The organism is Prevotella sp. P6B4 (assembly GCF_000619985.1).
Taxonomy (GTDB): domain Bacteria; phylum Bacteroidota; class Bacteroidia; order Bacteroidales; family Bacteroidaceae; genus Prevotella.
The window spans coordinates 1-57,671 of sequence record NZ_JHVE01000014.1 but is presented as its reverse complement, the minus strand read 5'-3'; the positions used below and the strand labels follow the sequence as shown (position 1 = coordinate 57,671).

The 57,671-nt window shown below is 44.3% G+C and carries 50 protein-coding genes and 3 tRNA genes (1 of these 53 running past the window's edge); 16 read left to right on the top strand and 37 right to left on the bottom strand.

Translation table 11 applies throughout. The annotated features are described in order from the left end of the window. Window positions 1-225, top strand: partial view of a hypothetical protein gene (locus T491_RS16285; RefSeq protein WP_036915892.1) — the 3' portion only. The gene continues 198 nt to the left of window position 1, outside the view; 225 of the gene's 423 nt are visible here — the last part of the coding sequence; its start codon lies off the left edge, out of view; the stop codon is at window positions 223-225. 23 nt (window positions 226-248) lie between these two features. Here T491_RS16285 and T491_RS0110230 read toward each other — a convergent pair whose 3' ends face one another. The 5 genes from T491_RS0110230 to T491_RS17115 form a co-directional block, all read right to left on the bottom strand. Further along, window positions 249-1,562, bottom strand: a complete 1,314-nt coding sequence (locus tag T491_RS0110230) for a pyridoxal phosphate-dependent aminotransferase (RefSeq protein ID WP_028903801.1) — start codon at window positions 1,560-1,562, stop codon at window positions 249-251. Next, window positions 1,559-2,131 (bottom strand): indolepyruvate oxidoreductase subunit beta, encoded by a 573-nt coding sequence (locus T491_RS0110225; RefSeq protein WP_028903800.1) that lies wholly within the window; start codon window positions 2,129-2,131, stop codon window positions 1,559-1,561. The genes T491_RS0110230 and T491_RS0110225 overlap by 4 nt, the downstream gene beginning before the upstream one ends. 36 nt (window positions 2,132-2,167) lie before the next feature. Beyond that, window positions 2,168-3,775, bottom strand: a complete 1,608-nt coding sequence (locus tag T491_RS0110220; protein ID WP_028903799.1) for a thiamine pyrophosphate-dependent enzyme — start codon at window positions 3,773-3,775, stop codon at window positions 2,168-2,170. Between the two features lie 146 nt (window positions 3,776-3,921). Beyond that, window positions 3,922-5,547, bottom strand: coding sequence for an OmpP1/FadL family transporter (locus T491_RS0110215; RefSeq protein ID WP_028903798.1), 1,626 nt, complete (start codon window positions 5,545-5,547; stop codon window positions 3,922-3,924). Between the two features lie 43 nt (window positions 5,548-5,590). Further along, complete coding sequence (locus T491_RS17115) at window positions 5,591-6,571, bottom strand: hypothetical protein (protein ID WP_051523108.1); 981 nt, start codon at window positions 6,569-6,571, stop codon at window positions 5,591-5,593. Window positions 6,572-6,700: 129 nt separating this feature from the next. On the opposite strand from T491_RS17115, the gene prmA reads away from it, so the two are divergent. After that, window positions 6,701-7,609 carry a 50S ribosomal protein L11 methyltransferase gene (prmA, locus tag T491_RS0110205; RefSeq protein ID WP_028903797.1) on the top strand — a complete coding sequence of 303 codons (909 nt, stop codon included), beginning with the start codon at window positions 6,701-6,703 and terminating at the stop codon, window positions 7,607-7,609. Between the two features lie 243 nt (window positions 7,610-7,852). Here the strand turns inward: prmA and T491_RS0110200 are convergent, their stop codons facing one another. Both T491_RS0110200 and T491_RS16275 read right to left on the bottom strand, forming a co-directional pair. Then, complete coding sequence (locus tag T491_RS0110200) at window positions 7,853-8,215, bottom strand: hypothetical protein (protein ID WP_028903796.1); 363 nt, start codon at window positions 8,213-8,215, stop codon at window positions 7,853-7,855. Between the two features lie 176 nt (window positions 8,216-8,391). After that, on the bottom strand, window positions 8,392-8,874 hold the full coding sequence (locus T491_RS16275) for a DUF4890 domain-containing protein (RefSeq protein WP_197018849.1): 483 nt from the start codon (window positions 8,872-8,874) through the stop codon (window positions 8,392-8,394). Window positions 8,875-9,161: 287 nt separating this feature from the next. Between T491_RS16275 and T491_RS0110190 the strand changes: the two genes are divergently transcribed. After that, window positions 9,162-9,234: transfer RNA gene (locus T491_RS0110190), tRNA-Thr, on the top strand. 34 nt (window positions 9,235-9,268) lie between these two features. After that, window positions 9,269-9,339 (top strand) — tRNA-Gly (locus T491_RS0110185). A gap of 46 nt (window positions 9,340-9,385) precedes the next feature. Here the strand turns inward: T491_RS0110185 and T491_RS0110180 are convergent. Next, on the bottom strand, window positions 9,386-10,297 hold the full coding sequence (locus T491_RS0110180) for a glucosaminidase domain-containing protein (protein WP_028903795.1): 912 nt from the start codon (window positions 10,295-10,297) through the stop codon (window positions 9,386-9,388). Window positions 10,298-10,373: 76 nt separating this feature from the next. Between T491_RS0110180 and T491_RS0110175 the strand changes: the two genes are divergently transcribed. Continuing rightward, window positions 10,374-10,847 (top strand): cytidine deaminase, encoded by a 474-nt coding sequence (locus T491_RS0110175; protein WP_028903794.1) that lies wholly within the window; start codon window positions 10,374-10,376, stop codon window positions 10,845-10,847. Here T491_RS0110175 and T491_RS16270 read toward each other — a convergent pair. The 9 genes from T491_RS16270 to T491_RS0110130 all read right to left on the bottom strand — a co-directional run bounded on the left by T491_RS16270 (window position 10,844) and on the right by T491_RS0110130 (window position 20,038). Then, complete coding sequence (locus tag T491_RS16270) at window positions 10,844-12,175, bottom strand: right-handed parallel beta-helix repeat-containing protein (protein WP_051523106.1); 1,332 nt, start codon at window positions 12,173-12,175, stop codon at window positions 10,844-10,846. The two genes, T491_RS0110175 and T491_RS16270, sit on opposite strands and share 4 nt — an antisense overlap. Window positions 12,176-12,216: 41 nt before the next feature. After that, the gene (locus T491_RS0110165; protein ID WP_028903793.1) at window positions 12,217-12,774 is read right to left on the bottom strand and encodes an NADH peroxidase; all 558 of its coding nucleotides are present in this window, start codon (window positions 12,772-12,774) and stop codon (window positions 12,217-12,219) included. Between the two features lie 131 nt (window positions 12,775-12,905). Continuing rightward, window positions 12,906-13,727 carry a rhamnogalacturonan acetylesterase gene (locus tag T491_RS16265; protein WP_231480234.1) on the bottom strand — a complete coding sequence of 274 codons (822 nt, stop codon included), beginning with the start codon at window positions 13,725-13,727 and terminating at the stop codon, window positions 12,906-12,908. Window positions 13,728-13,794: 67 nt separating this feature from the next. After that, window positions 13,795-15,159 carry a histidine--tRNA ligase gene (gene hisS, locus T491_RS0110155; protein ID WP_028903792.1) on the bottom strand — a complete coding sequence of 455 codons (1,365 nt, stop codon included), beginning with the start codon at window positions 15,157-15,159 and terminating at the stop codon, window positions 13,795-13,797. Between the two features lie 3 nt (window positions 15,160-15,162). Beyond that, on the bottom strand, window positions 15,163-16,434 hold the full coding sequence (locus T491_RS0110150) for an adenylosuccinate synthase (protein WP_028903791.1): 1,272 nt from the start codon (window positions 16,432-16,434) through the stop codon (window positions 15,163-15,165). Further along, on the bottom strand, window positions 16,421-16,936 hold the full coding sequence (locus tag T491_RS0110145; RefSeq protein WP_028903790.1) for a Fur family transcriptional regulator: 516 nt from the start codon (window positions 16,934-16,936) through the stop codon (window positions 16,421-16,423). The genes T491_RS0110150 and T491_RS0110145 overlap by 14 nt, the downstream gene beginning before the upstream one ends. A gap of 62 nt (window positions 16,937-16,998) precedes the next feature. After that, on the bottom strand, window positions 16,999-17,613 hold the full coding sequence (locus T491_RS0110140; protein ID WP_033148749.1) for a DNA alkylation repair protein: 615 nt from the start codon (window positions 17,611-17,613) through the stop codon (window positions 16,999-17,001). Window positions 17,614-17,621: 8 nt separating this feature from the next. Next, window positions 17,622-19,529: a dihydrofolate reductase gene (locus T491_RS0110135; protein WP_081773342.1), complete on the bottom strand. Its 1,908-nt coding sequence runs from the start codon at window positions 19,527-19,529 to the stop codon at window positions 17,622-17,624. A 44-nt stretch (window positions 19,530-19,573) separates the two neighbouring features. Then, a complete protein-coding gene (locus T491_RS0110130) occupies window positions 19,574-20,038 on the bottom strand; it encodes an AraC family transcriptional regulator (protein WP_028903787.1) in 465 nt (154 codons plus the stop codon). Window positions 20,039-20,155: 117 nt separating this feature from the next. Between T491_RS0110130 and recQ the strand changes: the two genes are divergently transcribed. The 4 genes from recQ to T491_RS0110110 all read left to right on the top strand — a co-directional run bounded on the left by recQ (window position 20,156) and on the right by T491_RS0110110 (window position 24,612). Further along, a complete protein-coding gene (gene recQ / locus T491_RS0110125) occupies window positions 20,156-21,979 on the top strand; it encodes a DNA helicase RecQ (RefSeq protein WP_028903786.1) in 1,824 nt (607 codons plus the stop codon). A gap of 146 nt (window positions 21,980-22,125) precedes the next feature. Next, complete coding sequence (locus T491_RS0110120) at window positions 22,126-22,941, top strand: glycogen/starch synthase (protein ID WP_028903785.1); 816 nt, start codon at window positions 22,126-22,128, stop codon at window positions 22,939-22,941. Between the two features lie 30 nt (window positions 22,942-22,971). After that, window positions 22,972-24,474, top strand: coding sequence for a DUF4270 domain-containing protein (locus T491_RS0110115; RefSeq protein WP_028903784.1), 1,503 nt, complete (start codon window positions 22,972-22,974; stop codon window positions 24,472-24,474). Between the two features lie 6 nt (window positions 24,475-24,480). Next, on the top strand, window positions 24,481-24,612 hold the full coding sequence (locus T491_RS0110110) for a hypothetical protein (RefSeq protein ID WP_028903783.1): 132 nt from the start codon (window positions 24,481-24,483) through the stop codon (window positions 24,610-24,612). 22 nt (window positions 24,613-24,634) lie between these two features. Here T491_RS0110110 and T491_RS0110105 read toward each other — a convergent pair whose 3' ends face one another. Next, a complete protein-coding gene (locus T491_RS0110105; RefSeq protein ID WP_036915902.1) occupies window positions 24,635-27,064 on the bottom strand; it encodes an ATP-dependent helicase in 2,430 nt (809 codons plus the stop codon). 628 nt (window positions 27,065-27,692) lie between these two features. Between T491_RS0110105 and T491_RS0110100 the strand changes: the two genes are divergently transcribed. From T491_RS0110100 to T491_RS0110080, 4 genes are all read left to right on the top strand, one after another. Next, window positions 27,693-28,202, top strand: coding sequence for a hypothetical protein (locus tag T491_RS0110100; protein WP_155950101.1), 510 nt, complete (start codon window positions 27,693-27,695; stop codon window positions 28,200-28,202). Between the two features lie 159 nt (window positions 28,203-28,361). Next, complete coding sequence (carB, locus tag T491_RS0110095) at window positions 28,362-31,622, top strand: carbamoyl-phosphate synthase (glutamine-hydrolyzing) large subunit (RefSeq protein WP_028903780.1); 3,261 nt, start codon at window positions 28,362-28,364, stop codon at window positions 31,620-31,622. 10 nt (window positions 31,623-31,632) lie between these two features. Beyond that, entirely contained in the window at window positions 31,633-32,217 is a 585-nt protein-coding gene (locus T491_RS0110090; protein WP_028903779.1) for a YigZ family protein, read from the top strand. Window positions 32,218-32,361: 144 nt separating this feature from the next. After that, window positions 32,362-32,449, top strand: a tRNA-Ser gene (locus T491_RS0110080). 47 nt (window positions 32,450-32,496) lie between these two features. On the opposite strand, the gene T491_RS0110075 is transcribed toward T491_RS0110080, so the two are convergent. The 5 genes from T491_RS0110075 to serC form a co-directional block, all read right to left on the bottom strand. After that, window positions 32,497-32,769: a TIGR03905 family TSCPD domain-containing protein gene (locus T491_RS0110075; protein WP_013064145.1), complete on the bottom strand. Its 273-nt coding sequence runs from the start codon at window positions 32,767-32,769 to the stop codon at window positions 32,497-32,499. Window positions 32,770-32,773: 4 nt separating this feature from the next. Continuing rightward, complete coding sequence (locus T491_RS0110070; RefSeq protein WP_028903778.1) at window positions 32,774-34,021, bottom strand: DUF1015 domain-containing protein; 1,248 nt, start codon at window positions 34,019-34,021, stop codon at window positions 32,774-32,776. A 4-nt stretch (window positions 34,022-34,025) separates the two neighbouring features. After that, a complete protein-coding gene (locus tag T491_RS0110065; protein WP_028903777.1) occupies window positions 34,026-34,451 on the bottom strand; it encodes an HIT family protein in 426 nt (141 codons plus the stop codon). A gap of 79 nt (window positions 34,452-34,530) precedes the next feature. Next, window positions 34,531-35,448, bottom strand: a complete 918-nt coding sequence (locus T491_RS0110060; protein ID WP_013065456.1) for an NAD(P)-dependent oxidoreductase — start codon at window positions 35,446-35,448, stop codon at window positions 34,531-34,533. A gap of 92 nt (window positions 35,449-35,540) precedes the next feature. After that, complete coding sequence (serC, locus tag T491_RS0110055) at window positions 35,541-36,608, bottom strand: 3-phosphoserine/phosphohydroxythreonine transaminase (RefSeq protein ID WP_028903776.1); 1,068 nt, start codon at window positions 36,606-36,608, stop codon at window positions 35,541-35,543. 318 nt (window positions 36,609-36,926) lie between these two features. Between serC and T491_RS0110050 the strand changes: the two genes are divergently transcribed. From T491_RS0110050 to T491_RS0110040, 3 genes are read left to right on the top strand one after another with little or no spacing between them, the layout of a single operon-like run. After that, a complete protein-coding gene (locus tag T491_RS0110050) occupies window positions 36,927-37,319 on the top strand; it encodes a 2-amino-4-hydroxy-6-hydroxymethyldihydropteridine diphosphokinase (protein WP_028903775.1) in 393 nt (130 codons plus the stop codon). Then, the gene (locus tag T491_RS0110045) at window positions 37,316-38,548 is read left to right on the top strand and encodes a M64 family metallopeptidase (RefSeq protein WP_028903774.1); all 1,233 of its coding nucleotides are present in this window, start codon (window positions 37,316-37,318) and stop codon (window positions 38,546-38,548) included. Before T491_RS0110050 ends, T491_RS0110045 begins: the two co-directional genes overlap by 4 nt. Next, window positions 38,545-39,351 (top strand): RNA methyltransferase, encoded by an 807-nt coding sequence (locus T491_RS0110040; protein ID WP_028903773.1) that lies wholly within the window; start codon window positions 38,545-38,547, stop codon window positions 39,349-39,351. Before T491_RS0110045 ends, T491_RS0110040 begins: the two co-directional genes overlap by 4 nt. Here T491_RS0110040 and mtgA read toward each other — a convergent pair whose 3' ends face one another. From mtgA to T491_RS18105, 14 genes are all read right to left on the bottom strand, one after another. Beyond that, complete coding sequence (gene mtgA / locus T491_RS0110035) at window positions 39,352-40,068, bottom strand: monofunctional biosynthetic peptidoglycan transglycosylase (protein WP_028903772.1); 717 nt, start codon at window positions 40,066-40,068, stop codon at window positions 39,352-39,354. Window positions 40,069-40,096: 28 nt separating this feature from the next. Next, entirely contained in the window at window positions 40,097-40,777 is a 681-nt protein-coding gene (locus tag T491_RS0110030; RefSeq protein ID WP_028903771.1) for an OmpA family protein, read from the bottom strand. 303 nt (window positions 40,778-41,080) lie between these two features. Further along, complete coding sequence (locus T491_RS0110020) at window positions 41,081-41,620, bottom strand: hypothetical protein (protein WP_028903770.1); 540 nt, start codon at window positions 41,618-41,620, stop codon at window positions 41,081-41,083. 95 nt (window positions 41,621-41,715) lie between these two features. Beyond that, window positions 41,716-44,328, bottom strand: coding sequence for a hypothetical protein (locus tag T491_RS0110015; protein WP_028903769.1), 2,613 nt, complete (start codon window positions 44,326-44,328; stop codon window positions 41,716-41,718). Window positions 44,329-44,340: 12 nt separating this feature from the next. Next, entirely contained in the window at window positions 44,341-44,952 is a 612-nt protein-coding gene (locus tag T491_RS0110010) for a hypothetical protein (RefSeq protein WP_051523103.1), read from the bottom strand. Between the two features lie 2 nt (window positions 44,953-44,954). Then, a complete protein-coding gene (locus tag T491_RS17110; protein WP_051523102.1) occupies window positions 44,955-47,081 on the bottom strand; it encodes an AAA family ATPase in 2,127 nt (708 codons plus the stop codon). Next, window positions 47,078-47,314 carry a hypothetical protein gene (locus T491_RS0110000; protein WP_028903767.1) on the bottom strand — a complete coding sequence of 79 codons (237 nt, stop codon included), beginning with the start codon at window positions 47,312-47,314 and terminating at the stop codon, window positions 47,078-47,080. The genes T491_RS17110 and T491_RS0110000 overlap by 4 nt, the downstream gene beginning before the upstream one ends. Beyond that, window positions 47,311-49,554: a DEAD/DEAH box helicase family protein gene (locus tag T491_RS0109995; RefSeq protein WP_028903766.1), complete on the bottom strand. Its 2,244-nt coding sequence runs from the start codon at window positions 49,552-49,554 to the stop codon at window positions 47,311-47,313. The genes T491_RS0110000 and T491_RS0109995 overlap by 4 nt, the downstream gene beginning before the upstream one ends. 5 nt (window positions 49,555-49,559) lie before the next feature. Then, window positions 49,560-50,063 carry a hypothetical protein gene (locus tag T491_RS0109990; RefSeq protein WP_028903765.1) on the bottom strand — a complete coding sequence of 168 codons (504 nt, stop codon included), beginning with the start codon at window positions 50,061-50,063 and terminating at the stop codon, window positions 49,560-49,562. 10 nt (window positions 50,064-50,073) lie between these two features. After that, window positions 50,074-51,177, bottom strand: coding sequence for a phosphoadenosine phosphosulfate reductase (locus T491_RS0109985; RefSeq protein ID WP_028903764.1), 1,104 nt, complete (start codon window positions 51,175-51,177; stop codon window positions 50,074-50,076). Continuing rightward, window positions 51,174-54,398: an ATP-binding protein gene (locus T491_RS17920; protein ID WP_028903763.1), complete on the bottom strand. Its 3,225-nt coding sequence runs from the start codon at window positions 54,396-54,398 to the stop codon at window positions 51,174-51,176. Before T491_RS17920 ends, T491_RS0109985 begins: the two co-directional genes overlap by 4 nt. Beyond that, complete coding sequence (locus T491_RS0109975; RefSeq protein ID WP_028903762.1) at window positions 54,382-55,266, bottom strand: DUF4007 family protein; 885 nt, start codon at window positions 55,264-55,266, stop codon at window positions 54,382-54,384. The genes T491_RS17920 and T491_RS0109975 overlap by 17 nt, the downstream gene beginning before the upstream one ends. 442 nt (window positions 55,267-55,708) lie before the next feature. Further along, the gene (locus T491_RS16255) at window positions 55,709-56,677 is read right to left on the bottom strand and encodes an ATP-binding protein (RefSeq protein WP_231480233.1); all 969 of its coding nucleotides are present in this window, start codon (window positions 56,675-56,677) and stop codon (window positions 55,709-55,711) included. Between the two features lie 54 nt (window positions 56,678-56,731). Further along, window positions 56,732-57,010: a helix-turn-helix domain-containing protein gene (locus T491_RS18105; RefSeq protein WP_231480232.1), complete on the bottom strand. Its 279-nt coding sequence runs from the start codon at window positions 57,008-57,010 to the stop codon at window positions 56,732-56,734. Window positions 57,011-57,671 lie beyond the last annotated feature (661 nt).

The following is a 57,671-nucleotide window of genomic DNA, read 5'->3' as shown; positions in this document are numbered from 1 at the left end:
GGCCGTAATCACTACAGCTACCAGTTGCGTGAATACTTCACACAGAACCGTTCACTCCCCAACCGTACTTGTGTAGTTATTGCCGACGTGAACCGCAAGAATCTTGAGAAGAAATACGCCAAGATGAAGAATAAGTATCTGGTAAAAAGCAAGAAGCCATACGATGTACGCAGCATCGCTGAGACCGACTTCAAGTTTAAGACCGTTGATATGAGTTACGAATAAGAAATAAATAATCCTCAGTAAAACTACTGAGGATTATTTTTTTCAAACACTTTCATGCGTTCTTCGAGTTGCGCATATTGGTGTTCCTCAATGAACGAGGTGCACACACGCAGACCTTCCTGCTCCGAACCACAGGTTATCAGGCAGATGGCAGACACACCATAGTACATCAACTCCTTGGCCAACTGTCCCGAAGTCATACCTGGATAGCCTATAGTAAAATAGAAGCCATCAGCAATAGGTTCGTCGAGATCCTTATCGTAAACCACATAGAAGTTGTGGCGACAGAAAATCTCCTTCAGTTTCTTGGCACGCTCACCATACACACTAATCTCCTTGCGGAAGTCGTATTCACCCTCGTAGGCAGCTTTCAGCATAGCTGCCAACGCATACTGAGCACTATGACTGGTGCCAGAACTCAAGGCATAAAGCATGCGAGTAGAGAATACGGGACCAAATGGCAAGCCCTGATAGCGAGCAGCCAAATCGTCGAAATGACGATGGAACAAGGCATCGCTGATACAAACCACACCAATGCGCTCACCAGCATAGCTGAAAGCCTTTGAGCCAGAAATGAGCAGCATATAATTATCGGTATAGCGAGCCACAGTGGCCTGATAAGGCGCTTCGAAAGGCTTTGAGAGATCCTTACGGAAGTCCATGGCAAAGTAAGCCAGATCCTCCATCACGATAGCATCATACTTGGCTGCCAGCTCGCCGACAATCTGCAACTCCTCCTCACGCAGACAAATCCACGAGGGGTTGTTGGGGTTTGAGTACACGATGGCGCAGATGTTACCATTGCACATGTAACTTTCGAGTTTAGCACGCAACTTTTCGCCACGATAATTATACACGTCGAAGGTCTCGTATTTCACACCCATCACCTGCAGTTGCATCTTCTGCACAGGGAACCCTGGGTCGATAAACAGCACGGTATCCTTGTTGTGATCACACTGTGAACAGGTCAGGAACGAGGCAAAGGTACCCTGCATTGAACCGGTAACAGGCACACAGCCTTCAGGCTTTACATCGATGCCGATAAAAGCCTTGACAAACTGCGAGGCAGCCTCTTTCAATACTAGCGCACCCTGAATGTCAGGATATGAATGAGCAATACCACCTTCGAGGGCTTTTATCTGGGCATCAACGCCTACCTGAGCAGCAGGCAGACCAGGAATACCCATCTCCATCTTGATGAATTCTACCCCACTCGCCTTCTCGGCTTTAGCAGCTACCTGCTTCACCTCACGGATGGTAGCCTTGGCAAAATCCTCGATGCCAAGTTCTGCCACCAGTCCGTCAACTATTTCTCTTTTAATTGGAGTTTCCATTATTTCTGCGCTGCTTTACCAATGGCTAATGCTTTGATGTTGGCATCTACGATGGCATCACCTTTGCGGGCGAAGACGCGACGGATGGCATCCTCTAACTTATCGTACTCGATACCCAAGGCCTTCTGGGCTGCACCCAGCAGAATCACGTTGGCCGAACGGGGCACACCATTATCTTTGGCTGCCTGTTCGATATCCAGTACAATCACATTCTTTACACTTTCCAAATCCTGTTTAATCTTCTTGATTTCAGGGTAGTTAGGAATATTTACGAAAGGAGCGCTCGAAGTAATAATCCAGCCATCCTTAGCCAAGAATGGCAGATAGCGCAGGGCCTCCATGGGCTCCATCGAGATGATGACATCAGCACCACCCAGAGGAATCAGATCGCTGCTGATGGGGGTGCTCGAGATGCGCAGATTCGACTGTACGTCGCCACCACGCTGACTCATACCGTGTACCTCGGCCTGCTTGATATAGAGGTTCTCCTTCATGGCAGCCTCGCCAATGATAGTTGCAATCGAGAGGATACCCTGACCACCTACTCCACAAAGAATTATATCTGTTTTCATTTCACTATTCACTATTCACTATTCGTTATTCACTATTCACTTTTTCTCAGCGGCCTTCTTCTGCTTGAGATGGCGCTGCAGCGTCTGCATACACTCACGGCGAGGGATAATCACACTCACACCATGATAATTGATCTCATCGCGAATGGCCTGTGTAATCTCGGGCATGTTCTTAGGGATGGGGTTAACCACCTTAAGGTGATCCTCTGAGAGGCCCAAGCCCTTACAGATAGCCTCGAACTTATTGGTACCAGCCGAATCCTGTCCACCAGTCATAGCGGTGGTCAGGTTATCGCTGATAATTACAGTAATATCAGCATTCTCGTTGATAGCATCCAGCAAACCAGTCATACCGCTGTGGGTAAAGGTAGAGTCACCGATGATAGCTACGGCAGGCCACTGACCAGCATCGCTGGCACCCTTGGCCATCGTAATCGAAGCACCCATATCTACACAGCTATGGATGGCCTTGTATGGAGGCAGGAATCCCAGTGTGTAACAACCGATATCGCCAAACACACGGGCATTGGGATACTCCTTCAGCACCTCATTCAAGGCTGTATACACATCGCGGTGTCCGCAACCCTGGCACAGTGCAGGCGGACGTGGAGTAACATCCTCACATGGTGCATAGCCCTCGCTGCTCTCAATACCAAGCGCTTTTTTCAGGAAGTCGGGATTCAACTCGCCTGTACGAGGCAGTTCGCCTGTCAACCGTCCCTTGATAACAGCGTTTCCAGGCATCACACCACGTACCTGATCCTCAATGAAAGGCTGTCCCTCTTCGGCAATCAGCACGCTCTCACAATCATCTGTCATACGACGAATCAGCTTCTTGGGGATTGGATACTGAGAGATCTTGAGCACGGGGAAAGGACACCCCTCAGGATAGCACTCCATCAGGTAGTTGTAAGCAATACCGCTGGCGATGATACCCAATTGGTGGTCGGTACCATCAATATACTTGTTATATTTACTATCTACAGCCATCTGCTCAAGCAAAGGCTGCTGACCGGTAACTACTACATTACGCTTACGGGCAAAGGCGGGCAGCAATACCCAGTTGCTGGCCTGAGCATCGTAATTAAGCTCATTCTGTGGGCGGGCCTCTTCCTTCACCTCAACCACCGCACGACTGTGAGCCATACGGGTAGTGACACGCATCAAGATAGGCAGGTGCAACCGCTCCGACAGGTCGAATGCTTCTTGCATCATATCGTAAGCCTCCTGTTGTGAGCCGGGCTCCAAGGTAGGAATCATAGCAAACTTAGCATAGAAACGTGAGTCCTGCTCGTCCTGCGATGAGTGCATCGATGGGTCGTCGGCTACCAGAACTACTACACCACCGTTGGTACCCGTCATAGCCGAGTTAACAAACGGATCGGCACAGACATTCAGTCCCACATGTTTCATACACACCAGCGCCCTCTTGCCCATATACGACATACCGAGAGCAGCCTCCATAGCCGTCTTCTCGTTGGTACTCCAACGACGGTGGATGTTACGCTCTTTAGCAATTGGCGACTCCTGAATATACTCAGTAATCTCCGTTGATGGAGTGCCGGGATAGGCATATACACCACTCAGACCTGCATCAATAGCACCCTGAGCAATAGCCTCGTCTCCCAATAAAAGCTTTTTCATCTGACTAATTTATATTTTACAATTTTACGATTTTCAATTATGTGATATTATCTATCAGGGGCAAAGGTAGGCATTTTTACGCAAACAGCCAAAAAAATACGGCTTAATTTGCTTAAGCCGTATTTTTATTCATCCACCTTTCAATTTTAGAATGTATAGCCAATGGTCAGCAAGCCCTGACTACGCTTATTAGTAACCTTTGTCACACCAGTATCCATACCTGTTGCGTACTGCTGGAATGGGTGGAACTCACCATCAGTCTTACTCAGCTGATAAGCCAAGTCGATATTCATCTTTCCAACCTTGAAACCTACACCACAAGTCAGGCACTGGGTATCGTCCCAGTTCACATAGTCGGTAGTTGAAGCGTACATAGTGCCTGGGCTGTTAACAGTCATATCGCGTACACCATCCATCTTATAGCCGCTGGTCAAGTAATTATAACCCAATCGCAAAGCAACATCAGGAACTGGCTTATACTCTACACCAAGCTTGAAAGTCGACACGCCTTTCAACGAGCGCTCAGTATTCTGCTTCATAGCATGATCCTTTGATGTCTCGGCGTTATCGTAGTAGTCATAGCCATCGATGATACGGTTCTGACTGGCGCTATAGTCTGTAAACTCATAGCCTGCGCCCAAAGCCAACTCACGTCCGATAGTGGTACCCAGACTTAAACCAAACTTCCAAGGAGTATGGTAAGCGAAATCGTAGCTCTGCTGACTCGACATATCATCATAAGCACCAATCGGAGTTTCACCATCATATGCATTATTCACCAAGAGTGACGAATTACTGGAGGTTAGTTCATACCATGTTGGCGTATGGATATAAGCACCTATTCGGAATGGAGACTCCTCCATAGGACGAACGATAGCACCAAACTTGATATTCACACCTGTTCCCTTAATCCTACGGTCATCGCCAATAGCAACCGAACCACCAGAGACCTCACCACCTCCCTGATGAAGCACCAATGACTCACCATACTCAGAGTACCCCTTATACTGCACATCCTTGATACCTACGGTCAGTCCCCAATAAAACCGATCGTTGTAATTACCGCTTATGTTAAAGTCATAATCAGCTATCCAGCCTCTATGCGCACGGTCGAAACTATAAGCGTTGGCATCCATATAGTCAATGCTCCAATCCAACAAAGTTCCCTTATTGTCCAAAATCTCTGTAAGCATCAACGAGTTGGCATTCATGTGATCAACTTCGGAGTAACAGAACGAACGATAGTTATTTCTACCATCATAGCCCATGATATAATTCTGTTCATTATAACGCAAATCATACCCGCCATGAGCCTCATCAGCTTTCAACCCCTTTTGGAATGTCAGGCCATTCTGCGAGCACCCTCTCAGCGCATTAGCTGCCGACAATATCTGGTCGAAGTTCTTGCTCTTATGATAATTGAAGCCCACATTAACAATAGAATGTGAACTAATACGAGCCGAATATACGAAACCAATCTGATCAAAACTCATATTAGTTTTGCCAAGACCATCAAACTCCTTTGCATCAGCCTGTGACACCAATCCAACCCCCAGGCTGGCTGTAGAGTGGCGGAACAATCCGATACCAGCAGGGTTAGTACCCATGGTTGAGATATCAGCACCCAATGCCTCCATTGCTCCACCCATACCCACATAGCGGGCGGTTCCGTTCAGATCGCTACCCAGCAAACGGGCGCTCTCGTATGTATCCTGTGCAGCTGCCGGCAAAATAATGCCCAAAGCAAACGCTGCCAATAAAGTCTTCTTCATAATGACAATATAATCTTTAATGTATAATGTTTAATGTATAATGTTAACGGCGTCCACCCATGTGACTACCTCCGCTACCACCACTAGAACGACTACCACCACTGAATCCACCGCTACTAGAACGGCTACCGCCACCAAAGCTACCACTGCTACTTGAAGAAGAACGTGATGGTGTGTAAGTAGAAGAACGGCTATAGCTGCTGCTATTCGAATTATCATAAGTACGGCGACCAACACGCTGACCAACACGCTGACCATTGCCTGACATGTTTACTCTGGTACCGCCATCCATACGTGCAGCGCGATCTCTCAGACTGCCCATACGCGCACTATTGGTTGAAACAGTGTTGCGATGTGCAGGACGATAACTGGTGCGACCAGACAAATCGATAGTGCCAGCATTACCTGTGCGTCCGTAATAGTGACCACCGCCACCACCATAGTAATGGCCATAATAACCATAGTAATAATGCGGATAATACCATCTGTAATAACCATAGTAAGGCCACCCCCATGTACTCCAATATGGATCGTACCAACCATTGTACCAGGGATCATACCAGCTGTAATACCAAGGACTATACAGACTACTGTATCCATACCAAGAACCATAATACCAAGGATCATACCAACCATAACGGCTATAATACCAAGGCGAATGCCACAACAACGAACTGCGGCCTGCGTTATAACCTGCCCAGAAAGCAGCGTTATCACTCACGTCGTAATCGTCGAATCGCATCATCTGTTTGGTCAGTGCATAATCCTCTGTCTGCAACGAGTCTGATGGATAAACGCCCTTCCCCCCTGTAAAGTCGATTACATCTAATTTGGTTGTATCACCGTCTATCACCTCATAGCTGCTCTGGGCTTTCGGCTGTGGAGCAACCACGCGGGTATTTTCCTTCACCGTCTCTAACTGTGCCTTCTTCTTTTTGGGTACAAAATAGAGATCGTCATCTTGAGCCATCATCGACAGAGGCATGGCTCCGATCAGCATTGAAATTAACAACAGTTTTTTCATTTTCTTCTAAGTTTAATGATTCACGTTGCAAAAATACAACGAATTTTGGTGCAAATGTAGGGAAAAACCCTAACTTATAGTAGGATTTTCCCTAATTTTTGTAATTTTGCCTCAAAAATTAACGATTATATGAAATATTTCGAAGTAGAATTCACAATTTCGCCCTTCTCAAGCGATGCAGCCGACCTGTTGGCATCACTGGCTGGCGAGGCTGGTTTTGAGACGTTTGAGGAGACTCCTACTGGAGTTAAAGGCTATGTTCAACAAAGTCTCTTTGATGAAGATACGCTAAAGGCATGCATCGAGGATTTTCCTTTTGATAGTACCAATATATTATATAAGGTACGCGAAGCTGAAGATCGCGATTGGAATGAGCAATGGGAACAAGAAGGTTTTGAGCCCATCATCATTGCTGATGGGAAACTGATTATCCACGATGGACGACACTTGCCTGACACCATCACATCAGGAAGCACCACTTCCACAATCTCTATCGAAATTGATGCGAAATTGGCCTTCGGAACTGGTACCCACGAAACCACAAGGATGATTTGCACTCAACTCATCTCGCTTCTTAAACCAAGTTCCTTATCCCCCGAGTCTCAAGCGCCCAGAACCGATTCTCTACGAGTTCTCGACTGTGGTACTGGAACCGGCATCCTCTCTATCTGCTCCCTGAAACTTGGTGCCCAGCAAGCTGTAGGATACGACATTGACGAGTGGAGCGTTGATAATGCCAGACATAATGCCGTTATCAATCGCGTTGACGAACGATTTACATCACTATTAGGCGATGCTTCGATTCTAAGCAAAATCGATAGCGATTTTGATTTAGTGCTGGCAAATATTAATAGAAACATCCTGTTAGCAGACATGCCCAGCTTCGTTGGGAAGATGCATCACGGATCTCTGCTCATCCTAAGTGGCTTCTACACAGACGATTGCGATATACTGATTAAAAATGCCCATAAACTTGGGCTTTCGCTTATGTCCCAGACCAGTGATCAGGATTGGGCTTGCCTCGTTTTTAAGTATTAATATGCATATAATATAAAGATTGTTAACAATACACCAAAAATTCTTGTTTCTCAGGTAATATCATTACCTTTGCACTCGATTTTAATGGTTAAGGTTTATGGTTGATTAATTTAGTTTTTTATTAAAGAGAGGCTAGCAGCGAATGCTCGCCTCTCTTTCTTTTTATGCATCATAAACAAAATAGAGGCATCCATCACGGACGCCTCAAGAAAGAATGACCAATAATAACTAATAAAACGAAATTTACTTGTTTAGACCACGATTGTTGATCGTAGCGTTGAGCAGCATCAGATACTTATGCATCTGCTCCTCGTTCAGAACATAACTCATGCGCTTTACGTCGGTGTTGATAGCGCGCTTAACCAAAGCGTCGCGATCTGTATTACCATACTGAGCAGCATAGGTCATCTCTGTGTTGAACACGTAATGGATGTTCTCAACAGCTTCCTTCTGGTCGTCTGCCAGATTCAGAGCATCAGAGAGCTTATTCATATTGATATTCATTTCATAAGCCTCTATGTTGCTTACCATGTTTGCTGTCTCACTTTCAGCGAATGCAGTTGTCATACTCAGCATTGCTACCATTGTCAAAATCATCTTCTTCATCTTTTTACCCTTTCTTTAATTTAATTGTTATCCTAAAAGCGCGCCTCTCGGGCTAACGCTGCTTGTCCACTTAAGGATCAAGCTTCATACCTTTTATGTCTTTTGACGCTGCAAAAGTATGACGATTTTTGAATATAAACAAGTATTATTCCAAATTGTGTACGAACACAGCATAATTATTGATGCATATCAAATCGACGTGGATGATGCTGGTTCTCGCGCATCTTTTTCTGGTCTTTCTGATACTTCTTAAACTGATCGGCCGTCATAATCTTCTCTAATTCAGCTTCATAGGCTTTCATTGTGGCCTGCATTTCCTTATGATGTTCCTTCATCTTACTACCATCTTTTGGTGGTTCTGGACGTTTCACCATATCATTTTTAGGGGGCATTGGGGGGCGACCTGCCTCACCATGGCGTCCATGACGATGAGGACCACGTGGCATCATCTTATCAGCATACTTTGTATTCAGATCGAGTAGCTGTTTTGCTTGTTTATCACTCAGCTGATAACGGCTTACCGTCTCATCGGTACGATGCTTCACCATTTCTGTTTTGTCAAACTTACGTGGCTGACGCTGTTCACTCTTCTCTTCTTGTGCGATGACAGAAGTACTAACCAACAGAACTGCCATCATTGATAAAAACATTCTTTTCATTGTTCTAATCTTTTTTTGTTTAACCATATATTCAGTTCACTCATTGCTTTCAGCTGTAACTATCCTTTTGACGCAAGGATAGCAATCTGGTTTAACCAGAGATCAGCCCAATTCAGCAAACCCATAAAAAAATGCCTACCAACAGTCTAAAGACTTCAGCAAACCATATAAACAAAAGACTGATAAGAATAGAAAAAACAAAAATGACGGTTAATGCGAAAAAAAAAGGCGTAAAATTTGCACGATACAAATAAAATGAGTACTTTTGCACCCGCTAAAGGAGACCTGCCGATATGGCTCAGTTGGTAGAGCAACGCATTCGTAATGCGTGGGTCGCCGGTTCGAGTCCGGCTATCGGCTCTCCTCGTCAAAATCAGAGTTCTTATTCATCGCTGCGGAATTAGCACATCGGTAGTGCACGGGCTTCCCAAGCCTGGGAGGCGGGTTCGATTCCCGTATTCCGCTCAGAGAAGTAGGGGGCCGAAGCCCTCTACTCTTTTTATTTCCATAGCTATCTCAATCTGAGACCATCACCAACCTTTATCTGATAATCGGGCGATAAATGGTTCATCTTATACAAACTCTTCAGCCGGATACCATACTTCTGAGCTATGGTATACATGGATTCACCACTACGAACATAATGGAGGCGGCCTTTATAGTCCTTAGGAGCCTTGCTCTGTTTCTTTTTCAGCCATACAATCTCGCCTTCCTCTAACTGATCCTTGCGATAGCGTTCATTGTACTTAGCTATCTTGCGGTAACTGATGCCAATCTCCTGACCAATCGACTTAAAGGTGTCACCACGACGGGCTATCAGATAATAATTCTTATTGAATATCTTAATGACATGTAACGAAGCACCACCAACTTCCTGATCTTTGGTACGCTGGGCCATAAAATGATCGTACTCCCTTGCATTGTCATACTGGTAGAGCTTATACAACTGAATAATCTCTATGAGTTTCTCTGCATATACTGGATTTGTAGCATAGCCAGCAGCCTTCAGGCCCTTAGCCCACCCCCGATAATCGGTAGTCTTAAGTTGAAACAAAGAGCGGTAACGCTGATTACCTGCCAAGAACTTGGAGTGGTCTTCGTATGATTCATAAGCACTATCGTAAACGCGGAAACAGTCATTACGCTGATCATCATCATGATAAGTTCTACGTCCTACCCAACCATTATTACACTTTATGCCAAAATGGTTATTGCTATTACGTGTCAACTCACTACGTCCAGCACCACTTTCCAATAATCCTTGGGCTAACGTAATGGATGCAGGGATACGATAGCGCTTCATCTGCTCGATAGCAATATCCTTATATTGATCTACATATTGTTGGTAAGCCTGATTCCATCTGGCCTGCGAAAAAGCAGAAACTGAAAGCAAAAAGGCTATAAACACGGAAAAATATCTCATATTATGCTATTTATTTCTGCAAAAGTAATGATTTCTCTCGAATTATTTGTATTTTTGCACAAAAATATAGCATTTTATGAGAGAACTGGAGCTAAAGTCGGTTATTAAGGTGTGCGACATGGAAGAGTTAAGTACAGAAGAACACCACTTGATTGAACTCGCTATTGAGGCAACAAGCCGCAGTTATGCCCCCTATTCTAAATTTTGTGTAGGAGCAGCAGTCAGGTTAGACAATGGTGTGGAGATTATAGGCTGCAATCAGGAGAACGCCGCCTACCCATCAGGATTATGTGCCGAGCGTACAGCTCTTTTTGCAGCAGGTGCCCAATATCCCAATGTTCCTGTACGCATGCTGGCCATAGCTGCTCGTGGTACTAACGGTGAGTTAGAAGAAGAGCCAGTAGGTCCATGCGGTTCATGTCGCCAGGTCATCATAGAATCCGAGACACGTGCCAAAGCCCCCATCCGTATTCTGCTCTATGGCAAAAAATATGTGTACGTGATTGACGGCATCAGAGAACTAATGCCACTGACATTCTCTAAGTTCTAACGATAACATCCCAACCCCACAGCTGTCGACAAAGAGTCCAGATGGAAATCATAGTCAAGATTCGATTCATCAATCTTGACAAAATGTTGTTTCCCTTCTATTGAGTCTTTAGGCGACTCCCAGATAACATCTCTGAAATGAACAGTATCAGCAGCCAGAGCAGGTGTACGCAAAAGACTGTGAGAAAACAGATAATTAAATGTATCATCAGCTGATGACTGGTTTCCTATCAATACATCATCATCGTAACCCGTAAGGATGGAATTCTCACACTTCAAATCAATCAATGGTGCAGGTGTATTACTAAAGCGTAAGGCAGCTCCACGTCCACCTGTAAAGGGATAGAACTGTGCCAACGTACAATAGACGATTTCTACAATACCGCCATTCACTTTCAGACAATCACCCATGGTGTTCGATAACTGACAATTCTCCAGACTTACATGAGCGTTTGTCAGATTAACGCCATCACCCTGACAATTATGTATGATACAGTTTTTCAGCTTTAACCGATAACTATTAGCATCGAGTGCAGCCGAGTCACAAACCACACCTTGACAGGAATTACGAATCTGTGTATCATTCAGCACATTGCCATTTGATGTCTCACAGAATCTAACCCCGCGCCATTGCCCAGGAACCCGATCATAAAGTAAATACGAGAACATACGGTCAAGTCGGTCACCTCGCATCGTACAGTGGTCTGTCAATAAGGTTCCATAAACCTCTAAACCGGCATCGGCATGAAAATAGAGGGTTGTATTACGGATTGTGAGATGCGCACCCTCTTTGATTACAAAATCACCGTAGACGACCAATGGTTTATCCGACTCAATAACCGAGTCACGCTCAATAACAGGCGAATAACATTTGATAGCATCCCAAGCCCAAGCCTGCAGACAAACATGCTGCTCCACCCCACTCTCAAGCAAGAACATCAACTGATCTGTTATTGGTTCCGGCTCAGTACGATAAGTTTCATACGGTGTAATCTCCACAAACACTAATATACTATCGTTTTTCCGTATTTCTATATCATTGGTTTGCGCACCATTAGTGTTATCAAGATAGATACCATCCACATTGACGCGGAAACCAGTTTGATTACCGCGTTTCAAACGTACACTTTGCAGTTTAACTCCACTGCTATTCCGATTATGTACCCAGAACGAATAAGTTGATGAGGATGTACGACTGAAAACAGTATCCAATTTCACTGTATCCACAGGAAAATCAAGCTGCATACCCGTAGCAGCCGAAAACGCGTCGTCATCAGCACAAGCCACCAAGCCAAGAATCAGCGATAGAAAAAAGATAATCCGTTTCATCTTAATGATAAAACGGATTATTCCTTATTTTATTATATTGACTACTTGCCAAAATATCTCTTGAGAAGCCCAGCGAAGCCTGCACCATGACGAGCCTCATCCTTAGCCATCTCGTGAACAGTGTCGTGGATAGCATCGAATCCGGCAGCCTTAGCGTTCTTGGCAATACGGAACTTATCCTCGCAAGCACCAGCCTCAGCTGCAGCGCGCTTCTCCAGATTGGTCTTGGTGTCCCATACGCACTCGCCCAGTAGCTCAGCAAAACGTGAAGCGTGGTCAGCCTCCTCGAAAGCATAACGCTTGAATGCCTCTGCAATCTCAGGATAACCCTCGCGGTCGGCCTGACGAGCCATAGCCAGATACATACCTACCTCGCTGCACTCACCATTAAAGTGTGCACGCAGGTCGTTAATCATTTCTTCTGATACCCCCTCGGGCTTACCATCGCCAATACGATGAACAGTAGCATAAGTTACGTCACCATCGTCCTTCAGCTCAGAGAACTTAGAGGCAGGAGCCTTACAGATTGGACACTTCTCGGGAGGATTCTCGCCTTCGTAGATGTAACCACAAACAGCGCAGATAAATTTCTTTGTCATAATTGTAATTTGTTTAGTTATTAATACATGATATTTTGTTAGTACAATATTCTTTTGCTGCAAATATAAGCATAAAAATTAAATCCCGCAAGGATTTTGCAGGATTTATTTTAAAATGTTGCGTAATTAGGTTATTTCTTACGATATTTACTCAGCATGGGAATCTCTTGACAGAGTGCATCGGCCAGCAGATTTGCCACCACTCTGGCACCATATATATTATAATGTGTATTGTCCTGCTTGCCCTTTGGCTCCGATGGCTCTTCACCGGGTCGATACCACATGTGCAACTTTTTCGAAGCCTCAGTTCCCATACCCTGTTCCAGGTTGTGGGTAATGGTGTTGGCATCTACAAAGTGGCAGTTCATACGGATTGCCACATCCTTTGGTGCCACACGATACTGGCCGTGGGTATCGTAAAGGGTGTCGCCCTCAATCATTTTTACGCCATCCTTAAAGGTTGATGTGCGCAGCTTCTCGTCGTCGTCGTTCTGAGGCGCAACCACAAAAAAGTTGCGACGCACCACCGGATTCATCAGTACAGGAATACCACCATGCTCTCGTGTCTCGCGCACAAACTTAGCCAGGTTGTAATCAAAGGTTGAACCCGGATCTGTATGTCGGGCAAGATTGGGCTTTTCGTCATTATGTCCGAACTGGATAATCACATAGTCGCCAGGCTTAAGCTTCTCCAGCACCTTACCCCATCGACCTTCGTCGATGAAGCTTTTAGAACTACGGCCATTCACAGCATGGTTATCCACCACGATATAATCGGCATCAAAGCAATCCTGCAACATCATGCCCCATCCACGTTCCTGCTTTCCACCAGTTGTATCCTTGTTGGCTGCTGTCGAGTCGCCAATCACAAAGATGGTAGTATGCTTATCGGGAGTCATCGCCGTAAGCAGCAACAATCCTCCTATAAAGAATAATAATGTAAGTTTTTTCATTGTTTCAATTGTTTTAGTAGAAATCCCCCTCCAATAGCGGAGGGGGATTAGATAGTTATATCAACGATTATGCAAGAATCGTCTGGATAATTTCATCGATAGTGATGAGACTCTGCTCGCCAGTCTCCATATTCTTCAGCGTCAGTTTGCCTTCAGACATCTCGTTCTCACCAGCCAAAGCCACGAATGGAATCTGCTTGGCATTGGCATACGACATCTGCTTCTTCATCTTAGTAGAATCGGGGAATATCTCTGTACGGATGCCAGCCTCACGAGCCTTAGCAACGAATGGCAGACAGTAAGCAGTCTCCTTATCGCCAAAATTGATGAATAGCAGCTGGGTGCCGTTGGTAGCGTCCTTTGGATAGCAGTCGAGTGCGTTCAGTACATCGAAGATACGATCCACACCAAAACTGATACCTACGCCCGAGATACCAGGCATACCGAAGATACCTGTGAGGTTATCGTAACGACCGCCACCTGTGATTGAACCAATCTGCACGTCGAGCGCTTTTACCTCGAAGATGGCGCCTGTGTAGTAGTTCAAACCACGAGCCAAAGTCAGGTCAAGCTGAATCTCGTTCTTCAGACCGAGTGTCTTCAGTGTATCGAGAATGAAGCGCGTTTCCTCAACGCCCTTCAAACCAGTTTCACTGGTAGCCAGCACCTCAGCAATGGTGTTCAACTTCTCGTCGTTGGTACCCTCGAGTGAGATAATAGGCTGAAGCTTCTCAATCTGCTCATCAGAGAGCCCATCCTCACGCAGCTCCTGGTTCACGTTGTCGAGTCCGATCTTATCCAGCTTGTCAATAGCAACGGTGATATCAACAATCTTCTCAGCAGCACCGATTACCTCGGCAATACCTGTCAGGATTTTGCGGTTGTTGATCTTGATCTGAACACGTACGCCGAAACGGCTGAATACGGTGTCTACGATCTGCATCAACTCCACCTCGTTCAGCAACGAATCAGAACCTACGATGTCGCCATCAAACTGCCAGAACTCACGATAACGTCCTTTCTGAGGACGGTCGGCACGCCATACCGGCTGCATCTGGTAACGCTTGAAAGGCAGCTGCAACTCTTCGCGATGCATCACCACGTAGCGGGCAAAAGGTACGGTAAGGTCGTAACGCAAACCCTTTTCGCAGAGTTTGGCAGCCAAACGCAGCGAGTTACGCTCAGCCAGCTCATCGGGCGTTATCTTCGAGAGGTAATCGCCAGAGTTCAGTACCTTGAACAGCAGCTTATCACCCTCTTCGCCATATTTACCCATCAGTGTGCCGAGGGTTTCCATAGCAGGGGTCTCTATCTGCTGAAAGCCATAGAGCTGGTACACATGTTTGATAGTATCAAAAATATAATTACGCTTAGCCATCTCCATTGGAGAGAAGTCGCGCGTTCCTTTGGGAATACTTGGTTTCTGTGCCATTTATTACTTTCTTACAATTGTCTGGGCGCGATCGGGACCGATAGAGATAATCTTAATTGGAGTCTCCAACTGCTGCTCCAGGAATGCTATATAATCATTGAACTCTTTAGGGAACTGATCCTCGCTGGTAAACTTAGTCATATCTGTCTTCCAGCCAGGCAGCTCCTGATATACAGGCTCGATACCATCCTCGATGTTGTATGGGAAGTAATCGATCTCTGTACCATTCTGCTTATAAGCAACACATGCCTTGATGGTGTCGAATCCATCGAGTACATCGCTCTTCATCATAATGAGCTGGGTAACGCCGTTCACCATGATAGAGTATTTCAAGGCTACAAGGTCAATCCAACCACAACGACGCTCACGACCGGTAACAGCACCATACTCGTGACCCAGATCGCGTATCTTCTTACCTGTCTCATCAAACAACTCTGTGGGGAAAGGGCCTGCACCAACGCGTGTGCAGTAAGCTTTCATGATACCATATACATCGCCAATCTTATTGGGACCGATACCCAGACCAGTGCAAGCACCAGCACAGATGGTGTTAGATGATGTTACGAAGGGGTATGAACCGAAGTCAACATCGAGCATCGTACCCTGAGCACCCTCGCAGAGCACGCTCTTACCGCTCTTCAGGAGATTATTGATTTCGTGCTCAGAATCAACGATGGGGAACTGACGCAGATATTCGATACCTTCCAGCCACTTCTTCTCCACCTCAGTGATATCATAGTCAAAGTTGAGCGACTTCAGAATAGCATCGTGACGTGCCTTAGCCTTGGCATACTTCTCCTCAAAGTTCTCGAGGATATCGCCAACACGCAGACCATTACGGCTTACCTTATCGGTATAAGTAGGACCAATACCCTTACCAGTAGTACCTACCTTATTCTTACCTTTCTGAGCCTCATAGGCAGCATCGAGTACGCGATGGGTAGGCATAATGAGATGAGCTTTCTTTGAGATATGCAGACGGCTACGCAGTTCATGACCGCTTGCCTCGAGTGCCTTGGCTTCTTCCATAAAGAGATCTGGAGCCAGCACTACACCATTACCGATGATGTTTACCTTATCACCCTGGAAAATACCTGAAGGAATAGAGCGAAGCACATACTTCTCACCCTCAAACTCCAAAGTATGACCTGCATTAGGACCACCCTGGAAACGAGCAACTACATCGTACTTTGGAGTCAGTACATCGACCACCTTACCTTTTCCTTCGTCACCCCACTGCAAACCGAGCAGGACGTCAACTTTACCTTTGTTCATTTTCAGTTTTATTTTTATTCTTACCTTTTATTACCTTTACAGTCTTCTTGCGTTTAGTCAATTTAATCTGACATGTGCTACATACACCATACACATAAAGTGTAAATCCGTCTTTTCGGAATCGCTTTAGATGCATATTATCCACAGCCGCGATAATCTCGGGGGATTTAATCTCTGTCACCTTACCACATATCGTGCATATCTGATGACAATGGCTCTGGTTATCATAACAAGCTTCGTATTTAGTTGAACCTTGAAAACGATGTCTTACAACAAGTCTAAGCGACAAAAACAGGTTCAGTGTATTATACAAGGTAGCCCTGCTAACAGGAAAATCCATCTCTTGAGCCAGACGTGATTTCAACTCATCGAGAGTGAAGTGTCCATTGATGCTATAGATTGCTCTGAGAATAGTGTAACGCTCTGGTGTCTTGCGATGATTATTCATCTCAAGATAGTTATCCAGTAACCTCTCTACAGCTGCAATTACACTTTCTTTCATCTGATTCTCTCAAGAAAACCGCACAAAGGTACGCATTTTCGGGCAGATAAAAGAAACTTTATTTAAAAAAAATCTAAATTAGCCCGTTTTAATGCACTTTTTGCAAGTCGTTCGTATACTAATCCAAGTTCTGCAAATCGCATCATGGTATTCATGGCTGCTTTCTTTACCATCAGACTCTGCCCCTGGATAGCCGCCAGAGCCTGATCGATAAACTCGTTGATACCTCGTTCATTTGGTTGCTGACCATTCATGAACAAACGTGACAGAACATGAAAGCCACACAGCTGATACAACTCCTTATCGGAAGCCATCCAGGTATAGGCTTTTTCAGCAGCGAACGGCAGATACTGAAAAAGGTTGAACGAAGCCTGTTCTGCTATCTCCTGCGAATCAATCTGCTCCATCCATATATCAACCACTTCTGGCAATATTTTGTCTGCGGGCATCAACATCGTTGCAAGAATCTTGCATTCACGCACATTCTCTTTCCATAACGCAATAGCCAGATCATAATCCTGCCCTATCTCCTCAGCTTTAGCTTTGAGTCGGGGTAGCGTGGCACCCCAATTCAGTTTATAATCTAATCCTTTATTACGCATAGAAGTAGCAACCATTCCGTCCATCATCAGACGGAATGATTGCTTGATTTCCTTTATCTGTTGGTTTATATCCATTTCTTCAATTAAATTAATGTGGCATACTCTGCACTATATCGCAACATCTGGTGTGCATAGCTCTCCCCATAGTTCACCTCAATATCACAGATTTCACGTTTTTCATCATATACCGGCAAAAGCTGCGGATTGATAAATCCCTTGTACGGAGCCAGATTCAGTTTCTTATATCGCTCCAGCACTTCGGCATGCAGTTCGGCATCAACCTTCACCGCATAACGCTCTACCATATCACGAGCAGCCTCATAGTCGCCTTCACTCTTTATACGTTGAATCTCAGCTAGCAGACGGGCTATCAACGTTCTCAGTTCTGCATAATCGCTAATCTCAACATAAGTCTTACCATCACGCTTCACCAATTTGATAACGTCGCCATTCTCATAGGACCAATGAGCTATCAAAGCACGGTTACGCATGTGAGCCTCTTCGAGTTGATGACCAGGCGTAATACGTATCAGCTGGGTCATCAGGCCATTCATCATATAGGTATAATACTGCGACTGGTAAGCCTTCTCATCAGGAACGAGTCCCAACTCCACCAGTTTGCGGTCTGCTATATAATAGAGACCAAACAAATCAGCTCTCGCCTCCTCTATCGTACTGCTATAGGCTTTCAGTGCATCGGGATCAACACCTGGCAACAGCTGACCGCTTCCATGCCCCAAGCACTCATGCAGATCAGTATGCAGATCATCACAGATGTCGCCATAGCTTTCTATCATCTCCAGTGTTTCCTGATCAACAACGAATTCTTCCTTGAACCCGTTACCTTTTGCTGCTTTATTATAGGCATCGGTAATATTACTGATGGTGATGCTCTTGCTACCATATACAGCTCTGATCCAATCAGCATTAGGCAGATTGATACCAATAGCTGTTGCCGGATACTCATCACCACCCAACATAGCTGCACAGATAACGTTGGCCGACACACCTTTCACTACCGGTTTACGGAAACGGGCATCCACAGGCGAATGATCCTCGAACCACTGAGCATGACTACTGATGGTCTGTGTACGATGCGTGGCATCTTCATCAATATATTCCACCAGACCTTCCCACGAGCCTTTCAGACCAAGTGGATCGCCATACACCTCGATAAAGCCGTTAATGAAATCTATGGCCGAATCATGTTCTTTCAGCCATTCAATACAATATTTATTGAATATCTGCAAATCACCTGATTGATAATAGCTTATCAGCAAAGAAATAACTAGCTTCTGTTGTTCATTCTCTGCCACATCACGTGCTTTTTCCAACCAACAGATAACGTTACGGATAGCATTGGCATATTTACCATCAGCCGACCAAACCAACTCCTTCACCTCACCATTTTCCTTCACCAGGGTTGAGTTCAGTCCGTAGGAAGGTGGTGTATCAGGAGTTGCCTCGTTTTGTTTCTGGCGATCATAAAAAGCCTCTGCTTCAGCCTGTGTCACACCATCGTAGAAATTACAAGCCGACGTCAGCAGCAAGTCCTCTCCATCGGCCTGATTTACACGTTTTGGCATCACCTGCTCATCGAAGATAACCGGGAAGAGTTCATCACACATCTCATCGACAGTCTCTCCCGACTTCAATGGCAGTTTGCATGCATCCACCAGGTGGAGTGCCTCGCGCAGATACTCAGCCGAGAAACCTGGTTTGAACTTCTCGCAACCATAGTGATGATGTATGCCACTTGAAAACCACAGACGTTTCAGATACACCTCAAGCGCCTTGAAGTCATCAGAATCATGAGCGATACTCATATCAACATATACAACCTCCAACATCTTACGGATGCGGAGGTTGTATTTACCGAATTGATCAAATGTAATATCTCGTCCGAACAGCGTAGCTTTTGAAAGGTAGTAAACTAACTTCTTCTGCTGTAACGACAGTTTTTCAAATCCATTCAGACGATATCTGAGCATCTGCAGATCAGCAAAACGCTCATCTTGATAGTTAAAATCCACTATTATTCTTCTGTCTTTGGTTTACGACCACGCTTAGCCTTCATAGCAGGGTGCTGCTTGAGGTGCTCCATACGATAATCACGAGGAGTCATACCCATTACGCGATAGAATGAAGCATAGAACGACTGACGGTTAGCAAATCCAACCATATCACTAACCTCTTCCATGCGTAAATCCTGATAACGCTTGTCAACAAGGATAGTCATAGCCTCATCGATTCTATACTTATTCACAAATGAAGTATAGTTCATATGAAAACGCACGTTAACGACAGCTGAGATATAACGGGTATTTGTTCCTAATTCCTCAGCCAGTTTCTTTGCTGAATAATCCTTGTCACGATACTTCTTCTGCATCACGATGATGTTCATGATTTTTTCTTGCATTTCATCCATCATCTTTGGGCTCACCAAACTTCTGTAAGCCGCTACCTTTTCCTTCTTCTCAATAATGTTGTACTTTGCCATTTGCTTTTGGTAATTTTTTAATGTTGCGCAAAGTTAGCAAGATTTTTCGAATTAACAATAGTTTTTGAAGAAAAATTGAGAAAAAAGCATTACCTTTGCCCAAAATTTAAAATAATTATGGATATTTTTGGTGTTTTACAACAGTATTTCGGCTATAATTCATTCCGCGAGAATCAGGAAGAAATCATCCGCCACGTCATCAACGGGAACGATGCATTAGTACTGATGCCAACGGGCGGCGGCAAAAGTATCTGCTATCAGATTCCGGCTCTCGCCATGCCAGGAATTGCCATAATTATTTCACCATTAATCAGCCTCATGAAAGATCAGGTCGAGGCGCTTCGCGCTAACGGCATTGAGGCCGAGGCACTGAATAGCGGAAACGATTCTACAGCCGACTTGGTAATCAGGCGGAAATGCATCAATGGCGAAATAAAATTATTGTATATTTCGCCAGAAAAAGTGATGGCCGAATGCGACTATCTGCTTAAGAACCTACAGATATCACTGTTTGCCATCGACGAGGCCCACTGTATTTCGCAATGGGGTCACGACTTCAGACCAGAGTACACACAACTGGGCACCCTCAGAGATAAGTTCCCGGACGTCCCGATGATGGCTCTGACAGCTACCGCCGACAAGATCACCCGCCACGACATTATCGAACAATTGAAATTAAGAAACGCGCGCGAGTTTGTTTCCAGTTTCGACCGTCCCAACCTTAGCCTAACCGTAAAAAGGGGTTATAGAGGCGCAGAGAAAATGCACTTTATTCTTAATTTCATCAAAGCACGCCCTCACGATGCCGGCATCATCTACTGCCTGAGTCGCAAAACTACCGAGAAAGTTGCTGCCGACCTGCGCAAGAAAGGTATCAACGCTGCGGCATACCACGCAGGCATGTCGAATCTGGAACGAAGCCAGACTCAGGAACAATTCAAGAACGACCAGCTATTGGTGGTTTGCGCTACGATTGCCTTTGGCATGGGTATCGACAAGAGCAACGTGCGATGGGTGATTCATTACAATATGCCCAAAAGCATTGAGAGTTTCTATCAGGAGATAGGCCGCGCCGGACGTGATGGTGCTCCCGCCGATACCGTCTTATTTTATTCTCTGGCCGATATCATCCAGCTATCCGAGTTTGCCCGCCAAAGCGGTCAGCAGGATGTAAACATGGATAAGTTGAAACGCATGCGTGAGTATGCAGAGTCAAACGTCTGCAGGCGTCGTATCCTGCTGAACTACTTCAGCGAACAGACCGATCACGACTGTGGCAACTGTGATGTATGCGACAACCCACCCCAACGCTTCGACGGCACCCGATACGTACAAATGGCATTAAGCGCTGCTAAGCGCTGCAACGAGGAGATTCGCATATCAACTATCATAGAGATTCTGAAGGGCATGCGCTCACCCAGCATCGTCAGACACGGGTACGACCAGCTGAAGACATTCGGCGTAGGTCATGATTTAAGCATTAACGACTGGCAGGATTACCTGTTGCAGATGCTACAGATGGGCTTTATCGAGATAGCCTATAACGACGGCAACAAAGTGAAAGTTACCGAAATAGGCAACGACGTACTTTACGGACGCAAATCGGCTCCGTTATGCGTGATTGACCATAGCGCCAAGGAAGCCCCGAAGAAGAAACCGAAACTGCGTCTGGAAATCCCAACCATCACCATCCCAGGTCTCCCCCCGACAACCGGTATCGAAGACCCCAAACTGTTCGAAGCCCTTCGCCAGCTCAGGAAGGCATGCGCCGACGAAGAAGGCTTTCCACCCTATATCGTTTTCAGCGACAAGGTGCTCCATGCTCTGGCCACCATCAAGCCTACTTCGCTCGATCAGTTTGGCAATATTCAGGGCATCGGAGAGCACAAAAAAGGCAAGTATGGCGATCGTTTTGTATCACTGATCCAAAAGTACGTTTAAGCCCGTTTTTACACCTTATTATTATAAAAAAGGGAAAAAGAAACTAAAAAATCGCCCTAAAAGTGTCTATTTTTGCTAAAAACGAGCACATATTGGCAATTTTGTGCAAAATAATTAGTACCTTTGCAAGGTAAAATCATCCAAAGATGGCTAAAAAGAAAATATTATTCATCAATCAGGAGATCACTCCGTATGTCCCCGACAATTCACTGTCGCTCATGGGGAAAAACCTTCCAAAGGTTATGCAGGAACGTAGTCACGAGATTCGCACTTTCATGCCTAAGTGGGGTAATATCAATGAGCGCCGCGGTCAGTTGCACGAAGTCATCCGACTCTCGGGTATGAACCTAATCATTAACGACACCGACCACCCATTGATTATCAAGGTTGCTTCGATTCAGTCAGCACGTGTTCAGGTATATTTCATCGACAACGATGATTACTTTGGCAAGCGTCTGATAGAGCGCGACGAAGCAGGTGTTGAGTATGATGACAATGGCGAACGAGCTATATTCTTTGCACGTGGCGTGCTTGAAACAGTTAAGAAGTTGCGCTGGGTACCCGATATCATCCACTGTCAGGGTTGGATGAGTGGCGTTGTGCCTTTCTATGTCAAGACGGCCTATCGCGATGAGCCTTCGTTTGCCGAAACCAAAGTAGTAACCTCTCTGTACAATAAGAGCATTGAAAAGGACTTTGGCAATAACTTCAAGCAGTTTATGGAGTTCCGCGACGCCAAGCCCGAGTTGCTGACTGACTACCAGGATAAGTTTGATTTTGAAGAACTTGGCAAGTTGGCTATTGATTACAGCGATGGTGTGATCCAGGCCGTACCCGACGCCAGCCAGACACTGCTGGATTATGCGGGTGCCAAGAATGTACCGCTGCTCGGCTATCATGAGGACTTTGCCGATGCCTATGAGGCATTCTACGAGTCGCTGTATGCCGATGAAGCAAAATAAGTAAATAGGATTAAGACAAAACATGCGTCAATGAAATTTAGATTGTTTACAGCGATTGCAGTTGCTGCAATGGCAATAACCTCTTGTAGCGAAGATACTGCAACAATTGGATCTTCAGTTACCAACAAAACCGACCTGCTTGAATATTCCACCGGATTATATCAGGCAACATCACGCTCGATTCTGGCCGATTCGGTTTACTCGGATAACTCCAACTGTTATTTTGGAATGGTAAAAGATCCTGAGACTCTATCGTATGTCAAGAGCGATTTTATGACTCAGTTCAATATGATTGAAGGCTTCGAACTGCCAACTCAAGATAAGATGCTGAGTAAGATTGATGGCGAAGTAGTTGCTGACTCTTGCGAGATTTCATTGTTTGTGAAGTATTCAAAGTCATACGGCGACACGCTTGCAGCCATGAAGATGCGCGTTTCTGAGCTTGACTCGCCCATCGATGACAAATACACTCATTATAGCAACTTTGATCTCAAATCAAACGGATACCTTCGAGATAAGGGTTTACAAATTAACAGAATGTTCTCTATCAGAGACCTGACGCTCTCTGACGCCAACCTGCAGCATATCCAGACCAATATCTCAAAGCAAGGCACATCTACGGACAGCGGATATTATGACAGAATCCGTGTTCCAATGAATGTTCCCTATACAGCCAAGAACGGCACGACATACAACAACTATGGTACATACGTGCTTCGTACCTACTATGAGCATCCCGAGTATTTCCGTAACTCGTACTGGTTTGTTCATAATGTATGCCCAGGTTTCTATTTCGAGATTACCGACGGACTTGGCGTCATGGCAAACATCCTTGAGATTAACATCCAGATGTACTACACCTTCCAGGCTGATACCACACAGGCTATTTCATCAGTATATCTGTCATCAACACCTGAGGTGATGCAGACTACTCATGTAGTAAACGACCGTCCGACCTTACAAAAATTGGTAGACGACAACAACTGCACTTATCTCAAGTCGCCCGCTGGCATCTTTACGGAGGTGACACTGCCTGTCGACGAGATATCACAGACTCACGCCAACGACTCTCTGCTGTCGGTCAGCATCAACTTCGAGCGTCTGAACAATGGTGCGCAGGGCAGCGAGGTGCACCTCGCTACACCCACCAACATCCTGATGGTACAGAAAGACAGCCTCTATTCATTCTTTGAGAATAAGACCATGTACGACTATACCACCTCGTTTATGGGCACACTTTCAACCAATGTCTATGCATTCAGCAACATTGGTAATCTGATTACACAGATGGCCCGCCAGAAAGCTGAGGGACTGAAGAGCGATGCCAACTGGGAGGCCAAGCACCCCGACTGGAACAAGGTGGTACTGGTACCAATCGCCACCACAACCAAGACGTCGTACGACAGCTATGGTTATTCTTCGACCACCATCTCGGGTATTCACAACCAGATGGGCTTATCAAGCACCAAACTGGTAGGTGGTACCAACAGTCCTATCGAAGTCAAGGTGGTATATGCCAAATTTAAGAACTGATAAGCTATGGCCGACGGATTTTTAGAGAAGCATCACGAGGATTACGAAGCCCGCAAGGCGGCTTGGATCCGCAAGAAGAAGCATCTGCCGAAAGCTAAGCCCAGAAATATAGAGCGCCCCGATGACGAGGCGCTCTAATTTTTTCTCATGTCGAGATCATTCAACCGATAATCTTGAATTTAGCGAACTTCAGCAACAGCTGTTTGGTGCCCGCATTCGTAAACGCCACAGTAGCCTTGGCATTCTCACCCGAACCCTCCAAGCGCACCACGGTTCCTACACCGAAACGCATATGCTCTATCCGAGCGCCCTCATGCAGATCGCTGGCACTCGGATCGGTTGCCATCGGACGAGGCGCCACAGCATTATATACCCGTTTGAAGTTTGCGCCAAACGGATTCACAGGCTTTTCCGGTTGTCGTGGTGCAACAGCACGCGGCTTGGGATCGGCTTTGAATTGTGAAGCCACCGGCCGTGGGTTCTGCATCCATTCCGGACCTTCGCTCTCAAACCGGCTGTTCCTACTATAGCCACCAGTAGTACCTGTGCCATAAGCACCGCCATCATAGCGATTGTAGGCCTTACGCTGAGGCGAGCCGAAGTTGCCTGCCCCACCCGCTTCGCCATGTACCTCCAGCAGATCGGAGTCAATATCGCGGATAAAGCGCGATGGTGTATCATACTCCATGCGCCCATAGCGGAATCGGTTCTGGGCACAGGTCAGTATGCAGTGTTTCTCGGCACGCGTGATAGCCACATACAGCAATCGTCGTTCCTCTTCAAGCTCACGCATCGAGTTCGTACACATCGGACTGGGGAAGATATTCTCTTCCAACCCCACCACGAATACCGTTGGGAACTCCAAACCTTTGGCAGAGTGGATAGTCATCAGCATCACTTTATCGTTGTCATCGCCATTATCGCTATCAAGATCGGTAAGCAATGCCACCTCCTGCAGGAAATCTGGCAGATAGACCTCATCGCCCATATCCTCCTCACGCCGGCTCTCCACAAAATCCTGCATACCGCTCAGAAACTCTTCCAAGTTCTCCTGGCGCGATATATCCTCAGGATTACGTCCGCTGTAGATATCCTTACTAATGCCTGACGACATGATGATATCGTGCCCCAACACATAAGCATCCTCAGTCTGGATACGGGCTATCCATCCTTCTATCAGTTCACGGAAATGCTGGAGTTTGGTCATCGTGCCCTTGCTCACATCCAGCGGAAACAGCATGGGCTGCTTAATAACCTGCCACAAGCTGACACCATACTGCTGGGCAGTCTGTATGATTTTTCCGACCGTCGTATCACCGATACCACGAGCGGGATAGTTCACGATACGCTTAAATGCCTCTTCATCGTCAGGATTGGCTATCAAACGGAAATAGGCAATCACATCCTTGATTTCCTTACGCTGATAGAAGCTCAGACCGCCATAGATGCGATACGGAATACCGTCCTTACGCATCTGTTCCTCAAAGCTTCGGCTCTGCGAATTGGTACGATACAGAATGGCAAAGTCGCTCCAGTTACATCTATCCTGCCGTTTCAGGCGCTTGATATCCTGCGTTACAATCATCGCCTCTTCACGATCGCTGTAGGCTGGCTTCAGCTGCAGACGTTCACCATGCTCATTCTTTGAGAATACATTCTTCGGTATCTGTCGCTCATTACGACGTATCAGCGAGTTAGCCGCCTGAACAATCAACTGCGTTGAACGGTAATTCTGCTCCAGTTTGAAGAGTTTAGCATGCTGATACTGGCTTTGGAAATTCAGGATATTGTCGATATTTGCACCTCGGAACGAGTAGATACTCTGCGCATCATCACCCACCACGCACACCATCTGGCGCTCTTTGGTCAGCTGATATACTATCTGCTGCTGCGCGTAGTTCGTGTCCTGATACTCATCTACCAGCACAAACTGGAATTTATCCACGTATTTCTGTCGGACATCCTCGTTCTTTTGGAACAGCACCCACGTCTGTACCAACAGATCATCGAAATCCATCGCATTGGCCTGCCTGCAGCGCTCCGCATACCTCAAATATATCTGGGATACCTGAGGACGTTTTTGAGTGGCATCATCAGCTGCCCAAGCACTCTGCTGATAAGCCTGCGGCAGCAGTAGATGGTTCTTAGCCAACGAGATACGATCGGCCACCGACGAAGGTTTATATACCTTATCATCCAACCCCATTTCTTTGATGATGGTTTTTACAAGCGAACGGGCATCAGTCTGATCGTAGATTGTAAAGTTCGGATTGTAGCCGATTTTGTCGGCTTCAGCCCTTAATATGCGTGCAAATACGCTATGAAAAGTACCCATCTGCAGATATCTGGCCTGCTCTTCACCCACCAGGCGCCCTATTCGCTCCTTCATTTCGCGGGCCGCCTTATTGGTAAAGGTGAGTGCCAGAATCTGCCAAGGCTTCATTCCTTGTTCTAAGAGCCAAGCAATCTTATACGTCAGCACGCGTGTTTTTCCCGATCCAGCACCAGCAATCACCAAGCTGGCGCCATCGCAGTACTCCACTGCAACACGCTGACTTTCATTCAGTTGACTCAGTATCTCATTATTCATCATTCTCTATTTTGTATTGTTGATGCAAAGATACAAATAATATTTAAAACCACCAAATTTGGTTTATAGAATTACACCATGTGGAGCAACTCGGACGTTCAAAAACGTAGTAAAAGTATATTTTTGAAAAGTACCTAAGAATTTTTTGCGCGCTAACTACTTTGCACGTGAAAAGTACTTAGAGAAAAATTGACACATTATTGATCGTTTTTTGGACATCGTAGGGTGACTGAAAAAACCGTGAGTTAATTCAAACGATAAAACGAGCTGGATCATTTTATCAATCGAATTAACTCAGCAGAAAAATCGACCTAATTTACCCAAGTAGGCAACTATGATTAAAAAGTTTTTACAAGGATCAGGGGTAAAAAATTGAAATGACATAGACCGACATTGCTCCAGATAGTAATAATTTCAGTTTCATGCATAATATTTTATAAATCATGTCGGGTGATAAAGAGACTATAAGAAATAATAACAATAGCATGACAAAAAAGTACTGAGAGGAATTAACAATTAGTTAACACTTAATATTTTGTGCGCTGACGGAAAATGTGTAACTTTGCATGGTCAAAAAGAAAATAACGAGCGATAGCCGCTCACAGTATAACTATAATTATTATCTGAAATGAAAAAACTAAAAATGATGGTTGCCATGCTGGCAATGACAATGGCTATGCAGGCACAAACAAAGTTCCACGACGTCGAGGCCAATGAGGCTACAGGCAAAGTGAAGTCAATAACTATGAACATGATGGGTATGCCCCGCAACATCACCTTCACCGAGGACGGTAAGATGCAGCAGGAAGGCATGAGCGATGTCCAGTATGATGAGAACGGCTATCTGCAACAGGCCACAGTAAGCATGATGGGTCAGAGTGCTACCATCAAGTTCGGTTGGGAGAACGGTAAGCTGGTAAGCCAGAGTGTTAACGCCATGGGCCAGGATATCAAGACCACCTTCGTTTACGATGAGAAAGGCATTATAAAAGCACAGAAGGTAAACATGGGCGGACAGGAGATGGAGACTCCCCTCACCGACTACAAGTTCGACGACAAGGGCAACTGGATCAGTCGTAAGATGAGCATGATGGGACAGGAAATGGAAATTACTCGTACCATTACATATTACGAATAAAACGCATAAACATTAGTTTTATATTTATAGGACTCACTTTTTTATAAGTTGAGTCCTTTTTTTAACACTTTACAAGACGCTGTTTTTGGAGGATTAAATAAATCTTTGTAACTTTGCACGCGATAAAATCGCAATCTTCATAATAAACCCAATACGAATATGAAAAAAGAACTGAAAAAAGTGTTGGTACTCGGTTCGGGTGCCTTGAAAATCGGACAGGCCGGAGAGTTCGACTATTCTGGCTCTCAGGCTCTGAAAGCACTACGTGAGGAAGGCATCAAGAGTGTGCTCGTAAACCCTAACATCGCAACCATCCAGACAAGCGAGGGTATTGCAGACAAAGTGTATTTCCAGCCGGTAAATACACACTTCGTAACCGAAATCATCAAGAAAGAGCGCCCCGACGGCATCCTGCTGGCATTCGGTGGACAGACAGCACTGAACTGTGGTACTGAGCTTTACTTGAACGGTACATTGAAGGAGTATGGTGTAGAGGTACTTGGAACTAGCGTTGAAGCTATTATGAACACTGAGGACCGTGACCTCTTTGTGAAGAAGCTTGGCGAGGTTGACCTGAAGGTACCCGTTAGCCACGCTGTTGAGTCGATGGAAGATGCGCTGAAGGCAGCACACGAGATTGGATTCCCCATCATGATCCGTTCGGCTTATGCACTGGGTGGTCTGGGTTCAGGTATCTGTCCCGATGAGAAGAAATTCATCGAACTGGCCGAGTCGGCCTTCACCTTCGCTCCACAGATTCTGGTGGAGGAGAGTCTGAAAGGCTGGAAGGAGATTGAGTTCGAGTGCATCCGCGATGCCAACGACCGCTGCTTCACTGTTGCTTCGATGGAGAACTTCGACCCATTAGGCATCCACACTGGCGAATCTATCGTAGTTGCCCCAACCTGCTCGCTACGTGAGGAGCAGGTCAAGATGCTGCAGGAAATCACCATCAAGTGTGTAAAGCATCTGGGTATCGTAGGTGAGTGCAACATTCAGTTCGCATTCAATGCTGAGACCAACGACTATCGTATCATTGAGATCAACGCTCGTCTGAGCCGTTCTTCTGCGTTAGCATCAAAGGCCACTGGCTATCCCCTCGCCTTCGTTGCTGCTAAGATCGCTCTTGGTTACACACTCGACCAGATTGGCGAGATGGGCACAACCTCAAGTGCATACGTTGCTCCCAGTCTCGACTATATGATCTGTAAGATTCCTCGTTGGGACCTGACTAAGTTTGCTGGTGTGAGCCGTCAGATTGGTTCGTCGATGAAGTCGGTTGGCGAGATTATGTCTATCGGTCGTTCGTTCGAGGAGATGATTCAGAAAGGCTTGCGTATGATTGGTCAGGGCATGCACGGTTTCGTGGGCAACGACCACACCAAGTTCGACAACCTCGACGATGAGTTGGCTAACCCCACCGACCTGCGTATTTTTGCTATCGCTCAGGCACTCGAAGAGGGTTACACCATCGAGCGTATTGAGCAGCTCACCAAGATCGACGTCTGGTTCCTGGAGCGCCTGAAGCATATCGTAGATCTGAAGCACGAACTGCTGAAGTACAACAAGCTGGAGGAGCTGCCCGACGAGCTTCTGCTGGAGGTGAAGCGTTGCGGATTCAGCGACTTCCAGATAGCCCGCTTCGTGTTGAAGCCACAGGGTGGTAATATGGAGAAGGAGAACCTGGCTGTTCGTAAATATCGCCAGCAGAAGGGTATCGTTCCTTCAGTAAAGCGCATCCCCACAGTAGCCTCAGAGCATCCAGAGCTTACCAACTACCTCTACTTCACTTATACGCATGTGCCCGCTTTCGGTAACCCTGAAGGAGAGAAATATGTAGCCGCGCACGATATCAATTATTATAATAACGAGAAGTCAGTTGTTGTTCTCGGTTCTGGTGCTTACCGCATCGGTTCATCGGTAGAGTTCGACTGGTGTTCGGTAAATGCCATCAACACCGCCCGCAAACTGGGTTACAAGTCGATCATGATTAATTACAACCCTGAGACGGTTTCTACCGACTACGACATGTGCGACCGTCTGTACTTCGACGAGCTTTCGTTGGAGCGCGTGCTCGACGTTATCGACCTCGAGTCGCCACGTGGTGTCATTGTTTCTGTAGGAGGTCAGATTCCAAACAACCTGGCTATGAAGCTGCACCGTCAGGGTGTTCCCGTACTCGGCACTTCACCAGTTGATATCGACCGTGCCGAGAACCGCGACAAGTTCTCAGCCATGCTCGACAAGCTTGGTATCGACCAGCCCGCATGGCAGGCACTCACCAGTTTCGACGATGTGAAGGATTTCGTGGCCAAAGTGGGCTACCCCGTACTGGTTCGTCCTTCGTACGTACTCTCTGGCGCAGCCATGAACGTATGCTACGATGAAGAGGAGCTGCACCGCTTCCTCAACATGGCTACCGAGGTATCGAAGGAGTTCCCCGTAGTGGTTTCCAAGTTCATGACTGAGACCAAGGAGATTGAGTTCGACGCTGTAGCCGATAAGGGTGAAGTGATTGAGTATGCTATCTCGGAGCACGTGGAGTATGCAGGTGTTCACTCAGGCGATGCCACCATGGTATTCCCTGCTCAGAACATCTATTTCTCTACCATCCGTCAGATCAAGAAGATTGCACATAAGATTGCAGCCGAGCTGAATATCAGCGGACCATTCAACATCCAGTTCCTGGCTAAGAACCGCGAGGTGAAGGTGATTGAGTGTAACCTGCGCGCCAGCCGTTCGTTCCCATTCGTTTCAAAGATTCTGAAGCGTAACTTCATTGAGACGGCTACCAAGATTATGCTCGACGCTCCTTATCAGAAACCCGACAAGAGTGAGTTCGACATCGATCGTATCGGTGTGAAGGCCAGTCAGTTCTCATTTGCCCGTTTGCAGAATGCCGACCCTGTACTGGGTGTCGACATGAGCTCTACCGGTGAGGTTGGTTGTCTGGGCGACGACCTGAACGAGGCGCTGCTCAACTCGCTGATTGCTACAGGCTACTCTATTCCAAAGGATGCCGTTCTGATTTCATCAGGTGGTGCCAAGGGTAAGGTTAGTCTGCTGGAGCCAGCACAGCAGTTGGCCAAGAAGGGCTACACCATCTACGCTACAGCTGGAACAGCCAAGTTCTTCAACGATAATGGTGTGAAGGCCACAGCCGTAGCATGGCCCGATGAGAATGGCGATAACAATGTGATGGATCTCATCAGTCAGCACAAGGTTGGTCTGGTTATCAATGTGCCAAAGAATCATACCAGTCGCGAGCTGACGAATGGTTACAAGATCCGTCGTGGTGCCATCGATCACAACATTCCATTGATGACTAACGTGCGCTTGGCCAAGGCATTTATCGAGGCCTTCACCGCTATGAGCATCGATGATGTGAAGATCAAATCATGGCAGGAGTATAATAATTAAACATTGAACATTGACAGACGAATATAAAACTCTAAAGACCGAAGGCGAGGGTTACTACACCGAGAAGCGTAGCAAGTTCCTCGCCTTCGCTCATCATGTAGAAACCCTTGACGAAATCAAGGAATTATTAGCAGGCTATCGTAAGAAGTACTACGACGCCCGCCACGTTTGCTATGCGTATATGTTAGGTGCCGAACGATTGGAGTTCCGCGCTAACGACGACGGCGAACCATCGAGCACAGCCGGTAAACCCATTCTGGGACAGATTAACAGCAACGAGTTAACAGATATCCTGATTGTAGTGGTGCGTTATTATGGTGGTGTGAACTTAGGTACATCAGGTTTGATTGTGGCCTATCGCGAAGCAGCCGCCGATGCCCTCGCCCACTCCGAGATTGAAACTCGTCAGGTTGAGGAGATTGTGACCTACACATTCGCCTATCCGCTTATGAACGACGTGATGCGCATCGTGAAGGAGATGCAGCCTCGTATCGTTTCGCAAACCTACGATAACACTTGTGAAATCAAGCTCAGCATCCGCAAATCAGAAGCAGAGCAGCTACGTAACCGACTATCGAAGCTGTCCTTTGAATAAAAATGGGAATTTTCCGCCAGAAATGTTTGGTGGTTTCCAAAAAATGCATTACCTTTGCACTCGCAAACGAGAGAAAGAGTTAAACAAGTTTGACTCTCCTCACGTTCAGCAAACCGAGCAAGCTCGTTTTGCCCTCGCTTAATCGGAGAGTTGGCAGAGTGATCGATCGCGCTGGACTCGAAATCCGGTATACCCCTTTCGGGTATCGGGGGTTTGAATCCCTCACTCTCCGCAAAGAAAAGAATAAGGCTTCGGATTTTTCCGGAGCCTTATTTCTTTTTATCCTTCTAATGGTGCGTCCTTGAGTTTCTCAAGGGCCCGGCACAGCTGATCGGGACATGAGGTACCCTTGGCACCACAACGAATACCATTGATTTTAGGTATCACATCGTCAATCTTCTGTCCGCGAACCAACTGGCTGATTCCCTGAAGGTTGCCATTGCAACCTCCAAGGAAGAACACCTGCTGTATCACGTTGTTCTCATCGGCAGTCACGTCGATCAGTTTCGAACATGTGCCCTGAGTCTCATACTGTATGTGCTTGGTCTTCATCGGCTTAGCTCAGTTTGTGAATAACCAGTCCTGAACGCAGCTTTGGCTCGAACCAGGTAGCCTTTGGTGGCATAATCTTACCACTATCGGCAATATCCATGATCTGCTGCATGGATACGGGATAGAGAGCCAGCGCAGCACGCATCTCACCAGAGTCAACACGACGCTTCAGCTCTTTCAGTCCGCGCAGTCCGCCTACGAAGTCGATACGCTGTGAAGAGCGCAGGTCGCCAATGTTCAGAATCTCGTCAAGAATCAAGCGGCTCGAGATATCTACATCCAGCACGCCGATAGGATCGGTGTTATCGTAGGTACCCTCCTTGGCCTTCAGACTGTACCAGTGCTCATCGAGATAGAGCGAGAACTCGTGCAGCTGCTGGGGCTTGTAAATCCCGGTACCCTTATCCTCAACCTCGAAGTTTACCTGCAGAGCAGCCAGGAACTCCTCCGACGACATACCGTTCAGATCCTTTACTACACGGTTGTAGTCGAGGATGGTGAGCTGCGATGCCTGGAAGCAAACCGCCATGAAGTAGTTGTACTCCTCGGTACCATTGTGGTTGGGGTTCTGCTTCTGCTTTTCGGCACCAACCAATGCGGCAGCAGCCGAGCGGTGGTGACCATCGGCGATATACAGCGATGGCATATTGGCAAACTGCTCAGTGATGGTCTGCATATCCTTCGCGTCGCTGATGACCCAGAACTGATGACGGAAACCATCGATAGGAGCTACGAAATCGTACTCGGGCTCGGTAGCGGCATAACGCATAATCAGCTCGTTGAGCACAGCGTTGTCGGGATAAGCAAAGAATACAGGCTCGATGTTGGCATTGTTCACACGAACATGCTTCATGCGGTCCTCTTCCTTATCGCGGCGGGTCAGTTCGTGCTTCTTGATGTTGCCCTTCATGTAGTCGTCTACATAAGCGCCAACCACCAGTCCGTACTGCGTCTTACCGTTCATGGTCTGCGCATAGATGTAATAGTGGTCGTCGGCATCCTGTACCAGCCATCCCTTATCCTGGAACTTCTGGAAGTTCTCGGCAGCCTTCTCGTACACGCGTGGGTCGTACTCCGAAGTACCAACGGGGAAGTCAATCTCTGGTTTGATGATGTGATAGAGGCTCTTCTCATTGTCGCCAGCCTCTGCCCTCGCCTCTTCACTATCGAGCACGTCGTAAGGACGACTCTCCACTTGCTCTACAAGCTCTTTGGGTGGGCGAATACCCTTGAATGGTTTGATAATAGCCATGTTATTATAAGTATTTTTTAATGTTCTCTATCATTTCTGTATATTCGGCATCGGTAAGATATACCTTGCCTGGGTTCATCTGGAACACGCCACCGTAATCAGGACCATCCACATATTTGGGCGCCAGATGGAAGTGCAGATGCGACAGCTTGTCGCTATAGGCACCATAGTTAATCTTTTCGGGATTGAATGCTTTCTGCATGGCACGAGTCACCTTAGCCACATCGGCCATAAAGGCATTGCGATCTTCGTCGCTCAACTCGTTCAGATCATTGACGTGGTCCTTATAGGCCACCAGGCAACGACCGCGATAGGTCTGCTCCTTAAACAAAAAAGCTCGCGACACCGACAGTTGAGCAAACTCAATCATCAGGTCGTGAAGCGTCTGATTATTCGTGCAGTACAAGCACTGCTTGGGATCACTTTGCATAATTATTATTGGTTTTAGGAGAATACAAAAGTGCACAAGTAGGGCTTAAACCCTCCTGTGCACCTTATATATCAGTAAATTACTTATTTACCTGGAACTTGGTGTCGCCATCCTTGAAGAAGGCGTTGATCTGCTTGGCAGCAGCGATACCAGCGTTGATGTTGGCCTCGGCTGTCTGAGCACCCATCTTCTTAGGAGTTGAGAAGTAACGACCCTCGAACTTAGCGAACTCATCGTTGGCATCGGGCATGATGTCGGTCACAAACTTCAGGTCCTCACGCTCAGCCATCAGCTTAATCAGCTCGGGCTCGTTGATAACCTCCTTACGGGCTGTGTTAACCAGCACGCCACCCTTCTTCATCTTGCCAACCAATGCAGCGTTGATGCTCTGCTTGGTCTCAGGAGTAGCAGGGATGTGGAGTGATACAACATCACAGGTCTCGAACAACTTCTCCTGACAGCAAACAGCGTGTACGCCAGCAGCCTCGATAACCTCTGCAGGGCAGAAAGCATCGTAAGCGTAAACGTCCATACCGAAGCCCTTGGCGATGCGAGCCACATTGCGACCTACATTACCGAAAGCCAGGATACCCAGCTTCTTACCCAGCAGCTCTGAACCGCTCTTACCGTTGTAGAAACCACGAACGGCCATCACGAGCAGACCGAATACCAACTCGGCTACTGCGTTTGAGTTCTGACCTGGGGTGTTCTCAGCTACTACGTTGTGAGCAGTAGCAGCAGCCAGATCGATGTTGTCGTAGCCAGCACCGGCACGAACCACGATCTTCAGCTGCTTAGCAGCGTCGAGTACCTCAGCGTCAACCTTATCGCTACGGATAATGAGTGCGTCGGCATCAGCAACGGCTGCCAGGAACTGAGCCTTTTCTGTATATTTCTCGAGCAGTACCAGCTCATTGCCGGCTGCCTCAATCTCTGCCTTGATACCATTAACAGCAGCTGCTGCGAATGGCTTCTCTGTTGCAACTAATACTTTCATATCTTTGTTTTTTATTTGCAACGGACTACAGGACTTAAGGACTTTTTAATGCGGATAGTCCTGTTAGTCCTGTAGTCCGCTGCTAAAAATAATTAATGATTACTCTCGAATTCCTTCATGCAGGCTACCAGAGCGTTGCAGCCTTCGATGGTCTGGGCGTTGTAGCAAGATGCACGGAAACCACCAACTGAGCGGTGACCCTTAACACCAACCATACCCTTTGAAGTAGCGAAGTCGAGGAAGTCCTTCTCCAGCTCCTTGTACTCGTCGGCCATAACGAAGCAGATATTCATCAGCGAACGATCCTCAGCCTTAGCAGTACCTACGAACATCTTGTTGCGGTCGATCTCGCCGTAAACAATCTCTGCGCGCTGCTGAGCCAGCTTGTCCATAGCCTCTACACCACCCTGGGCCTTGATCCAGCGCAGGTTCTCGAGAGCGCTGTAGATAGGAACTACAGGAGGCGTATTGAACATAGAACCCTTATCTACGTGTGTACGGTAGTCGAGCATGGTAGGAATCTCACGAGGAGCCTTACCCAGCGCGTCGTCCTTAACAATCACGATGGTAACACCGGCCATAGCCAGGTTCTTCTGAGCACCAGCGTAGATGGCATCGTACTTAGCCACGTCGACAGGACGGCTGAAGATATCTGATGACATATCGGCAATCAGACGAACGGGAACATCGAGGTCCTTGCGGATCTCTGTACCATAGATAGTATTGTTAGTTGTGATGTGCAGATAGTCAGCATCAGCGGGAACAGTCCAATCCTTAGGGATGAAAGTATAGTTGGCATCAGCTGAAGAAGCCACCTCTACTACCTCACCGAAAAGCTTAGCTTCCTTCATAGCCTTCTTAGCCCAAACACCGGTGTTCAGGTAAGCAGCCTTCTTAATCAGGAAGTTATAAGGAATCATACAGAACTCCAGACTGGCACCACCACCAAGGAAAATCACGGAGTAACCCTCGGGAACGTTAAGGAGTTCCTTTACGAGAGCCACAGCCTCGTCAACTACAGGCTGAAAGTCCTTTGCACGATGGCTGATCTCCATCAGAGAGAGACCCGAACCGTTGAAATCAAGACACTGCTGAGCGGTCTTCTCAATCACCTCGCGAGGAAGCATCGAGGGACCGGCGTTAAAGTTGTACTTCTTCATTTGATTGTTTATTTTTTAAATGATTTATATTCCTTTATTCAACCCTTCAATCATATGATATCCGAATTGCGCTGCGAAATTACACTTTTTATTTTATTCCACCAAATATTTAAGCAGAAATTCACAAATATTCCTGTTTTTCTTTCATTTTGTCAACTCAATATAGCACTTTTCATTATCTTTTGACAATGCCTTATACCTTTATTATATATATGACGTTGCAAAGATACTGAATATTTTTGTATTACAAGCCGTTCAAACAGATTTTTTTGAATTCATTTGGATTATTGCCCGCTAATTCGTACCTTTGCAATCGTTATGGTACAAAAGCAACATCACGTCATTATCAGTCTGGCCTCTAATAGCAACCAGGAGGCCCATCTGGAGGCTGCGCGCGCCCAACTCACGCAGTTGCTCACCGAGGTGCATTTCACATCGGCCATCTACACCGACCCTGTAGGGAATGGTCCATGTTCCATGTTCAATGGTCAATGTTCCAAATATCTCAACCAGCTCTGTCAAGGTACTACCGGCTTAGGCATGAATCTGCTCAACGAGGTATTGAAGGAGATTGAGAAACGACTTGGCCGCACCCATAACGAGGATGGGATTGTGACCGTCGATCTGGATATACTGGAATACGACAACGAACGGTTCCACCACCGGGACTGGGAACGAAATTACGTAAAGGATTTAATTAACGAATTATGAAGAAACTATTAGTTATCAGCGCTTTACTATCCGTCTTCACACAGATATATGCGCAGCGTTTTGAGGATTATTTCATCGATCGCACCCTGCGTATCGACTATACTTTTGCGGGGAATCAGACCGCTCAGAACATCTATGTCGATGAGCTTGTTTCCACGCCCCGATGGTTCGGAAAACGCCAGCGCCTGTCAGAGGTTCCATTAAAAGGCAACGGACAGATCATCGTCAGCTGTCCCGACAGTCACAAGGTGATCTACCGTAATTCATTCTCAACACTATTTCAGGAATGGCTCACCACCAACGAGGCCAAACACACACAGAAATCGTTCGAAAACGTCTTCTTGGTACCATTCCCCAAACAACCCGTCGATATAACCATAGAGCTATACGACTACCACAACCGCACGAATGCGAAGATGACCCACAGAGTAGATCCCAAGGACATCCTCATCCGTAACACCGACTCCATCGGTCATACCCCCTACCGCACATTACTCCAGGCCACCGACACCAACCGATGCATCCATATCGCTTTTGTAGCTGAGGGATACCAGGCCCATGAGATGGACACCTACCTCAACGATTGTCGCATTGCCATCGAGTCGCTATTCCAGCATGAGCCCTTCAAGCACCTGAAAGGCCGATTCAATATCATCGCCGTAGAATCGCCATCTATCGACAGCGGCACCAGCGAGCCCAACAAAGGCATTTGGAAGAATACGGTACTGGGCTCACATTTCGACACGTTCTATAGTAACCGCTACCTCACCACATTACACCTGAAGAAGCTTCACGATGTACTGTCAGGCACACCTTACGAGCACATCATCGTATTAGTGAACACCGAGCGCTATGGCGGTGGCGGCATCTACAATTCATACAATCTCACCTATACACACGGACGTTATTTCCGCCCTGTCGTAGTTCACGAATTCGGCCACTCCTTTGGCGGTCTGGGCGACGAGTACCCTTATGGCGACGACGATCCCATGTACTTTGCCGACACAGAGCCATGGGAGCCCAACCTCACCACAAAGCATGATTTCAAGGGCAAATGGGAGAACTTGATCCGCGAAGGGAAAGCCGGTTTCGTTGAAGGTGGCGGCTATCTGACCAAAGGTGTATGGCGTGGCTTCGAGAACTGCCGCATGCGCACCAACGAAGAACCCGAGTTCTGCCTGGTTTGCCAGCAGGCTATACAAAATCTCATTGATTTCTATACCAAATGATTATTGAAATAAATTCGTTACAACAGCCAGGCTTAGAGTTATTCACTACCCTCACAGAAGCACAGCTTCGCAACCGTCTCGACGCAGCCAACGGCATCTTCATTGCCGAAAGCCCTAAGGTCATCCGGGTTGCACTTCAGGCTGGTTACAAGCCTTTAGCACTGCTCTGCGAGCGTCGACATATCACGGGCGACGCTGCCGAGATCATAGCCACCTGTGGCGACATCCCCGTTTATACCGGCAACCGTGAATTACTGGCACAGCTCACTGGCTACACCCTCACCCGAGGTGTGCTTTGCGCCATGCGCCGACCTACGGAGAAGAGCGTTGAAGACGTACTTGCCACCATCCCCTCGCAACAGAAACACCGTATCGTGGTGATCGACGGTGTGGTCGACACCACGAACATAGGTGCCATCTTCCGTAGTGCAGCGGCTCTTGGCATCGACGCCGTGCTACTGACCCGTAGCAGCTGCGACCCGCTAAACCGTCGTGCCGTACGTGTATCCATGGGATCGGTATTCTTAGTTCCCTGGACGTGGCTCGACTCCTACGACACCCTGCGCCGTCTGGGCTATCACACGGTAGCAATGGCATTAACCGATAAATCCATATTGCTCGACGACCCCATCCTGAAGCAAGAAGAGAGGTTAGCATTCATCATGGGCACCGAAGGCGACGGCCTGCCACAGCAGACCATCGCCGATGCCGATTATACGGTTCGTATCCCCATGTCGCATCAGGTCGACTCGCTGAATGTTGCAGCAGCTGCAGCCGTAGCGTTCTGGGAACTCAGAAAGTGATTACTTTTTCTTGTTTATCTTCACGTCCTCACCCTCCTTTGGCAGCGGGGTGACATATCTCATTTCGCGAAGAATACGTGCCTGGCGCTTCAACATGTACGCCGAGGGATGTTTACTTGAGAACTTACGCGGATTAGGTAGTGTAGCCGCTATCAACGCACACTGTACCTTCGACAGATGCTGTGCCTGCGTATTGAAGTGCTCCTCAGCCACAGCGTCGGCACCATAGATACCATCGCCCATCTCAATCGAGTTCAGGTACACCTCCATGATTCGCTGCTTGCTCCACATCAGCTCAATCAAGCCAGTAAAATACACCTCAAACCCCTTGCGCACCCACGAACGTCCCGGCCACAGGAAAACATTCTTGGCCGTTTGCTGCGATATGGTCGATGCGCCCAGTTTACGTTTCTCGGGATGTTTGCTGTTACGTTCGGCAGCCTTCTCGATAGCCTGGAAGTCGAACCCATGATGCTGCAGGAATTTAGCATCCTCGCTGGCCATCACAGCTTGCGGCAGCGACGATGAGATCTCCTCCAAAGGCACCCAGTGGTGTTTCAGCTTCAGACTCTTACCCTCGCCCATCTGTTCACAACAACGGATGAACATCAGCGGTGTAAAGTAAACAGGCAGGAATCGCAATGCTACAACAGCAAGAATAGTGGAGGCAAAGAATGCCACCACTATCCATTTTATTATGCTCTTAAATACTTTCAATTGAAAATACTCAATGTTCAATATTCAATTACTTAGAGGCCTCAGCGTTAGCCTCGTTGATCATCTGCTCCGAAGCATACATATAAACCTCTACACGGCGGTTCTGCTTGCGGCCCTCTTCTGTTGAGTTGTCAGCTACAGGATTGGTAGAACCCTGACCGTCAACAGTCTTAATCTGTGAAGCAGATACACCCAGCGACTTCAGATACTTAGAAACGCTCTGAGCGCGATTCTTTGACAGAGGATTGTTAACAGCATCCGATCCAGTGCTATCAGTATGTCCGAAGATAGCGATATCGCACTGGTTGTTGTTCTTCAGCACCTGAGCGAACTGCTGCAGTGAGCTCTTTGAAGCGGCATTCAGGTCAGCCTTGTTAACTGCGAACAGGATACCAGAGTCGAAAGTTACCTTCACGGCAGTCAGACCATTAGCGTCGGTGATAGTCTCAACCTGAGCGTTCTGTACAGCCTGAGCCTCCTTCTTAGCCTTATCCATCTTCTTACCGATAATGGCACCGGTACCAGCACCTACAGCACCACCGATGGCAGCACCTACAGCGGTATTACCAGCAATTTTACCAATGATAGCACCCAGAGCAGCACCACCACCAGCACCAATCATTGTACCTTTAGCTGTGTTACTCATGTTACATCCAGCCAGCACCAGCGTTGCGCTCAGTGCAACAGCAATTGTTTTAATACTTTTCATACTTCAATCATTTATTAAGAGTTAAAAACGTTGATTTCTGCCTGCAAAGATAGTACATTTTTTCTAAGCATGTACAAATCTATCGGTATTTTTTTAAAAATAATAAGCATTCCAGCTTGCATTTTTCAAAAGAAAGCCTTAATTTCACACCCGAAAACTATAAATATTGAGTCTATAAGCGAGTGAAGAGAGGCCGTTCTTACGTCTGAATCAACCTCAGATTCTCAATATGTACGCGCGAAGGGTTATTCCCATCCCATATATAAGGAGAAGAACCCATATATTCTATTAGATTTACATAAACTATGCCACTAGAATGACGGCTGCTATAGCACAAAGATTTACAGCAGCATCCTTCTTATTCCAGAAGCCATCCGTAAGCTTATGCTCAACAATGTAATCACGCAGTTTCAACCGCCATTCTTTGTTTTGCAGCAATATCCACAGAGCCTCATCAAAATAGGCATAATCTACACTTTCTTTCAACCATGCCTTTGATGGAGTACGCCCTTTACAGAGTCGTTCACCCTGATAGTTCAAATGCCAGAACCCATCAGATTCCAAATGCCAGAATGGTTTTTCAATACCAGTTAGATTGTCAAACTGAGATTCCTTAGCATATTTCGACATCAACATTTTATATCGTCCTTCGAGCCAATCGTTTATTGCAAACTGATTATTCCGGAACACATTAGCCTCAACGCCATCGATAATAGCCACCATCAGCACAGGCTTTGCAACAATGGTTTCACCATGAATCTTAGCCTGTCGAATACTCATTATCTGCTTTGTGTAATGCTTAAAGCATTGCTCATAGCTATAGAACTGTATAACTCTATTCATAGCCCTAAGTTATTGATTTCGAGGGCAAAGATAGCAAATATTTGGGAATATGGTGGCTTTTTGGCAGAAAAACAGCAATCCGCAGCAAATCACCCTTATAATATCGTGTACAAATCCGGATTATCTATTATCCAATCCTGGCGACCATCATCAAATTCAACAATCAATTTTGAAAAAGATGCAGCAAAGCTTTCTATTCTAATAACTCTACAGCTTGCATTGTAGTTTTTAATCTTTATTCTATCTCCAATTCTAACCTCTTTATTAGCAATTCTCTTTGAATGCGTATCTTTTTTAATCACAGTCGAGGAACTATCCAATGGAGATCCTACTGATTTGCCAGCATTTCCACTATCAAGAACACTTTCGTATTCACTTGGTTCGTCATATTCATGGGCATTTTGAGGTAACTCTACGACATCAGGATCAACAATGTCCTTTACAGCATCCTTAATTCGTACTCTTTTTTTCTTAGTTTGAACATCAGCCTTCTCTGGCTGTTTTTGATAAAGATACTTGCTATCATATATTTCCATCAACTTACCACTAGCAGCTTGAACCACAATCTTTCTATGGCCAGACTTATCAATTCGTAAATCTACTACCTTTCCAACCATTTGCGAAGGGAATATCTTTAGAGTTTCACCAATCTTTACGGTAAACTGCGAAGCAATATTTTCTACGCCATCAGTTTCCTTCTCTTTATCACTTTCTGTTTCGGGGATAGTAACTACTGGAGTACCATTATAACAATACCACTCACCAGCAACCTTTAAACGACATTCTTCGAAAACCGAATTATCATCTATATCCTCAATATCTTCGCAATAGTCAATAGCATTGTATAATATCCTAAACAATTCTGTTCGAGGATAAGCAACAATTTTCTTCACACCTTTCTGCCATTTTGAGCCATCAAAGAGCATACTCTTTAATGTAAAGCATTCGTTCTTCAGGTTAAAGCGATAAAGCTTTCCATTTAAATATTTCAGTTTGCCATCCGAAGAGAAGACCTTCTCGTCCAGGTTGTTATATATTGAACACATTGTGAACGTATTCTCAATTCTAAAGTCATCTTCGTTATACTCCTCTTCCTTCTTGGACTGTAATTTAACAGGAGCCTCATCATTCTGACCGTAATTATACTCTATCAACCCTAATTTGGCCAAACGTGTTTTGATAGCGACATCTGTACGACCAACTTCAGAAGCAATCGTATAAGTATCCATTCCATCCTTAAAGTGACGTGTTATCAATTCCTCCTCTTCTTTCGTCCATGGTTTCCCGCTTCTACTTCCTGCAGCAGTTTCTTTCTTGTCAGAAGAATCTTTATTTGGAACTTTTGGTATTATTCCACCATTGAGATCTGCATAATAGCCAGAGCTTCCATACCACCGATTGTCTACTTGTACATAATATTCATCGCAACCAGAATCGTAATCAACAGCCTTAAACTGTTTCAAGTAGTTTTGTTCATCAAGTATAGTATAAAGTGGCGTATGATTTTGAGCTGAAATAATTCTTTTCCCTAAAGAGAACATGCCGTTAGTAGCCACTTGTATTATTGTCATCGAAACTAAGGTATCAGTATAATTGATTCCATAGAAAATATTGTTGAGTCTTATTAGTTGCCCACTAGACGAAAAAACTTGTTCGCCTCGCCTATCAATTATACAACTTCTATTCTGTTTATTTTCTATTATATATTCCTGAGAAGTTGGATCCTCTTCGTCATTACAAGTATCCGCTACAACATTATTTACAGATAATTCTACGTCATTAGTTTCGACAATTGGTTTCTGGTAATCTTCGTTATTACTACATCCTCGCAGCATATCAACAGCCACTTCAATCTTATCAATCAACTCCATTGAGTCCTCTTCGCTCATCAAAGCAATTTTTAAGTCTGATAAGAAATTATCAAGTGTAAAAGCTAACGATGGTGTAATATCACCTTGCTGAATAGGATGGTTTATTATCTTGTCGAGTAGATCGTATACTGTGGGGTATACCTCTTTGAACATATCTCTCTCACTACGATGAGATTTCAGAAAAGAGAAGTATTGAAGATTTAGTGCTATTTGTATATCTTCATTGAAGCGATGGAATTGACGCACCAGTTCATTATCTGTTTGTTCGGAAACAACAACCTCTTCAGAATCCTCTCCAGAAAGAATCTTCTCATATTCAGACAATGCAGCAACAGAATTATCAATGGTGTTATCAGAACTTTCTGCTAGTCTGTCTATTTGTTCTACTTTTAGATTGGTATAAGTTTCAAGTAAAGCTCTTTTTAATGATGAACGCCCAGAACTTAATGTCATCAGAAAATACAAATCTTCGTCAAGCTCAGCGTACCTAACGCAATCTTCTATTTTTGCCTCAGATGGTTTTATATTTGTATCGCGCATCAAAGATAGAATGTCTTCCTTACCACGAACTGGAACTATGTGCCAAAAACTATCACTTTGCAGATACCAGAATGGCAAATACGCTTCCGAATGAAAAATAGGCTCAGATGGGAACACTCTATTCCACATCTTTAAGTACATAGATTTCAATGCGTTGTCATAATATATCTCATTATCAGACAACACATTTCGTTCGTATAATTGTATCACCGCCAGCATCAAAACTGCCTTATGCGGAGATTTGCGCCCCCATTTATTATTAGTCCTTAGATTTTGAAAAGCTTCTACGTAATCCATGTATAGCTGTTATTATAGTTCTTCAGGTTCTTCGTCTTGAGAGAACTCATTTAACTGTTTGTTTGTTAATTGAAGGAATATGTCTAGGAACGACCTGTGCGAGAAGAAATAGCCAGAATCTGATTTTAATTTATCTTCCATCACAGAGAATCCATAATTGGCATACTCTTCCATCGTTTCAATCAGATTCGTAACAACAGTATTGACCTTAATATCACCCTTATCAAGGGCAATCCAGTCAATATCTGTTTTTGCCACTAATGCAATAAAAATATAGGAACGTAACCCCGAGTAAGCATGTCTAAATTTTTTGGAATCAAGATTACCCCATTTATCTATAGGTTGACCCAATACTTTCAAATCTTCACTAGAGTCAGACAATGGCAGTTTCTTATTGGAATACAAGCCAATAAAGAATGCCATAATGTATGGTTCGTAGCCTGCACCTAGAACTTTGCCTTTGGCGCCGGTATTTTCAGAAGCTCCAACACCATAATCAGAAATAACTCTTAGCACACTTTGTTCGTACTTCTTCTCAAATCGAGGATTTCTGCGCCCCCAAATATCTATCAACTTCTCGTCTTTGCCTACAAGTTCTTCTATATTGTTCAAATATTCCGCCATAATTATTTGATTTTAGATATTACTGTTTGAATGGTACCAAGTTTTTTATCATCGAATGGTTTCTTCTTTTCGATACGGAAAACTCTTCCATTCACTTCATTAATTTTAGATTCATCCAGAACAACTTCTCCATTTTTCTCCTTTAAGAAGCTCTTTGTAACAATAATAACCTGCTTCTTCAGTTTGCTTATCACGTTAAAGAACTCGCTCTCCTTTGCATCAGTAAAAGAAGATGTAGGTGCATCAAATAGCAATGGAAACTCAGTTTTATCCTTTTCACTCGACAACTTACCTATAGCAAATAGAACAGACATGAGATAGGTTGTACGGAGCGCTGTATTAGGTGTGAAGATTCTTGTATTATCATCATTCATCAACACAGCTTCTCCCTGTCCGTTAGCTTTTTCTAAAATTCTTATTGTTCCCTTGAAATCATTTGTATTTAATTTTTCAAGGAACTCATTTGATTCATCCTCAATTGCATGAAGCAATCTTTTCTTATTAGCTTCTTTAGCTGACTTGAATGCTTCTGAAATCTGTCGGATAATCAATGCTGTCTTCGCAAAAATAGCGGCAGAAGTACCTTCAGCCAATTTACTAAGGGCATCTTGCGCTTCGTCTAGGGCCGCACGGTGTTGAACCCTCTGTCTCTTCAAAAAGTCGATTCTGTTTTCAGCTTTGTTCTTCTGATCAATCCAATTGGAGATATTCTCATAGTTTGCCAATAGCTGTTCCTCCGTAAGACCATCCGTTTGAGCAAGAATACGTTTTTTCTGGTCAAACTCAACATTTAGGTTTGCATCAATCTTTTTCACCTCGTCGTGCATACGATTATTGAATGCAATAGCGTCCTGTATCTTATGGCGTAACTTTGTAATCTCAGACAAATTATCATTAAGTGTTGTATCACGTTTCTGAAGTTCAACAACATAATTATTCACATAATAAGGATCTATTTCTTCTTCCTCAGGAACTTTTAATGATTCTTTATATTCTTCAAGACGATGTAGCATAAACTCCCATGCCTCAGTATGTTTCTTTGCGGGGCGACCACAAATCTTACAAACTTCCTCATCAAGCATTTCTTGCATAATTTTCTGACCAGGAATATGAACAGGAAGCGGAACAAAGTCTGTTTGCATTTTCTTAATTACTTTCTCTGCTCCTGCAGTAAGAAGATAATCCTGTTCCAGCTTTCTACGTTTCTTGTCTACCTCACTTATCTTACTCGAATACTCTTCTGCAATATCAGCAAAGCCCATCAGAATCCACATATCATCAAGGAGATTTATGGTATAATTCTCATCTATGCGAGCTTGCGTCTGGGAGCGTTTTTGTGATAGAGTTTCTATTCTACGATTAACAGCAATAAGAAGTTTTGAAGCCTCTTTGCTTTGCTCTATACTTTTAAGCAAACTATCAAAGTTCACAGCCTCGTTCTCTTTGTTTTTTATCTCACGATCAATATCTGAAAGAGTACCTGTCTCAAACTCAATCGTTCTATTAAGTTGTTTTATTCTGTCAGTATTCTTTTTATCCAATCTTTGGGCATTGTCTCGGGCTTGGTCTGCCTTATTTGTAGCATACTCCATAAAAGCGAAATAGGCCTCAAAATCCTTCACGTCACTAAACGTTTCAACAAGCATTTTCAACGCATTTGAATTTTGGAATACGTCAAGATCGCTTTCTCCTTTAAACATTGTATATTTTCGAATTTCAGAAGGCAAATCGTAGTCAAAACGAACACCATCTTTCTCAATTCTTTCTACCCCGTCATTTTCAATAAGATTAAAAGAATAATTTGAAGTGCTAACCTCTCCGTCGAATGACTTGGTAAAGTGGAACATCTTCTCTAGAATCTTTGTTTTTCCCTTATGCTCATAGGTCATAGCAACCCTTACGTCATCAGATTCATTGGCAAAAAGTTCTTCTATGCGCTTTTTGGAAATGAACTTCGTGTCCATTTTGTTTGTACCATCGGTACGGAATAACCATTCAAGAGCTTCGTAAAAAGTTGTTTTACCGTCACCATTTGATCCAATTATAAGATTGAGACCATTGGTTAGTTCAAAGCAGTTATGTTTATAGTAGCTTCGAAAGTTCTCAATTTCGATCTTCTGTATAATCATAGGATATAGTTTTCGTTTATATAGTTAAACACTGTCATATAGACTTTTTTCTGGATACTCTCGTCAGTTGATCCATTAAGTTCTTTGATGATTCTGGCAACAGCTGCAACAATGACATTTTCTGAGTTAAGAGCTTGATACATGTCCTCATACTCTGACTTGTCATAGTCATAAAGTTCCTGTAACTTAGGGTCATCAAGAACCATGTGCAACATTCTTTCCTTGTTATTCATAAAATTTCATTGTTATATAGATTCAAACCATAATAATTCATAACATCTCGGAGCTCCATCTCTGAATAAGACGGGTTTTCCGAAAGGAGAGCGAAATTATTAACTCTAAGTAATTCTCCACGTAAAAGCGCTTGCTCCATCCTAAAGCTATCACTATTTGGATTTAGCTCAGGAATCACCACAAGATCGTGTAACTCTGCCATTTTCTTATCAGGATGAGTTCTAAGCACACGTCCACGACGCTGAATAAACTGACGTGGGTTTCCTGTGCTGGAACAGAATATAGCTAATTCACTTCGGGGCACATCTACACCTTCATCAAGACACTTCATAGAAGTAAGAACCTGCAACCGTCCCTCTGCAAAATCATAGAGGATCTCTTCACGATCTTTCTGGCCAGAAATGAATTTCCTTACAGTCACATGGTCATCCACGTCTGTTACCACTTGAGTGTATTGATTAATCAAGTGTTCTGCATCGTTATCATCACCGATGTCTTCCGACTTATCAAAATCATCATTTCCACCAACATAATCTGGTATGTTTCCTTCAGGAACGTAAACGAGGGTATATTTAAGATTTCCTTTCTCTTGATGCCGCTTTTCGATAATCTCCCTAAATGCTTCCAACTTTCTTTCGGCCTTATGTACAATCCGTTTCCTAGCCAATAGTAGCATCTTTAGTTTCTCATCGATATCTTCAAAACGGCCTTTATCAAAATTAAAATACTTGGCTATCCTTTCTGATAATTCTACGTATGCGCTCATCTCTTCCGAGGTTAAACGAACCAAATGTGGATAGTACATGTATTTGCATAGAACTCCCTTTTGTATGGCTTCTTCCATACTATATTCGTAGGTATAATGATCCTCAGAACCGAAGAACTTCCTCAACTTCTCATTACCTTCATCATCAAATTGACGTTCAGGTGTAGCAGATAAGCCAATTCGTCTAAGATATGGAATCTCCTTCAATCGCTTAACCAAAGAACCAGAGCCCATATTATGGCACTCATCAGCTATTAGAAGCAAGCGCTTTTTGTCAAAGCCATTAAGAACCTTGAAAACCTTCTCTCTTGCATACGATGCATATGTTGATATGATGATATATGAGACCTCAGGTTCCCGTTCTGTCTTGTATTTCTCATTAAAGAGAATACGCTCTACCTCATCACGCCAAGTAGGATTTTTCGAATATACCTTGGTTATATTGACAAACTGGAACTTGCGACACTCTTGTTCCCACTGATTTACCAAGGTTACTGTGGGCACAAGTATAATTGCCTTATAATATCCTTTGCGTTGATAGATTTCAAATAGGCAATTCAAGGAAGTAATAGTTTTACCAGTACCAGTTGCCATTGCAAACAAACCCTTCTGGCCATTATTCTTCCAATTCTCAAATGCGGTCTTTTGATATTCGCGAGGTCCAGAAGGATATGGGAATCGCGGTTCGATATCGAAATCATCATGCGCCATCCACGCCGCCTCTTGTCTTTCGCGTATAGCTCGTTCCTTCTTTATTTTTCGAAGTTTGGCCTCAACATCCAATAGTTCCTCAATGTCTTTATCGCCGTAATTCGATACTATGGCAGATACCAGATCGTCAGGAGAAAGGTACTCTACGTTCTTTTTCCTACCATCCATAATTGAATCGAACTCCTCACGCTGACTCGCTATGCGTTTCTGCACCATCACATCGACAGATTCACTACGATCAATTTTAATTTCTTCTAGATTGTTGAATAATCCACTAATTGTGAAGTTTGCAGACCCCGTAAATGAGGTTGTACTGTCACCATCTCTAAACTGACCAGACTTCGTATGAGCAATACCCTTTTTATTTTGGGGTCTGATAATTCTGATATCTATCCGCTTGTTGTAGATAAGAAAAGCCAAACACTCGAAGAATTGTTGCTGATACTCATCAAAAGTCTGACGTAACGTTTCAAAGTTGGTCAAATCAAAGCAGTTAATTATGTCACCATGCAAGCCTTTGCTAATCGCTTGCTTATCATCATCAGAAACGATGTGATTTATTACCAATCGCATTCTGCCTCCATTCGAGATAAATGTAGCAAAACCATCAGCAAGTACACTAATGGTTGCAGAACTGAAATAACCTAATTGAAGGTCAAACTCCTTACTGTTCTCCAAACAATCGTTGAAGAACTTCTCTGGCGAATTAAACTCCCCAGGTCTATACGTTCCGTCATCAGCCCAATCTACCTCGTACAGCATAATTATTATATTTCAATTAGAAAATATGGATTAGCAGGTTTTAATATATCACCAATAGATTCAATTGCGTTATTTTCTATACAGGCTACAATATAATCATACATTTCTTTATAATTATAAATTCCTATTTCGTCCCAGATTTTTGACTTTTTATTAAATGTGTAGGAGTTTGGATGTATATAAACCTGAAATTTCCTACCTCTGCATTTCTTGTATAAATCACAAGAATCAATATGTATAAACTCTACTTCCTCACCTGTTTTGAATTGAACACATGTAACAAAAAGATCCATATCTTCACTCATATAGAATTGAGCAAGTTGTGAATACCATATTTTTCGAGAAGAATCATTGTTTATTATGTACTCAGAATTATCAGAGGTGTTAGTACAGTCTGTAAAACTAATGATATCATTATTACTTAAGAACCTTATAACATCATCTCCTGTCGAAATAGGCTTATGCATTAAAACATGCAATCTCAATTTTTCCTTTTGTTCTTGAGTCATAACAGTATATTTAGATAAAGCAATTAGTACACATGATATCATCACCAAGGATTTCAGCAAGGGTTGTTCCCTTGTTGCTTGCTCGGTTTTCTTTTTGGCGACGGATGATGTCGAGCTTAATCTGGCGAATACGTTCTGGTTTGATGAGGTCTGCTAGGCTCTCATTCTGATTCCAGGTGTAGCCATCTTTCTCGAATTCCATCGCCTGCTTAAAGAGATCAGGATGTTGCTCATAGAGCCATATCCATTCTATCTTCTGTTGGAAGAAACAGAAGTAGCAACCAGAACGACTGCGGCAATAGGTTCCTTTCTCGCCATCTACCTCAAAAGGTATTTCCTCGTAATAGGCAGGAACTCCTACTCCACTCTCCCTCAACAAACGGAAAATATCGTCTTTCACTAATATGTCTGTATTATCAAGCAATGGGAACTCATCAAGTTTTCCAACTGGATAATCCGTAGTCTTCAAAAACTCAAATACTGCATGATTGAATAGTTTGACATCATAGTCGAGCAAAGCATTCATTTTCTTAGAATAGAAAAATTGCTTAGTGATTGGCTTTCTAACAGTATCAAGTATTTCGTCACGCAGGAACCCTTCTGGACACAGTCGCTCGTATATTTCCGCGATCTGATCCAAGTTTTCGTTATGCAAGAACTTATTGATAACATCAATACTCCAAATATTCTTGCGGAACGGGAATACGGCCTGAATATTGGGCTTTGAAGAGATATAACCATCACGATCCTCATCGCCACGAATACCAACATACGATACGGCATAATCATCACCAACGTATTCCTCGAACTTATCGAGTTTCATCTTTTTGGTACACCAACGGGCTTGAGGAGAAGGCAAGAAACCACCCATAGCTTTTAAGAAGTGATGGAATGGTGTTGGTTCGGGGCTACCTTCGGCAGCTCTAAGTCTTTCAATTTTACCCAAATAGGCCTCCAGGCGATTAATCAGCGTTTCGGTTTCAGCCAACTCACAACCTGTATCTGAATTATAGTACTCAATCTTTAATGATGGGTACGTCTTTTTCAGATAGATGGCGAGAGCAGCACTATCCTTACCACCTGAAATACCTAATATATGTCTTACTTTTGTCATTTCATTTTTTTACTTAATATCGACAGCAATGTACATACGTCGACGTTATTATCACCTGAAAGCAACTGATTAATCTTCTTCTCCAAATCAGCAGCCTTCGATTTATCTTTCTCTGGTAGAACATAAGTCTGAGTCCGAACACTACTACCTTTGCTAGTTACCATATCGAAAGAATATGCCTCATTCTGCTCTGTATTGCCAATCTTCTTTGATATATCGGAATACTTCTCGCATTCGCGGAAAAGATATACCAAATCATCAGCTAATTTATCTTCTTGTTCATCTCGCAATGCATCAAGTCGCTGTTCGAGAATAGTATAGCAGATTGACTGATACCACTCAGTGCGGTTATCATACTCAGTCATTACATGGTGATAGAACTCACGTTGCTTACCTGTCAACAGATAGTCTTTAACATTGGCCAGTCGCTCACGTACTTCAACAATATATTCTGAATATTCATAACTCTGCAAGCCAAAACCTTCCACAAGTCTCGCTTCAATACGATCTATTAACTGAGTGTAGCATGTACGCAGTTCCTTTATGGCTCGCTGAATGATTCTTCCATACTCGTTAATAAACTCTTCTTGTTTCAAAATTTCCTGAGTAAAGCCTAGTGCATCAGGCAGATCTTCAAAGAAAGCCTTTTCTGGATCCTTAGCATTTGCAAGTACATCACGGAATCTCATTGTTGACTCATGATCGAATTTACGAGTATGTTTGGTATATTCGTTCAAACGGACATAGAAACTCAAGAACGGCTTGATAGTCTCAATAAAATTCGAATTAGTAATAGCATGCTCGTCTCCAAGATTGATAAACCGGCGATATTGGTTGAAGAAACCCATCTTCATACCATCTACAGCAAACTTCTTAACTGCGAAATCACCAGGATGCTTCTGTAACAAATCAAAGAACTCCATGTTGACATTTGGCATGAAAGCACCATTTGACACATTGTACAAAGCAAAATCCTGACGCTTAATATATAGGTAGGTTGGAATCCAGAATTCAAGGAATCCTTGCTTTAGCTTATAAGGCTGAGCTGATAGAAGCTTTATTAATTCAGAGATTTTTCGAGCCTTATTCTCAGAACTATTTAAGAACTCCTCACAGGCATTCCATAAAGGCATAAAACCTTTGTTGGTAGGCATATCAGCAAAATCGCCATCCAGATGCAATCCTGTATTCTGCAGTAACGATGCATAGATAGTCTTTTCTGGTGGGAACTTGTCGTTAGCAAATCCCAGCCCCACTTCAGAGTTGTGATCTATCAAATGGGTGAGATAACTCTTTCTAGCAGATGATATAGTACCACTAAGCTTATGCTTATTGAACAGTTCATTAATCATCACGGGCGTTTGGCTATATACTTTGTCGCAGACTCTTGACAGCAACTTATTGAAATCACGATGCGAAGCTACTTTTTGCACCTTTCCATCAAACACCCAAACAACCCGATCCTGATACGAGAATAGATTATCACTAATTGCTTTATTCAGAAGATTCTCTTCGTGTTCCTTTTGCTTTTGAATCTCAGTAAAGGCCACCCTATCACTTTTATCAATCACTCGTTCCAAAAGGTACAGATATTTCTTGATATTATAAAGATGTTCTATGATAGCCTCAGTATTAGTAAAGTAGGCAAAAATCAACGCATGCTCATTTTCTGAACTGAAATCTTTGATTTGGGCCAATACCTTTTTGTTGGTCGAGAAAATCAACTCTATATAACCATCAGTATCGCCAGTTGGCACAACATCTAAAGGTTCTTCGCGAATCAAATAATCAAAGAATCGTGGTGTTCCCTTCTGATAGAAATGGGCTTTTACTGGAGATATTCTTCGATTAAAGAACACGCTTAATTCATCAACAATAGAATCAGGTCGTGAAACCTTCATTCCCGCTTCGATAATCTCTGCTTCGAGATCAATATCAGTACCCTCAAACAAGACCAAACGCTCCTTATATGCAGCATATCGAATGATTTTCTTTGCTGACAACTTCTGGATAATCTCTTTGGCATTATCCATTGCCATCGCCTCACGAGCATAATCAGTCAGGTTTCTTTCAGTAAGCTTGAAGCCTGCTGTACCGAACAAGTTAAGTAAACCTATTGCCTTAACCAGCTTTGTAGCATTAAGCATCTCGTTTTTATCGCTCCAGTCTTGACCCTCAACTCGCTCTATCGAAACCTTGATAGCCCCCCAACTCATAGAGTCGGCATTTGCATCTTTCAGATACGAATAGAAGTTGTACAGAATATAGTCGTAAACATTCTGAAGATTATATGTAAGATGGTCATCGGCTTCAAACTCCGAGATTGAATTACTTCCTTTTGCTGCAAGGAATGTAAAAAGCGATCGTTCATTTTGTCCATATCGACGGATAGCCGACGTAATTGTATAAGCAGAGAACAAATCTAATGGGTACAACTGCATAGCCGTATCCACCGAAAAATCCTGTGAGACAAAACGTGTAGATTTTGCTAACTCTGCAAGCTTTAATATATTATCGGTAGCTTTATGGCTCTGCTGCTCTTGTAACTGTATCGATGCCAAATGAAGCAACTGTTCGATCGGTTCTACAAAGGTAATCTCCTTAAAACGGCCTTTAACCTTTGTCCATTCGTTAGTTTGTTCTTTTGTCAAACCTTTAGCATAAGCACCAAAATTCTGGTGTAAGGTTGTTAAAAGCATTATCTGACGAGTAGGAACATTAATCAATTCCGACAACTTCTGCAAGAAATAAAGCTCTTTTTCTGGATTATTCTTAGCAGCATGCTCTAAAACTTTACCAAACTCATCAATAACAATCAGTAAGAACTTTCCCTTTTTCTGGCATTGATTATAGTAATCCTTCAAACTATCAAGGATACTGTCGGTATTACCCTCAATATTCAGAGCCCGGCTCAAAAGTGTCGACATCTCGGCATAATCGCCAACAATATTCATTATTTCAAACGCCTTTGCGTCTGAAAGATTCTTGGAATCCAAAAGACATCTCTTCTTGCCAGTTTTCTTTAAATCGGCTTCAAGTGCCAACAAGAAACTCGACTTTCCAGTACCATACGAACCAATGATAGTAAAAGAATGAATGCCAGAATGGAAATCGTTCACAATGTTGTGAATCGCATTCTTAGCATTAGGCGTTACCAGGTATTGCATACCCTCAGCAAAGCCGTTTTCTATATTTGCGGATAAACTAAATGTCCGTGCCATAATAATTATCTAATACATGTTTAACATCCAACTCTTTAATGAATTGAACTTGTTTGATACCAGCTACATCGCTATAAGCGAAATACTGATTATACTCGTTTGCCAAAAACTTCATCATCTCAATCGTTTCATAGTCCTGCATACAGAACACAAGTCCTACTCTCTCTTGAATCGTATCGAATGAGATGGTATTATCACCTTCTTGCTCCTTCAACATCAACAGGCCATAAAGGAATATCTCTTTGGTAACCTTACGTTTACCATCTACATTGAAGTAATAACCTTTACCTTCTGAATTTTGGCGAATTAAATCAAGATCTATCAACAATGATGAGAAGTCTTCGTTTGATTGTGGCTTACGGGGTAAGCAATAGTTCTGAAGCAAAACACCTACATCCTTTTTAACTGTATTCTCATTATACAATGTAGCTTTTCCTGCTTCAGCCATTTTCAACTTCACGTAAGTCAAAACCTGTTCACGTTCAAAGCTTGTACGTTCTCGCTGTACACCACAGAAGAACATTTTATATAATGTTGCTTCTTCAGAGAATACCAGATTGAAATGGAGTAACCACAAGGTCGCAATATCTTCAAGATACTTATCCTTACCACTTATTTCATCGAAGAGGTAGTCACCAAGCCAAGATATTTTATCGCTCTCGGTAATACCAAACGCCCTTAGCCAGAATCGAATAGAAGCAACCATATTCTTACCTACGCCCAATCCGATTACAGCCTCAGGACTATTAAAGTCGTTACCTGATACAACAAAATCATAACCTTTCTTTAGCCAAAGCGACTTACAAGGGAATGACTCGTGACCAGAAAACGCATATTTCACGCCTTTTGCCTTGTTACTTGCATTCATTGTCTTTAGTTCATAAATTATAGGGGAATAAAAAAAGCGCACCCTCATCCCTTGCATACTTACATCCGAGCCGTCGGCAAACAGGCCCTAACACGATATACAAGGAAAGGGTACGCCTATATAGGCGTATCCCAATCCCAAGAGGTCGTGTTTCAAACTAGTTTTGCCGACTATTTGGATGTAAACCTCATCAGAATTTTGAATACTCAATTTCTGTCCCGCAATGTCCTGCAAAGTGGTCCACACTCACATTAGAGATAGGTTTCTGCCATCACAGAGCACAGAGCTCAATCTAGCAGTTTCCACAATGCAGGGACAAAGGTACAAAAAGTTTTGTGAAAAATACAAAGAATGGGGCTAAAAAATGCAATTTACAACAAAAAAGACGGAGAAAATGATTCTTTTCTCCGTCTCTTATGATTACATTCCCCAATGATTAAACTTAAACGGTTTTGTTTGTGTTTCTCGCCTCAAGCACGTGCTGACCTAATTCTGTAAGTAGCCATTCGCCATCTTTACGCCCACCTTTTCGGATAAGGACGCCCAACTTTTTCAGCTTTGCCAAATCTCTTTCAACAGTTCTTTCTACATTAAGATTCTTTTCCGAAGTCTTTTCCGACATCTTTTCCGACATAGCCTTTGCTGAAATCTGGGAGTCAAGAGATACTAATTGCAATATAACTATCTGACGATCAGTCAGTTCTTTTCCGACATCTTTTCCGACATCTTTAGTAACATATTCATCCTCAGCATTGGCAAAAATGATGGTTTGGAACTGAGATGGAGTTGATTTGAAAACAGGTTTCAATTCTTCCTTGTATCCCTCCAGCGCCTTTGTTTCGTTGCAGATCCTGGTTAATCCGCTACCACGTTTCTCCATATAGTCGAGCTGTGCCATCACATTGGCAAGAATAGGGTTGCGACGCTCGGAAGACACATCGGCAATATCCAAATTCTGAATTAACATGCCGTTATACATACCGCCAGGCGAGGTAACAACAATGCGATCGTCGTAAATATCCAGATGTACCTCGCCACCCATTACGGTATAATCTCTATGGATAAAGTGGTTAACCATCGCCTCTAACACAGCACGCTCGGCATACTCGGGCTTATTCTTGCGTCCATCGGGCAGTTTCTCCCAGCCACGCTTAGTGTTTGATTTTACAAAGTTCATAGCCTCGCTAAGCAACAACAGTACATTGCCCGTATACTCAGCGTCGTTAATGGCATCGCCCTTCTCCTTGCCGTCCCATCGTGTGCAATACAGACGAGACTGAGACACAGGGCTGTAATCAGCAAACAATGCACCAGCGTTGGTAAGTTGTCCGTCTTTCGTTACAAGTCCGAAAGACAGGAGGTACTTTTTGTCCCAATCCTGTCCGGTTCGATTTATAAATGTGTTTGCCAAAAACGCAAAGGAATTTTCCTCTACTTTATAGTCGGTAAGCAGCGAGTCGTAGGTTCATACGTCCTGCCCGTTTATCCTATGCGGGATCATCTCTACATCTGGCAGAGGATCCATATAGTCGCGAATCTTGCAACTGATAGCTTCACACACATGCTGTACATCGGCGAGCCCTACTACAATGCCTTCATTATTTACGCCATAGAAAAGACTGCCACCCATGCCATTAGCAAAAGCGCTTACACTCTTAAGCCAACTTTTAGGTTTGCTTTCCTCGAGTGCAACTTTATAGTCGTAAGCCGTACATTCAGCTATCAGCTCTTGTATATTCGTCATTTTTAGTTCATCACTTTTAGTCTTTGCTTGCAAAGATACAAAAAGTTTTGTAAAAATACAAGAATAGAATTAAAAATATTCAATTTAGAACAAAAAATATTTGGAACTTATTGAAAAATGCTCATATCTTTGCAGCGTGAAAGGAACCTATTTAGGATGGGAGCCCCGGTTGGTCCGGCAAGCAAGGCCATTAAAGTGGAGTTCCTTTTCAAAAGCGCACAGAGCACAGAGCACAGTTTATTTGCGAGAGGGGTACATGGATTAGTGAGTTTTACTCTATATAATAATTACTATATATATAATATATATATTATATATATAGTAAAAATATTACTTGCATATTTTGAGGTGCTCATGAGAAAACTGTGCTCTGTGCTCTGTGCTCAAATGAGTAGACCTGCTAATTATAACAATTCATTAACAAATAATATTTCATTATATAACGAATTTTTCGTACATTTGCATTGTCAAGATGAAGATGGAGATGATGCTCCCGCGCGAGGAAAAAGAATCTCTCACGTGCACTAAGAAATTCTCCCACGTGTGGCCGCAAACCAACATCGAAGTTGAGACAATAAAAGAGTAAAAATATAAAACGGTAAAAAATTTAACAACAACACAAAAACAAAATTAGAATTATGGCACTTAAAGTTAAAGCACA

Bases quoted from the DNA above. Each gene is read 5' to 3' on its own strand.
- T491_RS0110225 (WP_028903800.1), bottom strand. From the start codon at position 2,131: ATGAAAACAGATATAATTCTTTGTGGAGTAGGTGGTCAGGGTATCCTC.
- T491_RS0110220 (WP_028903799.1), bottom strand. From the start codon at position 3,775: ATGAAAAAGCTTTTATTGGGAGACGAGGCTATTGCTCAGGGTGCTATT.
- T491_RS0110215 (WP_028903798.1), bottom strand. From the start codon at position 5,547: ATGAAGAAGACTTTATTGGCAGCGTTTGCTTTGGGCATTATTTTGCCG.
- T491_RS17115 (WP_051523108.1), bottom strand. From the start codon at position 6,571: ATGAAAAAACTGTTGTTAATTTCAATGCTGATCGGAGCCATGCCTCTG.
- prmA (WP_028903797.1), top strand. From the start codon at position 6,701: ATGAAATATTTCGAAGTAGAATTCACAATTTCGCCCTTCTCAAGCGAT.
- T491_RS0110200 (WP_028903796.1), bottom strand. From the start codon at position 8,215: ATGAAGAAGATGATTTTGACAATGGTAGCAATGCTGAGTATGACAACT.
- T491_RS16275 (WP_197018849.1), bottom strand. From the start codon at position 8,874: ATGAAAAGAATGTTTTTATCAATGATGGCAGTTCTGTTGGTTAGTACT.
- T491_RS0110180 (WP_028903795.1), bottom strand. From the start codon at position 10,297: ATGAGATATTTTTCCGTGTTTATAGCCTTTTTGCTTTCAGTTTCTGCT.
- T491_RS0110175 (WP_028903794.1), top strand. From the start codon at position 10,374: ATGAGAGAACTGGAGCTAAAGTCGGTTATTAAGGTGTGCGACATGGAA.
- T491_RS16270 (WP_051523106.1), bottom strand. From the start codon at position 12,175: ATGAAACGGATTATCTTTTTTCTATCGCTGATTCTTGGCTTGGTGGCT.
- T491_RS0110165 (WP_028903793.1), bottom strand. From the start codon at position 12,774: ATGACAAAGAAATTTATCTGCGCTGTTTGTGGTTACATCTACGAAGGC.
- T491_RS16265 (WP_231480234.1), bottom strand. From the start codon at position 13,727: ATGAAAAAACTTACATTATTATTCTTTATAGGAGGATTGTTGCTGCTT.
- hisS (WP_028903792.1), bottom strand. From the start codon at position 15,159: ATGGCACAGAAACCAAGTATTCCCAAAGGAACGCGCGACTTCTCTCCA.
- T491_RS0110150 (WP_028903791.1), bottom strand. From the start codon at position 16,434: ATGAACAAAGGTAAAGTTGACGTCCTGCTCGGTTTGCAGTGGGGTGAC.
- T491_RS0110145 (WP_028903790.1), bottom strand. From the start codon at position 16,936: ATGAAAGAAAGTGTAATTGCAGCTGTAGAGAGGTTACTGGATAACTAT.
- T491_RS0110140 (WP_033148749.1), bottom strand. From the start codon at position 17,613: ATGGATATAAACCAACAGATAAAGGAAATCAAGCAATCATTCCGTCTG.
- T491_RS0110135 (WP_081773342.1), bottom strand. From the start codon at position 19,529: ATGCTCAGATATCGTCTGAATGGATTTGAAAAACTGTCGTTACAGCAG.
- T491_RS0110130 (WP_028903787.1), bottom strand. From the start codon at position 20,038: ATGGCAAAGTACAACATTATTGAGAAGAAGGAAAAGGTAGCGGCTTAC.
- recQ (WP_028903786.1), top strand. From the start codon at position 20,156: ATGGATATTTTTGGTGTTTTACAACAGTATTTCGGCTATAATTCATTC.
- T491_RS0110120 (WP_028903785.1), top strand. From the start codon at position 22,126: ATGGCTAAAAAGAAAATATTATTCATCAATCAGGAGATCACTCCGTAT.
- T491_RS0110115 (WP_028903784.1), top strand. From the start codon at position 22,972: ATGAAATTTAGATTGTTTACAGCGATTGCAGTTGCTGCAATGGCAATA.
- T491_RS0110110 (WP_028903783.1), top strand. From the start codon at position 24,481: ATGGCCGACGGATTTTTAGAGAAGCATCACGAGGATTACGAAGCCCGC.
- T491_RS0110105 (WP_036915902.1), bottom strand. From the start codon at position 27,064: ATGAATAATGAGATACTGAGTCAACTGAATGAAAGTCAGCGTGTTGCA.
- T491_RS0110100 (WP_155950101.1), top strand. From the start codon at position 27,693: ATGAAAAAACTAAAAATGATGGTTGCCATGCTGGCAATGACAATGGCT.
- carB (WP_028903780.1), top strand. From the start codon at position 28,362: ATGAAAAAAGAACTGAAAAAAGTGTTGGTACTCGGTTCGGGTGCCTTG.
- T491_RS0110075 (WP_013064145.1), bottom strand. From the start codon at position 32,769: ATGAAGACCAAGCACATACAGTATGAGACTCAGGGCACATGTTCGAAA.
- T491_RS0110070 (WP_028903778.1), bottom strand. From the start codon at position 34,021: ATGGCTATTATCAAACCATTCAAGGGTATTCGCCCACCCAAAGAGCTT.
- T491_RS0110065 (WP_028903777.1), bottom strand. From the start codon at position 34,451: ATGCAAAGTGATCCCAAGCAGTGCTTGTACTGCACGAATAATCAGACG.
- T491_RS0110060 (WP_013065456.1), bottom strand. From the start codon at position 35,448: ATGAAAGTATTAGTTGCAACAGAGAAGCCATTCGCAGCAGCTGCTGTT.
- serC (WP_028903776.1), bottom strand. From the start codon at position 36,608: ATGAAGAAGTACAACTTTAACGCCGGTCCCTCGATGCTTCCTCGCGAG.
- T491_RS0110050 (WP_028903775.1), top strand. From the start codon at position 36,927: ATGGTACAAAAGCAACATCACGTCATTATCAGTCTGGCCTCTAATAGC.
- T491_RS0110045 (WP_028903774.1), top strand. From the start codon at position 37,316: ATGAAGAAACTATTAGTTATCAGCGCTTTACTATCCGTCTTCACACAG.
- T491_RS0110040 (WP_028903773.1), top strand. From the start codon at position 38,545: ATGATTATTGAAATAAATTCGTTACAACAGCCAGGCTTAGAGTTATTC.
- T491_RS0110030 (WP_028903771.1), bottom strand. From the start codon at position 40,777: ATGAAAAGTATTAAAACAATTGCTGTTGCACTGAGCGCAACGCTGGTG.
- T491_RS0110020 (WP_028903770.1), bottom strand. From the start codon at position 41,620: ATGAATAGAGTTATACAGTTCTATAGCTATGAGCAATGCTTTAAGCAT.
- T491_RS0110015 (WP_028903769.1), bottom strand. From the start codon at position 44,328: ATGGATTACGTAGAAGCTTTTCAAAATCTAAGGACTAATAATAAATGG.
- T491_RS0110010 (WP_051523103.1), bottom strand. From the start codon at position 44,952: ATGGCGGAATATTTGAACAATATAGAAGAACTTGTAGGCAAAGACGAG.
- T491_RS17110 (WP_051523102.1), bottom strand. From the start codon at position 47,081: ATGATTATACAGAAGATCGAAATTGAGAACTTTCGAAGCTACTATAAA.
- T491_RS0110000 (WP_028903767.1), bottom strand. From the start codon at position 47,314: ATGAATAACAAGGAAAGAATGTTGCACATGGTTCTTGATGACCCTAAG.
- T491_RS0109995 (WP_028903766.1), bottom strand. From the start codon at position 49,554: ATGCTGTACGAGGTAGATTGGGCTGATGACGGAACGTATAGACCTGGG.
- T491_RS0109990 (WP_028903765.1), bottom strand. From the start codon at position 50,063: ATGACTCAAGAACAAAAGGAAAAATTGAGATTGCATGTTTTAATGCAT.
- T491_RS0109985 (WP_028903764.1), bottom strand. From the start codon at position 51,177: ATGACAAAAGTAAGACATATATTAGGTATTTCAGGTGGTAAGGATAGT.
- T491_RS17920 (WP_028903763.1), bottom strand. From the start codon at position 54,398: ATGGCACGGACATTTAGTTTATCCGCAAATATAGAAAACGGCTTTGCT.
- T491_RS0109975 (WP_028903762.1), bottom strand. From the start codon at position 55,266: ATGAATGCAAGTAACAAGGCAAAAGGCGTGAAATATGCGTTTTCTGGT.
- T491_RS18105 (WP_231480232.1), bottom strand. From the start codon at position 57,010: ATGACGAATATACAAGAGCTGATAGCTGAATGTACGGCTTACGACTAT.